Source organism: Bradyrhizobium liaoningense, from assembly GCF_018130955.1.
In the GTDB taxonomy this organism is placed as follows: domain Bacteria; phylum Pseudomonadota; class Alphaproteobacteria; order Rhizobiales; family Xanthobacteraceae; genus Bradyrhizobium; species Bradyrhizobium liaoningense_C.
In genome coordinates, this window is record NZ_JAFCJM010000054.1 from 1 (window position 1) to 45071 (window position 45071).

At 65.1% G+C, this 45071-nt stretch carries 42 protein-coding genes; 19 read left to right on the forward strand and 23 right to left on the reverse strand.

Annotated elements, in window-relative coordinates:
• Positions 1–186: 186 nt before the first annotated feature.
• The 3 genes from JQ632_RS30365 to JQ632_RS30375 form a co-directional block, all read right to left on the reverse strand.
• The gene (locus tag JQ632_RS30365; protein ID WP_212406330.1) at positions 187–1071 is read right to left on the reverse strand and encodes a 4-(cytidine 5'-diphospho)-2-C-methyl-D-erythritol kinase; all 885 of its coding nucleotides are present in this window, start codon (positions 1069–1071) and stop codon (positions 187–189) included.
• 27 nt (positions 1072–1098) lie between these two features.
• On the reverse strand, positions 1099–2892 hold the full coding sequence (locus JQ632_RS30370) for a tetratricopeptide repeat protein (protein WP_212406331.1): 1794 nt from the start codon (positions 2890–2892) through the stop codon (positions 1099–1101).
• A 268-nt stretch (positions 2893–3160) separates the two neighbouring features.
• Positions 3161–4822, reverse strand: a complete 1662-nt coding sequence (locus JQ632_RS30375) for an electron transfer flavoprotein-ubiquinone oxidoreductase (RefSeq protein ID WP_212406332.1) — start codon at positions 4820–4822, stop codon at positions 3161–3163.
• Positions 4823–4958: 136 nt separating this feature from the next.
• Between JQ632_RS30375 and JQ632_RS30380 the strand changes: the two genes are divergently transcribed.
• Complete coding sequence (locus tag JQ632_RS30380; protein WP_212406333.1) at positions 4959–5768, forward strand: uracil-DNA glycosylase; 810 nt, start codon at positions 4959–4961, stop codon at positions 5766–5768.
• A gap of 2 nt (positions 5769–5770) precedes the next feature.
• Here JQ632_RS30380 and JQ632_RS30385 read toward each other — a convergent pair whose 3' ends face one another.
• From JQ632_RS30385 to JQ632_RS30400, 4 genes are all read right to left on the reverse strand, one after another.
• Positions 5771–7279 (reverse strand): glycosyltransferase family 39 protein, encoded by a 1509-nt coding sequence (locus JQ632_RS30385; RefSeq protein ID WP_212406334.1) that lies wholly within the window; start codon positions 7277–7279, stop codon positions 5771–5773.
• 172 nt (positions 7280–7451) lie between these two features.
• A complete protein-coding gene (locus JQ632_RS30390) occupies positions 7452–8237 on the reverse strand; it encodes a ribonuclease HII (protein ID WP_212406335.1) in 786 nt (261 codons plus the stop codon).
• Positions 8238–8296: 59 nt separating this feature from the next.
• Positions 8297–8752 carry a VOC family protein gene (locus JQ632_RS30395; RefSeq protein WP_212406336.1) on the reverse strand — a complete coding sequence of 152 codons (456 nt, stop codon included), beginning with the start codon at positions 8750–8752 and terminating at the stop codon, positions 8297–8299.
• 26 nt (positions 8753–8778) lie between these two features.
• Positions 8779–9954: a PA0069 family radical SAM protein gene (locus JQ632_RS30400; protein ID WP_212406337.1), complete on the reverse strand. Its 1176-nt coding sequence runs from the start codon at positions 9952–9954 to the stop codon at positions 8779–8781.
• A gap of 211 nt (positions 9955–10165) precedes the next feature.
• On the opposite strand from JQ632_RS30400, the gene JQ632_RS30405 reads away from it, so the two are divergent.
• A complete protein-coding gene (locus JQ632_RS30405; protein ID WP_212406338.1) occupies positions 10166–12580 on the forward strand; it encodes a phosphoketolase in 2415 nt (804 codons plus the stop codon).
• 35 nt (positions 12581–12615) lie between these two features.
• On the opposite strand, the gene JQ632_RS30410 is transcribed toward JQ632_RS30405, so the two are convergent.
• The 3 genes from JQ632_RS30410 to JQ632_RS30420 form a co-directional block, all read right to left on the reverse strand.
• Positions 12616–13131: a cytochrome c gene (locus JQ632_RS30410; RefSeq protein WP_249152645.1), complete on the reverse strand. Its 516-nt coding sequence runs from the start codon at positions 13129–13131 to the stop codon at positions 12616–12618.
• Positions 13132–13167: 36 nt separating this feature from the next.
• Positions 13168–14451, reverse strand: coding sequence for a serine hydrolase (locus JQ632_RS30415; RefSeq protein ID WP_212406339.1), 1284 nt, complete (start codon positions 14449–14451; stop codon positions 13168–13170).
• Positions 14452–14639: 188 nt separating this feature from the next.
• Positions 14640–15479 (reverse strand): RMD1 family protein, encoded by an 840-nt coding sequence (locus JQ632_RS30420; RefSeq protein ID WP_212406340.1) that lies wholly within the window; start codon positions 15477–15479, stop codon positions 14640–14642.
• 313 nt (positions 15480–15792) lie between these two features.
• Between JQ632_RS30420 and JQ632_RS30425 the strand changes: the two genes are divergently transcribed.
• Positions 15793–16362: a glycosyl transferase gene (locus JQ632_RS30425; RefSeq protein WP_212406341.1), complete on the forward strand. Its 570-nt coding sequence runs from the start codon at positions 15793–15795 to the stop codon at positions 16360–16362.
• A gap of 75 nt (positions 16363–16437) precedes the next feature.
• Positions 16438–17412 carry a helix-turn-helix domain-containing GNAT family N-acetyltransferase gene (locus JQ632_RS30430; RefSeq protein ID WP_212406342.1) on the forward strand — a complete coding sequence of 325 codons (975 nt, stop codon included), beginning with the start codon at positions 16438–16440 and terminating at the stop codon, positions 17410–17412.
• A gap of 365 nt (positions 17413–17777) precedes the next feature.
• Here JQ632_RS30430 and moaB read toward each other — a convergent pair whose 3' ends face one another.
• Together moaB and JQ632_RS30440 are read right to left on the reverse strand one after the other, a co-directional pair.
• On the reverse strand, positions 17778–18341 hold the full coding sequence (gene moaB, locus JQ632_RS30435; RefSeq protein ID WP_212406343.1) for a molybdenum cofactor biosynthesis protein B: 564 nt from the start codon (positions 18339–18341) through the stop codon (positions 17778–17780).
• 224 nt (positions 18342–18565) lie between these two features.
• Complete coding sequence (locus JQ632_RS30440) at positions 18566–19510, reverse strand: neutral zinc metallopeptidase (protein ID WP_212406344.1); 945 nt, start codon at positions 19508–19510, stop codon at positions 18566–18568.
• A 419-nt stretch (positions 19511–19929) separates the two neighbouring features.
• Between JQ632_RS30440 and JQ632_RS30445 the strand changes: the two genes are divergently transcribed.
• From JQ632_RS30445 to JQ632_RS30455, 3 genes are all read left to right on the forward strand, one after another.
• Positions 19930–21060, forward strand: coding sequence for a site-specific DNA-methyltransferase (locus JQ632_RS30445; protein ID WP_212406345.1), 1131 nt, complete (start codon positions 19930–19932; stop codon positions 21058–21060).
• Between the two features lie 171 nt (positions 21061–21231).
• Complete coding sequence (locus JQ632_RS30450; RefSeq protein WP_212406346.1) at positions 21232–21558, forward strand: hypothetical protein; 327 nt, start codon at positions 21232–21234, stop codon at positions 21556–21558.
• 134 nt (positions 21559–21692) lie between these two features.
• On the forward strand, positions 21693–22379 hold the full coding sequence (locus tag JQ632_RS30455) for a glutathione S-transferase family protein (RefSeq protein WP_212406347.1): 687 nt from the start codon (positions 21693–21695) through the stop codon (positions 22377–22379).
• Between the two features lie 62 nt (positions 22380–22441).
• Here the strand turns inward: JQ632_RS30455 and JQ632_RS30460 are convergent, their stop codons facing one another.
• Positions 22442–22660 carry a DUF1127 domain-containing protein gene (locus JQ632_RS30460; RefSeq protein ID WP_249152643.1) on the reverse strand — a complete coding sequence of 73 codons (219 nt, stop codon included), beginning with the start codon at positions 22658–22660 and terminating at the stop codon, positions 22442–22444.
• Between the two features lie 5 nt (positions 22661–22665).
• A complete protein-coding gene (locus tag JQ632_RS30465; RefSeq protein WP_212406348.1) occupies positions 22666–23109 on the reverse strand; it encodes a nuclear transport factor 2 family protein in 444 nt (147 codons plus the stop codon).
• A 92-nt stretch (positions 23110–23201) separates the two neighbouring features.
• Between JQ632_RS30465 and JQ632_RS30470 the strand changes: the two genes are divergently transcribed.
• Positions 23202–24119: a LysR family transcriptional regulator gene (locus JQ632_RS30470; RefSeq protein WP_212406349.1), complete on the forward strand. Its 918-nt coding sequence runs from the start codon at positions 23202–23204 to the stop codon at positions 24117–24119.
• A 211-nt stretch (positions 24120–24330) separates the two neighbouring features.
• On the opposite strand, the gene JQ632_RS30475 is transcribed toward JQ632_RS30470, so the two are convergent.
• The 3 genes from JQ632_RS30475 to JQ632_RS30485 all read right to left on the reverse strand — a co-directional run bounded on the left by JQ632_RS30475 (position 24331) and on the right by JQ632_RS30485 (position 26337).
• Positions 24331–24951, reverse strand: coding sequence for a glutathione S-transferase family protein (locus JQ632_RS30475; RefSeq protein WP_212406350.1), 621 nt, complete (start codon positions 24949–24951; stop codon positions 24331–24333).
• 71 nt (positions 24952–25022) lie between these two features.
• A complete protein-coding gene (locus JQ632_RS30480) occupies positions 25023–25496 on the reverse strand; it encodes a nuclear transport factor 2 family protein (protein WP_212406351.1) in 474 nt (157 codons plus the stop codon).
• Positions 25477–26337 (reverse strand): helix-turn-helix domain-containing protein, encoded by an 861-nt coding sequence (locus JQ632_RS30485; protein ID WP_212406352.1) that lies wholly within the window; start codon positions 26335–26337, stop codon positions 25477–25479. Before JQ632_RS30485 ends, JQ632_RS30480 begins: the two co-directional genes overlap by 20 nt.
• A gap of 104 nt (positions 26338–26441) precedes the next feature.
• On the opposite strand from JQ632_RS30485, the gene JQ632_RS30490 reads away from it, so the two are divergent.
• Together JQ632_RS30490 and JQ632_RS30495 are read left to right on the forward strand one after the other, a co-directional pair.
• Positions 26442–26807, forward strand: coding sequence for a nuclear transport factor 2 family protein (locus JQ632_RS30490; RefSeq protein ID WP_212406353.1), 366 nt, complete (start codon positions 26442–26444; stop codon positions 26805–26807).
• 91 nt (positions 26808–26898) lie between these two features.
• Positions 26899–28182: a flavin-dependent oxidoreductase gene (locus tag JQ632_RS30495; RefSeq protein WP_212406354.1), complete on the forward strand. Its 1284-nt coding sequence runs from the start codon at positions 26899–26901 to the stop codon at positions 28180–28182.
• A 204-nt stretch (positions 28183–28386) separates the two neighbouring features.
• On the opposite strand, the gene JQ632_RS30500 is transcribed toward JQ632_RS30495, so the two are convergent.
• Both JQ632_RS30500 and mutY read right to left on the reverse strand, forming a co-directional pair.
• Positions 28387–28806: a PaaI family thioesterase gene (locus JQ632_RS30500; protein WP_212406355.1), complete on the reverse strand. Its 420-nt coding sequence runs from the start codon at positions 28804–28806 to the stop codon at positions 28387–28389.
• 59 nt (positions 28807–28865) lie between these two features.
• Positions 28866–29966, reverse strand: a complete 1101-nt coding sequence (gene mutY, locus JQ632_RS30505) for an A/G-specific adenine glycosylase (RefSeq protein WP_212406356.1) — start codon at positions 29964–29966, stop codon at positions 28866–28868.
• A 161-nt stretch (positions 29967–30127) separates the two neighbouring features.
• Here mutY and JQ632_RS30510 point away from each other — a divergent pair, with 161 nt between their 5' ends.
• From JQ632_RS30510 to JQ632_RS30550, 9 genes are all read left to right on the forward strand, one after another.
• Positions 30128–30607 (forward strand): DUF721 domain-containing protein, encoded by a 480-nt coding sequence (locus tag JQ632_RS30510; protein ID WP_212406357.1) that lies wholly within the window; start codon positions 30128–30130, stop codon positions 30605–30607.
• A 150-nt stretch (positions 30608–30757) separates the two neighbouring features.
• Complete coding sequence (locus JQ632_RS30515) at positions 30758–31414, forward strand: DsbA family protein (RefSeq protein WP_212406358.1); 657 nt, start codon at positions 30758–30760, stop codon at positions 31412–31414.
• Between the two features lie 206 nt (positions 31415–31620).
• On the forward strand, positions 31621–35085 hold the full coding sequence (gene smc / locus JQ632_RS30520; RefSeq protein WP_212406359.1) for a chromosome segregation protein SMC: 3465 nt from the start codon (positions 31621–31623) through the stop codon (positions 35083–35085).
• A complete protein-coding gene (locus JQ632_RS30525; protein ID WP_212406360.1) occupies positions 35082–36062 on the forward strand; it encodes a small ribosomal subunit Rsm22 family protein in 981 nt (326 codons plus the stop codon). Before smc ends, JQ632_RS30525 begins: the two co-directional genes overlap by 4 nt.
• 138 nt (positions 36063–36200) lie before the next feature.
• Positions 36201–36761: a LemA family protein gene (locus JQ632_RS30530; RefSeq protein WP_212406361.1), complete on the forward strand. Its 561-nt coding sequence runs from the start codon at positions 36201–36203 to the stop codon at positions 36759–36761.
• 32 nt (positions 36762–36793) lie between these two features.
• A complete protein-coding gene (locus JQ632_RS30535) occupies positions 36794–38038 on the forward strand; it encodes a M48 family metalloprotease (protein WP_212406362.1) in 1245 nt (414 codons plus the stop codon).
• A gap of 222 nt (positions 38039–38260) precedes the next feature.
• Entirely contained in the window at positions 38261–39025 is a 765-nt protein-coding gene (locus JQ632_RS30540) for a hypothetical protein (RefSeq protein WP_212406363.1), read from the forward strand.
• Between the two features lie 62 nt (positions 39026–39087).
• A complete protein-coding gene (locus tag JQ632_RS30545; protein WP_212406364.1) occupies positions 39088–39756 on the forward strand; it encodes a hypothetical protein in 669 nt (222 codons plus the stop codon).
• 223 nt (positions 39757–39979) lie between these two features.
• Complete coding sequence (locus JQ632_RS30550; protein ID WP_212406365.1) at positions 39980–40312, forward strand: GIY-YIG nuclease family protein; 333 nt, start codon at positions 39980–39982, stop codon at positions 40310–40312.
• Between the two features lie 6 nt (positions 40313–40318).
• On the opposite strand, the gene JQ632_RS30555 is transcribed toward JQ632_RS30550, so the two are convergent.
• From JQ632_RS30555 to JQ632_RS30570, 4 genes are all read right to left on the reverse strand, one after another.
• Positions 40319–40858 carry an adenine phosphoribosyltransferase gene (locus JQ632_RS30555; RefSeq protein WP_212406366.1) on the reverse strand — a complete coding sequence of 180 codons (540 nt, stop codon included), beginning with the start codon at positions 40856–40858 and terminating at the stop codon, positions 40319–40321.
• A 164-nt stretch (positions 40859–41022) separates the two neighbouring features.
• Positions 41023–43188 carry an anthranilate synthase component I gene (locus JQ632_RS30560; RefSeq protein WP_212406367.1) on the reverse strand — a complete coding sequence of 722 codons (2166 nt, stop codon included), beginning with the start codon at positions 43186–43188 and terminating at the stop codon, positions 41023–41025.
• Between the two features lie 259 nt (positions 43189–43447).
• Positions 43448–44077, reverse strand: a complete 630-nt coding sequence (locus JQ632_RS30565) for a hypothetical protein (RefSeq protein ID WP_249152644.1) — start codon at positions 44075–44077, stop codon at positions 43448–43450.
• A gap of 24 nt (positions 44078–44101) precedes the next feature.
• Positions 44102–44776: a dienelactone hydrolase family protein gene (locus JQ632_RS30570; RefSeq protein WP_212406368.1), complete on the reverse strand. Its 675-nt coding sequence runs from the start codon at positions 44774–44776 to the stop codon at positions 44102–44104.
• Between the last annotated feature and the right edge of the window lie 295 nt (positions 44777–45071).

Genomic DNA, 45071 nt, shown 5'->3' on the forward strand with positions numbered 1-45071 from the left:
CTCTCCAGCAGATCAATCTGCTCAGAGAATCATATCCGCTCGACACTCGATATGGGAAAGAGTCACAGCCTCGTAGGGTGGGCAAAGGCGTGATAGCGCCGTGCCCACCATTCTACTTACATCGGTGACGAAAGAGGTGGGCACGCTTCGCTTTGCCCACCCTACGGCAATGGCGCGCTCAGTGACCTAGCTCAACGTCCCCGAATGCACCCACCAGCCGGGATGCTCGTGCCGGATCGTTTCGGCGGCACGGCGGGCATCCGCGGTGTTCTCATAGATTGCAAAGCAGGTCGCGCCCGAGCCCGACATCCGCGCGAGCCAGGCACCGTTGGTAGCGTTGAGCGCCGAAATCACTTCACCGATCGCCGGTTGAACGCGGGTCGCCGGCTCTTCCAGATCGTTCGAGCTTGTGGCGAGCGCTTCCACCCAGTCTTCGAGCGAGCCGCCGGCGTCCGGCCAGGACGGCGACCCGAGCACGTCCGTGACGCCGACCAGCAGCTCGCCGTTGCGTAAGCCCAGCGCAGCGAAAACATCCTTGGTTGCGACCGGAAGACGCGGGTTGACCATGACGCAGGGCATCGTCGGCACGCTCAACGGCAAAAGCTGCTCGCCGACGCCGGTCATGTCGCAGGCGCACGAGAGCAGGCACACCGGCACGTCGGCGCCGGTCGCGAGCGCAACCTCCTGGAGCCTGACATCGTCGAGCGAGAGGCCGTTGAGGCGCGCGAGCAGCCGGAGCGCCGCGGCAGCGTCCGCCGAGCCGCCACCGATGCCGGCCGCCACCGGCAGCACCTTGTCGAGCGCGAAGGCACCGACCTTGAGGCCGGGGATCGCATCGGCCAGAAGCCGCGCCGCCTTGAGCACGAGATTGTCGGCGGTCTCGCCGCAGAACGACGCGAGTGGTCCCGTGGTGGTGAGCTTCAGCTCCGCGCCCGGATCGAGCGTGAGACGATCGGCGCAGTCGGCAAACGCGACCACGCTTTCCAGATCATGATAGCCGTCGGTGCGACGGCCGATGACGCGAAGGCTCAGATTGACCTTCGCGCGCCCCTCTTCAATCAACGCCGGCATTGGCGACAAACCCCATCACGCTCTTGATCAGCCGCCCTTGCCATCGTCCTTCTTCTTCTCGGCCTGCGCCGCGGACGGGTTGGAATCCTCCGTCAGTCCGTTCGCAATCTTGGCCTCGATCTTCGGCAGATCGTCCGGCTCGGGCTTGAGATCGCGGGCGTGCGACCACTGGAATTTAGCCTCCAGCGTCCGGCCGACGCGCCAATAGGCGTCGCCGAGATGGTCGTTGATGGTGGGATCCTCGGGCTTGAGGTCGATCGCGCGCTCGAGGTTCTTCACCGCTTCCTCGTAATTGCCGATGCGATAGTAAGCCCAACCAAGAGAATCGACGATGTAGCCATCATCCGGGCGCTGCTCGACCGCACGCTTGATCATCTTCATGCCGTCGTCGAGGTTGATGCCCTGGTCGATCCAGGAATAGCCGAGATAGTTGAGGACATGCGGCTGGTCGGGCTGCAACTCGAGCGCCTTCTTCATGTCGGCCTCGGCCTTGCCCCACTGCTTGGAGCGCTCCTCGCAGATGCCGCGATAATAGTACCAGACGCTGTTGGCCTTGTCGTTGCCGGCCGGCAGCACGTCGACGCCGCGCGAATAGGTCGCGCCGCAATCGCCGAACTTCTTGCGGCCGCGCTCGATATTGCCGAGCGCCATGATGGCCTCGAGATCCTTGGGATCGTCGGTGACGACGCCCTTGAGGATCTTGATCGCATCGTCGGTGCGGTCGGCGGAATCGAGATCGACTGCGAGCTGGATCTGCGCGTTGCGCTTCAGCGGCGAGTTGGCCGGCACGCGCTCGTAGATCTTGATCGCCATCTGCGGCCGCTTCACCGATTCATAGAGATCGGCGAGCGAAAGCAGCGCCAGCGGATGACTGGGCTGGAGGTAGAGCGCGAGCTGGAGATAGACCAGCGCCAGATCCTCGCCGCCGCGGCGGGTCAGCGTGGCGCCGATGCCGTAGAGCGCTTCCGCGGCACCGGCTTGCGCGGAATCGATCAGCGGCGGCAGCTTCTTGCCGGCCTTGGTCTCGCGCAGGCCTTCCTGGATCAGCGGATGGCGGGCGAGCTTCTTGTCGAACGCCTGATACACGTTGATGGCGGAAGCTGAATCCTTGTTGCGCGACAGCCAGCGCGCATAGGCCTCGCTGATGCGCAGCATGGAATCGTCGAGCTTGTAGGCGCGCTCGAAGCGGGCGCCGGCATCCTTCTCCTTGCCTGACAGCTCGAGGATCATGCCGGCGTGGAGGTCCTTGAACAGCGGATACCATTCGGGACCGGTGAGCTTGTCGATGGTGGCGACGCCGCCCTTGGCATCGCCGGCGCCATAGGAAGCCCAGCCCGACAAGAGGGTCGCGACCAGATCGGTGATGGGCCCGCGGATCGACTGGGTGATGTTGGTCTGCGCGGCCGCGTATTTCTTCACCTTCAGATCGTGCACGCCGACGACGAGGCGCGCGACGCGGTTGGACTTGTCGATCGTGAGGATGCGCTCGGCGAGCTTGACCGCTTCCTCGATGTCGCCGTCGGCGACCGACGAGATGAAGGCGCGGTCGAGCAGCTCGTTGTTCTTGGGATCGGTGCGCAGCGCCGAACGATAGAAGGCAGCCGCCGACGACGCATCGCGCTCGACGCTGGCATGGCGGGCGGCAAGGTAGCTGCCGGCGCCGGTCAGCGACTTCAGATCGTTTCGGGTCGGAAACTGTGCCGCAGTGTCCGCCGGATGATCCGGCGTCTGCGCCAGGACCGCACCGGGGACCGCCACGAGAGCGGAGCCAGCGAGGGCCAGGGCGGCAACAGTCCAGCGGTTGAAACGATTTGAGAACATCAGGGCTCGCCTTGAGTTTGGGAGTAAAGGGTCGTCTCGCATGCGAACGCGACCGGCGGCATCGGGACCCGGAACCGTCATGGCCCGGAACAATGCCGCGTTTGGGCCGCATCCGCAAGGATTCGGCAGAGAATCGGGAGGCGATTTGGCATACGCCCCCGGCCGGCCAATTGCCTGCCCCAAAACGCTTTTACTGTGGCCTTATCGTGACCGGGACGGCCGTTCGCCGGTGCCGGCTCACGCGAATGTGCGTCACATTGCCCGATCGTTACATGGCCTCGTAGTTCGGCCCGCCGCCGCCCTCCGGCGGAACCCAGGTGATGTTGCCATTCGGGTCCTTCACGTCGCAGGTTTTGCAGTGGACGCAATTCTGGGCGTTGATCTGGAAGCGCGGAGCCGCGCCCTCCTCCACCCATTCATAGACGCCGGCCGGGCAATAGCGGTTCGAGGGACCGGCGAAGACGTCGTGCTCCGACGTCTTCTGCAGGTTCATGTCCGCGACCTTCAGATGGACCGGCTGGTCCTCTTCATGATTGGTGTTGGACAAAAATACCGACGACAGCTTGTCAAAGGAGATTTTTCCGTCCGGCTTCGGATAGGCCTTTGGCGTATGCGTGCTGGCGGTGTCGAGCGTGGCGCGATCGGGCTTTGCGTGTGACTGGGTGCCGAACAGCGAGGCGCCGAACAGCGTATTGCACCACATGTCGAAAATGCCGAGCCCGGCGCCGATGAAGGTGCCGAACTTCGACAACAGCGGCTTGGCGTTGCGGACGGGGTAGAGGTCCTTGCCGACGACGGAATCGCGCCAGGCGTTCTCGTACTCGACGAGCTCGTCATTGGCGCGGCCTGCACCGAGCGCGGCGTTGACATGCTCGGCTGCGAGCATGCCGGTGCCCATCGCATTGTGCACGCCCTTGATGCGCGGCACGTTGACGAAGCCGGCCGCGCAGCCGATCAGCGCGCCGCCGGGGAAGCTCAGCCGCGGCACCGACTGGTAGCCGCCCTCGGTGATGGCGCGCGCGCCGTAGGCGAGTCGCTTGCCGCCTTCGAGCGTCGCGCGCACCGCGGGATGGTTCTTGACGCGCTGGAATTCGTCGAACGGCGACAGATAGGGATCGTTGTAGTTGAGGTGGACGACAAAGCCGATCGACACCAGGTTTTCGTCGTAGTGATAGAAGAACAGACCGCCGCCGGTATCGTTCTTGAGCGGCCAGCCGACGGCGTGCTGCACCAGGCCCTTCTGATGCTTGGCCGGATCGATCTGCCAGACTTCCTTCAGGCCGATGCCGAATTTCGGCGGCTCGCTCTTGGCGTCGAGCGCGTATTTCGCGATCAGTTGCTTGGACAGGCTGCCGCGCGCGCCTTCGGCGAACAGCGTGTACTTGCCGAGCAATTCCATGCCGCGGGTAAAGGAGTCCTTCGGCTTGCCGTCCCGGCCGATGCCCATGTCGCCGGTGGCGATGCCTCGCACCGCGCCGTTGTCGTCATAAAGCACCTCGGCCGCGGCAAAGCCCGGATAGATCTCGACGCCGAGCGCTTCGGCCTTGCGCGCCAGCCAGCGGCAGACATTGCCGAGCGAGCCGATGTAGCAATGATGATTGTTCATCAGCGGCGGCATGATGAAGTTCGGCAGCTTGATCGCACTCGTCTCGGTGAACCAGAAGAAGCGGTCGTCCTTCACCTGGGTCTTGAGCGAGCAATCGGCGTCTTCGCGCCAGTCGGGGAAGAGCTTGTCCAGGCCCGCGGGGTCGATCACGGCGCCGGACAGAATATGTGCGCCGACCTCAGAACCCTTCTCCACCACGACGATGTTCAGATCGGCGTTGAGCTGCTTCAGCCGGATCGCGGCCGACAGGCCCGAGGGGCCGGCGCCGACGATGACGACGTCGAATTCCATGGATTCGCGCGGGGGAAGTTCTTCGGTGCTCATCTGATCTCAGCCCTTGAGACGGTTCCTTGGTCGTTTGCGCCCCCTTGTTTCCGATTTTTCCGGGTAGGACAACCTCGGAATTGCGTTCCGCTGGGATGCAAGGCGGCCCAAGGTGATATAAAAGTCAGACTTTCCCATGATGCCAGAACTCGCCCCCACCGTCCGCGAACTGCTTGCCTTCTATCTGGAGGCCGGCGTCGATTGCGCGCTGGTGGAGGAACCGGTCGATCGCCTGGCCGAGGCGGATGCCCCGCCGCCGGTGACGCGCGTGGCACCGCCAGTCGAAACGCCGCGTCCGGTTGCAGCGCCCGCGGTGATCCGCGGCGAGGCGGCGCCCGCGCCTGACGTCGCGATCGCGACCGCGCGCGAGGCGGCACGGACCGCGCCGACGCTCGAGGCCCTGCGCGAGCTGATGCAGAATTTCGACGGCTGCGCGCTGAAGAACACCGCGACGCGGCTGGTGTTCGCCGATGGCAATCCGCGGGCGCGCATCATGTTCGTCGGCGAGGCGCCGGGACGCGATGAGGACATCGAGGGGCTGCCCTTCGTCGGGCGCAGCGGCAAACTGCTCGACCACATGATCGGCGCGATCGGGCTCAACCGTACCACCGCCTATATCGCCAACGTCATTCCGTGGCGGCCGCCCGGCAACCGCACGCCGACGCCGCAGGAAACGCAGATCTGCCTGCCCTTCATCCAGCGCCAGATCGAGCTCGTGAATCCCGACGTGCTGGTGACGCTCGGCAATCCCTCGACGCAGACGCTGCTGTCGACGCGCGAGGGTATCATGCGCACCCGCGGCCGCTGGTTCGACTACGACACGGGTGCGCGCATGATCCGCGCGCTGCCGACGTTTCACCCGGCCTATCTCTTGCGGTCACCGGCCTACAAGCGGCTGGCATGGCAGGATCTGCGCGCGATCGCGAAGGCGCTCGCGCTGTCCTGACCTCATGCCCCCTTCGGCCGCACGATCGCCCAGCCGATGCGCAGCAGGCCCTGGCGGCCGTTGACCAGCCATTCGAAGGCGCGCGGCACCTCCGGCACGATGCCCGGAAAACGTTTTGCGATGTCGGGCGGCGGGGTGCCGGCGGTGTCGGAGGCGCGCCAGACCACGACGCCGCCGGTCTCCGCGAATTTTGCCGGCGAGATCCACGGCGTGCGCTCGGGCTCGGCATCGATGAGCAGATGCGGACGGCCGGAATGCAGCGCGATCAGGCTCGCGAGCTGCGTCTCGCCGGCGACCGCGCGCAACGGCCGGTTGGTCCGGCGGACAAAGCTGTCGTCGAAGAAATCGGAGATGGCGCGCGCCGGCATCGCGGTCGTGACCTCGCCGGTGCCGGTCCAGGGCAGCAGCAAGGTGGTCGCCACGACGGCGGCGGCCGGCGCTGCAACCGCGGCCGCCCACACCGTGCGCAGGACCCGCTGGCGCCGCATCGCGATCAGGTCGCCGGCCGCGACGATCACGGCAAGGCCGGACATGACCAGCGCAACACCGGCGCCGCCGATGACACGGTCGAGGCCGAACAGGCCGGAGATGACCACCGCAGCGAGGCCCGGCGCGAGGGCAAAGAAATAGACGAAGTTGCGCGCCAGAGGCTCGACCGGCGGACGATAGATGATCGGCGCTTCCTCGCCCTTGGCCGCGAACCACTTGCTGTTCAGCGCGGCAAGAACGAGCACGCCGGCTGCGGCCAGAACCAGGCTGCCGAGCAGCCAGGCCGTATTCAGCCCTCGCGCGTTCAGCTCGGCCAGTTGCGGCAGGGCCGGCAGCGTCAGCACGTCGGCCCGGATCACCCAGATCAGATAGGGCAGCGCCAGCACCGCGACCACGAGCAGCGCATAGAGCGGATCGAGCGCGCGCAACGTCCGGCGGCCGCCCGCCGTCGCGAGCGCAAAGACTACCAGCAGCAGCAGCAACCCGATCGCGGCTGAGGTGGTCAAGAGCAGCAGCCCGGCGGCGATCGACCAGGCGAACCAGGCATTGCCGCGACGCTGGCCGATCAACTGCCAGGAGTGGAGCAGCAGCAGCGCCCATAGCGGGCGCGCCAGCACCAGTGGACCGAATTCCAGCGTCGGCGAGGAGAACGCCAGCACGGTCATGCTCAGGAGCACCGCGAGCACCGCCTGCTGGGTGCCGACCACCGCGCGCGCCAGATGATAGAGCGAGATGAAGGTCGCGATGGAGCACAGCTCGGCCAGGACGTAGACGCCGAACATGTGGCCGCCCGCGGCGCGATAGGCGATGTCGGCGAGCCAAAAGGCGAGTGGCGGACCGAGATCGGTGCCGACCTGGTACTCGCGGCCGAACGCCAGCAGCGTCGCGAGGTTGCCGGGCGGGCTGCGGTAGAAGACGAGCGCCACGAACAGCCACAGCGCGGCCTGGAGCAGCACCACGATCCACACCACCAGCCGCGGGCGCGCGCGGATCAGCTCGATGACCAGGGAGGTAAACCGCATGCAACGCCCGAAAGATGCAGCCAACCCGTCGAAGCCGGCCCTATTCGCTCTGGTGTTTTGATAAAGGGCGCGGCCCGCCGTGGCAACGACAGTCTGCCCCTCTCCCCGTTCTTACGGGGTCGCGACGAGCTTCGCTCGCGCTGCCGCAAGTGGGGCGAGGCGCAGCAATGTTCTAGAGACCCGTGGACGCGTTGATCTCGGCGGGAACTTCCACCTGCACGTCCACCTCGACTTCCGCCGAGAACAGGTCGCGCTCGCGCTCCACCGTCCAGGGCATGTGCTTTTCGCGCGCGGCGACGACGGGGGCGAAGAAGCTGCGGTGGTGGACCGACGGCCCCAGACGGTCGAGCGCATCGAGGTGCTCGGGGACGGCATACCCCTTGTGCTGCTCGAAACCGTAGCCGGGGCAGTCCTGCGCCAGCGCGCACATCAGCCGGTCGCGCGTCACTTTTGCGATGATGGAGGCTGCGGCGATCGAGAGCACGATGCCATCGCCGCCGATCACGGCGTCGCAGTCGCAGGCGGTATCCAGCCGGTCGCGGCCGTCGACGAAGACGTGCCGGGGCGCCTCGGGCAGCGCGACCACGGCGCGCTTCAGCGCCCAGAGCGAGGCCCGCAGGATATTGTCGCGGTCGATGCGCGCGGGCGAGGCCACGGCAACGGAGACCTGCGCGGTGGCGCAGATCTTGTCGAACAGCTTTTCGCGCTCTTCCGCCGTCAGCCGCTTGGAATCGTCGATGCCCCTTGGAATCCGGTCGGGGTCGAGGATCACGGCGGCGGCGACGACTGGACCCGCCAGCGGACCGCGGCCGGCCTCGTCGCAGCCCGCGACCGGCCAGACCCCGCGCTTGATCAGCGCGCGCTCGCGGCGAAAGCTCGGCCGCGCGACCGTCGTGACGCCCTTGGCCGCCTTCTTCGGCGCGTCCTTGGTTTTGCTGGGGGATTTGTCCCGAATCATGGCCGGGATCGTGCGCAAGCAGGACGGCCCGCGCAACCGGGAACCCGGTGCAATTCCCGTTATTCAGCCAGATGCACCCGCCGGTCCTCGCCGACCTCGATGCCGGGCGCGACCACGACTTCCCAGGCATGGCCGTCCGGATCGGCGAAATAGCCGGAATAGCCGCCATAGTCGGTTTCATGCGCGGCCTTCAGCGGACTCGCGCCCTTTTCGAGCGCGAACGCCAGAACCGCGTCCACCTCCTCGCGCGAACTGCAGTTCCAGGCCAGCGTCACGCCGCGAAAGGTCGACGGCCGCGGCTTCTCGGGCACGGTGGCATCGGCCGCCAGTTGATCCCAGGGGAACAGTGCGAGCACCGGACCGCCGGTGTCGAAGAAGGCAACGGCCTCGCCGGTCGCCTTCAGCCTGCGCGCAAAACCCAGCTCTTCATAGAACGCGATGCTGGCGCGCATGTCGCTGACGCCGAGCGTGACGACGGTGAGCCGCGGCACCGGCGCAGGCAATGTCTTACTCATGATACGCCTCGTCTTGAATTCCGATCCTAGAACAGGCTGAGCTGCTCGCCGTTCGGCTTGGGCCTTGCGAAATGATCCGTCGTCAGTTTCGCGCGCCGCTTGTTCAGCCCGAGCTTGTCGCAGGCGATCTCGAAACGGCGGCCGATGGTCCAGGCCATCGGGCCGGTGCCCTTCATCCGCTCGCCCCACTTCGCGTCGTAGTCGCGGCCACCGCGCATGTCGCGGATCAGCGTGAAGACGTGGCGATAGCGGTCCGGATAATTTGCCATCAGCCATTCGCGGAAGAGGTCACGCACCTCCAGCGGCAGGCGCAGCAGCACGTAGGAGGCTTCCTTGACGCCGGCATGCGCGGCCGCATCCAGAATGCGCTCGATCTCGGAATCGTTCAGCGCGGGGATGACGGGCGCGACCATCACGGTGGTGGGAATCCCGGCATCGGACAATTGCTTGAGCGCCTCGAGCCGCTTCGGCGGCGTCGAGGCCCGCGGCTCCATGGTGCGGGCGAGCTTTGGGTCGAGCGTGGTGACTGATATCGCGACCTTGGCGAGATTGCGCTTGGCCATCCGCGACAGAATGTCGATGTCGCGCACGACCAGCGCCGACTTGGTGACGATGCCGACGGGATGCCCGGCGCGCTCCAGCACCTCCAGAATGCCGCGCATGATCTTTCGCTCACGCTCGATCGGTTGATAGGGATCGGTGTTGGTTCCGATCGCGATCATCCGCGGTTCGTAGCTGGACGCTGCGAGTTCCTTCTCCAGCAGCTCCGGCGCCTCGGGCTTTGCGAACAGTTTTGATTCGAAATCGAGCCCCGGCGAGAGGCCGAGATAGGCATGCGTCGGCCGCGCGAAGCAGTAGACGCAGCCATGCTCGCAGCCGCGATAGGGGTTGATCGAGCGGTCGAAGCCGATATCGGGCGAGTCGTTGCGCGTGATCACCTTGCGCGAGGTGTCGAGCGCGACACTGGTCTTGAACGGCGGCAGCTCCTCCAGGCTCTGCCAGCCGTCGTCGAAGGCGACCCGCGCCTCCGCCTCATAGCGGCCGCTGGCATTGGACTGCGCGCCCCGCCCCCGCCGGCGTTCGCGGTCGATCGCGACGCCAAGCTCGGGAAAATCGGCAGGAGAATCGGCAGCCGCACCCGCCGGCTCGGAGGGCGCCGTGACCGGCGGGTGCTTGAGGGCATGAGAGGATGCTCGACTCATGAAGCCAAGATAACACACAAAAAGAACAAATCAAGAACACAGAACAAGAATCCCGAAAACAACCCCATGCAAAGTAGCCGCCCGAACTTTGCGCCGGTCCTTTGACCTCTCGCAACACCGGCGTCACGGCCATCCCGTTTGATGGCGCAGCGGGATCGATCGCGCCGGAACAGGGTTGATGACGATCGCTGAGGTGAAGGTCAGCAGGAATATGACAAACCAACAACAATCGGGCGCCGCGAGCAGCGAACTCGACCTCCTCGATCGCTACTGGCGGGCTGCCAACTACCTCTCCGTCGGCCAGATCTATCTCCTGGACAATCCGCTGCTGCGCGAGCCGTTGCGGCCCGAGCACATCAAGCCGCGCCTGCTCGGTCATTGGGGCACGACGCCGGGGCTGAACTTCATCTACGCCCATCTCAACCGCGCCATCCGCACCCTGGACCTGAACGTTCTCTATGTCTGCGGTCCCGGCCATGGCGGCCCCGGCATGGTCGCCAACACCTATCTCGAAGGCAGCTACAGCGAGATCTACCCGGACATCGGGCGCGATGCGGACGGGTTGCGCAAGCTTTTCCGCCAGTTCTCCTTCCCCGGCGGCATCCCGAGCCATGCGGCGCCGGAGACGCCGGGCTCGATCCACGAAGGCGGCGAGCTCGGCTACGCGCTGGTGCACGCCTATGGCGCCGCGCTCGACAATCCCGACCTGATCGTCGCCTGCGTCGTCGGCGACGGCGAGGCCGAGACCGGCCCGCTGGCCGCCTCCTGGCACTCCGACAAGTTCGTCAACCCTATCAATGACGGCGCGGTGCTGCCGATCCTGCACCTCAACGGCTACAAGATTGCCAACCCCACGGTGCTCGGTCGCATGCGCGACGACGAGATCCGCGATCTCTTTCGCGGGCTCGGCCACGAGCCGCTGTTCGTCGAGGGCCATGAGCCCGCGCGTATGCACCGCGCGATGGCCGACGCGCTCGACGTCGCCTTCGCCAGTATCCGCTCGATCCAGCAGCACGCCCGAAGCGCAAGCGAACCGGTCGAACGGCCGCGCTGGCCGATGATCGTGCTGCGCAGCCCGAAGGGCTGGACCGGACCGAAGGAGGTCGACGGCCTCAAGGTCGAGGGTTTTTGGCGTTCGCATCAGGTGCCGGTCGCGGGCTGCCGCGAGAACCCCGCGCATCTCAAGGTGCTCGAAGACTGGATGCGGAGCTACGAGCCAGAAACGCTGTTCGACGTGAACGGTGCACTCGTTCCCGAACTCCAGGCGCTGGCGCCAAGCGGCGAGCGCCGCATGGGCGCCAATCCGCACGGCAATGGCGGTCTGTTGAAGCGCGAGCTCAAGCTGCCGGACTATCGCGACTATGCCGTTGATGTCCGCGAGCCTGGAGCTGCGACCGCCGAAGCCACGCGCGAGCTCGGCAAATTCCTGCGCGATGTCGTCAATCTCAACGCCGAGGCGCGCAATTTTCGCATCATGGGCCCGGACGAGACAGCCTCAAACCGGCTCGATGCCGTGTTCGACGTGACCGAGCGGGTCTGGATGGAAGCGATCAAACCTTATGACGTCCATCTCGCCCAGGACGGCCGCGTCATGGAGGTGTTGAGCGAGCATCTCTGCCAGGGCTGGCTCGAGGGCTATCTGCTCACTGGCCGCCACGGTTTCTTCTCCTGCTACGAGGCCTTCATCCACATCGTGGATTCCATGTTCAACCAGCATGCAAAATGGCTGAAGGTCTCGCGCGAGCTCGCCTGGCGGCGTCCGATCGCCTCGCTCAACTACCTCCTGACCTCGCATGTCTGGCGCCAGGACCATAACGGCTTCAGCCACCAGGATCCCGGCTTCGTCGATCTCGTCGCCAACAAGAAGGCCGACATCGTCCGCATCTATTTTCCGCCGGACGCGAACACGCTGCTGTGGATCGGCGATCACTGCCTGCGCACCTACAATCGCATCAACGTGATCGTTGCCGGCAAGCAGCCTGGGCCGCAATGGCTGTCGATGCAGGAGGCGGCGACGCATTGCGATGCCGGCATCGGCATCTGGCCATGGGCGGGCACCGAAGTTGCTGGCGAAGAACCCGACGTCGTGATGGCCTGCGCCGGCGACGTCCCGACGCTGGAGACGCTCGCCGCCGTTACGCTCCTGCGCAGCGCGCTGCCCGACCTCAACATCCGCGTCGTCAACGTCGTCGACCTGATGACGCTGCAGCCGCAGGAGCAGCATCCGCATGGCCTCAGCGGTCGCGACTTCGATGCAATCTTCACGCGCGACAAGCCGGTGATCTTCGCCTATCACGGCTATCCCTATTTGATCCATCGGCTGACCTATAAGCGCGCCAATCACGCCGGCATGCATGTGCGCGGTTTTGACGAGGAAGGAACCACCACGACGCCGTTCGACATGGTCGTGCTCAATAAATTGGACCGCTTTCATCTCGCGATCGAGGCGATCGAGCGCGTGCCCGGGCTCGCGACCAAGGCGGCGCATGTGAAGCAGCAATTCCGTGACGCGCTGATCGAGCACGCACGCTATATCCGCGAGCACGGCGAGGACATGCCCGAGATTCGAGACTGGATCTGGCCGAACAGCGCGAGAGGAACGACGCCGAGGCAACCCGGCGACTGATGTCGCACGGGCACAGCAGTCCGTAACGTCGGTTGCTACTTTTGTTGAACGCGATTGAGATAGTCGATAACGGCGAGAATGCGCGCTCGCACCACGACTTCCGGGCTTCGCTCCGGCCCGGCCAACTTCCAGTACGACGGATCGACATTGTGAGGCAGGTTGACAATGGGATTGAACCGTTCCCCCCAAATCGGCATTTCACGCGTGCCGTGAGCGGGAACCGGTTTCGATCCATATATGGTTTCATAGACAGCGTTCGTGGGGAAAACCCCGTTGTTGTTCCTGGCCAACACCGTCAAGTCGGGAGGCGGCGTCTTCAGCTGGTCGCTGACCGGCCCTTTTCCCTTTGCATCCACACCATGACAGCTCGCGCAGGAGGACTGAAATTCCGACTTGCCGATGTCAAAGTCTTCAGCCTGAGCCGCAGCAGCGAAGCCAACCGCAAGACTGGCGATTAGCAACCATTCCGCACCACGCCTTATCATCTCGCGCTCCGACGCCGGCCGGAAAGACCTTACCATCGCCGCTTCCTCCGACAGTTTGACGCACATCAAGACGGGCTTGCGGCCCGCGATAGCGTGACGCCGTCAGTTCTCCATCGCCTCATAGATCAGCTGCTTCACCGCCCTCTGGATGCGCTGGCGCTCCGAGGGAGTCTGCTCCAGCAGTACGAAGAACATGTCCTGCTTGCGGTCGATCACGAAATAACAACCGCTGGCGCCGTCCCATTTCAGCTCGCCGAGATCACCCGGCGGCGGCGGCTTGGCGTTGCCCGGATCGGTGCGCACGGCGAGGCCGAGCCCGAAGCCGAAGCCGTCACCCGGGAAGTAGAAATAATCCCGGTCGACGCCCGAACCCGCCCCGACCCGGTCCGTCGTCAACAGCTTGAACGCCTTGGGGCTGAGAATGGTCTTGCCCTCGTATGTGCCGCCGTCGAGCAGCATCTGCGCGAAGCGCGTGTAGTCCGCCATGGTCGAGACCATGCCGCCACTGGCGTACATCATCTTCTTCGGAATGGTCGGGTTGTTTTCGCGCCCCACCCGGAAATCGCTGTCGTTCGGCATCGGCATTGCGAGCAGCTTCTGCTTTTCCGGGTCCGTGACGAAGAAGCCGGTGTCCTTCATGCCGAGCGGATCGAGCAGCTCTTCCCTGTCGACCTCGATCAGGGACTTCCCGGACACGATTTCCATGATCCGCGCCAGGATGTCGGTGGAATGGCCATACTGCCAGAGTGCGCCTGGTTGATTATGCAGCGGCAGTCTTGCGATCCGCTCCGCGAACTCGGCGAGGTCGAAATCACCAGCATAGATATCGGCAGCCCTGTAAGCCTTGCGGACCAGGCTATCGCCATAGAAACCGTAGGTGATACCGGAGGTCTGGCGCATCAGGTCGAGCACTGTCGGCGGCCGGTTCGGCGGTACCAGTTCGAGCGTCTTGGTGCCATCGTCGGCTTTCTTCTCGATGCCGACCTTCACATTGGCAAAGGACGGAATGTATTTTGAGATCGGGTCGTCGAGCGAGAACTTGCCTTCATCGAGCATCTTCACTGCCACCACGCTGGTGATGGCCTTTGTCATCGAGAACAGGCGGAAGATTGTCTGGTCGGTGATCGGCGCCTTCGAAACCACGTCCTGCACGCCGAAGGATTCATGATAGACCGGCTTGCCGTGCTGTTGGATCAGCAGGATCGCTCCGGGAATTTTCCCCGTCGTCACCTCGTTGCGGAAGAAATCGCCGAGCTTCGCCAGCTTGTCCTTGTTGAAATGTGCCCCTGCGGGAATTTCAAACGTTCCCTCGGCCCGGGTCGAAGGAGCAGCCGCGACCAACAGCGCGCCGCATGCCAATAACCGCAACGCCTCAACTGGTTTCATCGCCGTCTCCCGACATTGCGCGAGTTTAGCGTGCTGCTCCATCGGCACAAGGGGCGCCGAACCGGCGCAGCTCGGGCTGAAGACCTCCATGGCGGCCTGTTGTCGGGCTTTCGGCGCCCCGCAAGCCCTGTCGATTGCAACAGCGAGCGTTCGCGCCGGTCCCCGACCTCGACCGCACCGGCATCCGTTCAGTGAAGGCCGGCGTAGATCTGGAAGCAGCCGATCGCCACCTCGATCAGGATCAGCACGACCACCGCGACCTCCAGCCGTAGCGCTCGGCTGGTGTCGATGATGTCGGTCAGCGCGTTGGCGGTCTCGGAGATCGCCGAGAGCTTGCGCTCGAGCGTGTCGAGACGTTCCTTCAGCTCGTACTCGTCCTCCAGGCGCGCATAGAGCCGGTCGAGCTCCGGCTTCTCCCAGAGCACGTCGGGCTTCTCGGCGATGGCAACGCGGCCCGCGACGCGCTGCTGGACCAGGAGGGCATTGCCGATCAGTTGCAGGATGGCCTTGCGTCGCCGCGGCGTGCGGCCGTGCTCGGCGAGCTCGCGCGCCAGGGGCTCGATGACGTCGAAGACGGCGGCGACGCGCCGCTCGTCGCGCGCCAGTGCCGTGCTCTTGGCAAGAGCGTCTGAAATCAGCAGCAGCCTGTCGTCAGAGAATTTGCTCAGACAGATCGGCCCGCCCGGCTGGATCGCCTCGGAACCCTCGTCGTTGCAGAGCTGCGCCTGCGCGGTCTCTTCCTCATACGGTGAGAGCTCGCCGGTCACACGCGGCTTCAAGGTATCGATGAGGACCTTCTCCTCGGACGGCAGCAGTCCGATCAGCACCACGACGCCGTAGCGGAAGATCACGGCGAGGCCGGCGTGAACGCGGAAGGCAACCGGCGTCGAGGACACCAGCGTTCCGATTTCGAGCCCCGAGGGATTGATGCGGTCGCCCAGCATCACCGCCCGAATCCGCAGCGGCGGCGCGACCTCCGGCTTGCCGGATGGCGCGCTCGTTCCCAAGACGAGTTGATCTGCACTCACGCAAACATCCTGCGCCCACCTAGTGATAGACGACCGCCTGAAAGGCTATCCCGAAAGGCCGCACGGAGAATGGCGTGCAAGCCTTGCAGGAATATGGCGCCAGCAATCCCGCGGCGGTACAGGTTTCTCAAACGCCGAAACATTCGGCAAAAATACGGATGGTCCAAGACATGTTTGGCCGCGGCCGGCTGCATGGTTTACCATGCGCCCCGGCCGACGCGCCGCTGACATTGCGCGAGCGTAGCGCCATGGTTATACGGGTATAACAATGCAGAACGCTTTACCTACAGCTTGAGACATCGAAGCCTCAATCATGCTGAGCGTCATCATTCCGACTGAAGGCGTCGAACAGCCGGCGGTCGCAACTCTGGCCGCGCTGGTGCCAGGCGCCGCGAGCGGCCTGATCCGTGAAGTCCTCCTGGTCGACGGCACCCGCAACGGCGTGATCGAGCGCGTTGCCGACGTTGCCGGCTGCCGCTTTATCGGTTTCGAAGGCCCCCAGGGCGCGGCACTCGCTGCCGGTGCCCTGCAAGCGCGTTCGCCCTGGCTGATGTTCCTGCACGCCGGTGCAGTGCTGGAGACCGGCTGGATCGAGGAGACCACCCTGTTCATCCAGAGCGTTTCGGCGAGCGGCAAGCCGCGGGCGGCCGTCTTTCGCTACGCGCGCTCGCCCTACGCCAGCGCCGGTCTTGGCGACGCCTTGCGCTTCCTGGCCCGGATCGTACGTCCGCAGGGCGACCAGGGCCTCCTCATCGCACGCGACCATTACGACCGGATCGGCGGCTATCCGCCCCACGCCCGCCGCTCCGAGGCGCGGCTATTACGGCGGCTCGGCCGCTCCTCCCGGACACTGCTGCGCAGCCGGATCGTCAACATGGCGTGAGCGCCGAATATACTTGCCCAAGATACTTGCCAAAGTCAAATAACTAATTGACAATGGCAAGTATCGAGGTGCCCCATGTCTTCAAGCCAATTGTCTTCAGGCCGTTCGTCAGCGGCCACGACGTCCGACCACGCCTCCGACGACCAGGTGTCGGCGGTGCGCGCCTTCAACCGCTTCTACACCCGCAAGCTCGGCGTGCTCGACCAGCAACTCCTCAAGAGCCCGTTCTCGCTCAGCGAAGCGCGGGTGCTCTACGAGCTTGCCCATAGCGGCGAGCTCTCGGCCAAGGAGATCGGCATCGAACTCGGGCTGGATGCCGGCTATCTCAGCCGCATCGTGCAGAATTTTGACGAAGCGGGCCTGATCGCGCGCAAGCCGCTTCCTGCCGACCGCCGGCAATATCAGTTGAGCCTGACCGCAAAAGGCCGGCAGGCTTTTGCAAAACTCGAGCGCACGTCGCAGGACGACATCGCCGCCATGCTGCGGCCGCTCTCATCAGATGATCGCAGGCGCCTGACGGGCGCGATGGACACGGTCGAACGGCTGCTCGCCATGCCGCGAACGCCGGCGCCGCCGGCGACCTTGCGCGATCCGCGTCCGGGCGACATGGGCTGGGTGGTGCAGAGCCACGGCACGCTCTATGCGAGCGAGTACGGTTTCGACGCCGGCTTCGAGGCGCTGGTCGCCGAGATCGTCGCAAAGTACATGACCAGCTACGATGCGTCGCGCGAGCGCTGCTGGATCGCCGATATCGAGGGCCGGCCGGTCGGCTCGGTGTTCCTCGTCAAGGCGAGCGACGACGTCGCCAAGCTGCGCCTGTTGCTGCTCGATCCTTCCGCGCGCGGCCAGGGCCTCGGGCAGCGCCTGGTCGCCGAATGCGTCACCTTCGCGCGAGCCTGCGGCTATCGCCGCATGACGCTGTGGACGCAAAGCATTTTGACCGCCGCGCGAAAAATCTACGAGGATGCCGGCTTCAAGCTGGTCGCCACCGAGCCGCATCGCAGCTTCGGCCAAAACCTGATCGGCGAGACCTGGGAGCGCGACCTCTGATGCGCGCGCGGCACGATGTCCCGCGCCGCGTCAACGGAGAGCTGGTCGATCTGTACAAGCGAAGAGCGCACCGGCTGCGGCGCGATGCGTGGCGGGATGTTTGGCGGGATGTTTGGCGGACGATGTGGCGGTCGTTGAGAGGGACGTCGTGACGACAGTCCAAAGCGGGCTCCGTCTCCTTACCCTCCCCTGGAGGGGTCCGAGACGAGCGTAGCTCGCTCGTGGGTCGGCTCACATTGAGCGCAGCGAAGTGTGAGACGGGGTGGGGTGACAGTCTCTCCACATCGAACACTGCCCGAGTTGAGAGATCACCCCACCCCGCTCGCGCTGCGCGCGATCGCCCTCCCCCGCCAGGGGAGGGTGAATCACACCGTCGCGCCCTGTGCTTTCGGCCTGCGCAGATGCTCGTCCAGGCGCGGCATGATCTCGACGAAGTTGCAGGGGCGCGTGCGGTAGTCGAGTTGGGGCTTGAGGATGCCGTCCCAGCCGTCGCGACAGGCGCCGGGGGAGCCGGGCAGGCAGAAGATGTAGGTCGCCCCCGCAACGCCCGCGGTGGCGCGGCTCTGGATCGTCGACGTGCCGATCTTGGCGTGGCTCATCATGTGGAAGGCGATCGAGAAGCCGTCCATGCGCTTCTCGAATAGAGGCTCGACCGCCTCAGGCGTGACGTCACGCCCGGTGAAACCCGTGCCGCCTGTCGTGATGACCGCATCGATGCCGGCGTCAGCAATCCAGCGGCGGATGACGGCGCGGATAGCCTCGACGTCGTCGGTGACGATCTCGCGCGCGGCCAGATGATGGCCGGCCTCGACGATGCGGTCCGCGAGCGTCTGGCCGGATTTGTCGTCAGCAAGCGCGCGGGTGTCGGACACCGTCAGCACCGCGATGTTGAGCGGGATGAATTGTTTTGACTCGTCGGTGGACGCCACGACTTCATTCCTCCCATTCTCCGACGTCATCCTGAGGTGCGCGCATTAGCGCGCCTCGAAGGATGGGCCCGGGGCTCGTCATCCTTCGAGGCTCGCCGAGAGGCGAGCACCTCCCGAGCGAACGCAAATGCGTTCGTCCGGGGATGACGCCACTACTTCCGAATTCGCAAATGCACAACTGCGCAACATAATTCGTGCTTCGCGCGCCCCGGAATGACGGATCACTACAGCGATCCGTTGCCAAAGGTGTTGCAGGCCTGCACGGTGCCCTGCTGATAGCCGGTCATGAACCAGCGCTTGCGCTGCTCGGCCGAGCCGTGCGTGAAGGAATCGGGCACGACGCGTCCCGTGGCCTGGCGCTGCAGCGTGTCGTCGCCGATCGCGGTCGCAGTCCTCAGCGCGGCGTCGATGTCGCCGGGCTCGAGGAAGCCCGGACGCTTCTTCTCCTCGCGATTGACCCAGACGCCGGACAGGCAGTCGGCCTGAAGCTCCACCCTCACCTGCAGCGCGTTGGACTCGGCCTTGCTGCCGGCCTGCTGCTGCAGCCGGGTCACGCGCGGGATGATGCCGAGCAGGTTCTGGATATGGTGGCCCGCCTCATGCGCGATGATGTAGGCGGTGGTGAAATTGCACGCCGACTTGCCGGAGCAGCCACGGAAACGCGTCTCGACCTCGCGGAAGAAGGCGGTGTCGAGGAAGATGGTGCGATCCGGCGGGCAATAGAACGGACCCATCGCCGACTGCGCCATGCCGCAGCGCCCGCCATTGGTAGCGTTGCGGAACAGCACGATCTTCGGCCCGGTATAGTTCTGGCCGCTGGCCTGGAAGATCTCGGTCCAGCGATCGTCGATCTCGCCGAGGATGCCGGAGATCATGCTGCCCATCTCGTCGGTCGGCGCGCCGCGCTTGACTTGTCCTCCCGACGCCTGACGATCGGTCTGATAGGTTGGCGCCTGTCCGCCGCCGGTGAGGATCTCGGCGCCGCCGATCAGGATGCGCGGATCGATGCCGAAGGCATAGCCGAGCAGGCCGAGCACGATGATGGTGCCGATGCCGAGCCCGCCGCCGCCCATGGGAAGGCCGAAACCGCCGCCGCCTCCCATGCCGCCGCCACTGTCATCGCGACGATCCTCGATGTCGTCGCTGCGGCGGAAATCGTCGTAACGCATGGCGGGCTTCCCCTCTCGAATTCCATTTCCGGGCGCGCAGGGCGGCCCGGGCTATGTGCGCAGCGCGAAAGGCTCAACGCGCCACACAGGTAAAATTTCCATTCTGTTAATCAATATCCCGGTCGGCAAAAATTGCCTAGTGCGGCGACTTGTCGAGGCCAGCAATTTTTTCCTGTGAAGCAGCAAAATTTTCCGCATGAAATTCAAGGCACGAACGGCGTTCTCACGGCCTCGAAGACGCGACAAGCCTTAAAATACAGGAGATGCGCGCAATTGCGTGCGCGCGAAGATGCACGCGCAGCCTCACCGCAAAGTTGATGGATTAAGTCGATTTTTACTTTGCCGGGTCAATGTAACGGTCAGTCGGTTGTTTGGTCCCGCGTCGCCGACAGCGTCGCCTGAGTCAGAGTTCTTGAGTCATGGTAGTGTCGCGTCGCGGGGCGTCTGCAAAGGCGCCCCGCACAAATTTTGAGTCCGCTTCGCACAGCATCATCGTCGGCGATTGCGTCGCCGAGATGTCGAAGCTTCAGGCTGGTTCGGTCGACCTGGTGTTCGCCGATCCTCCCTACAATCTCCAGCTCAAGGGCGATCTCAAGCGCCCCGACGAATCCCATGTCGATGCCGTCAACGACGCCTGGGACAAGTTCGATTCCTTCGCCGCCTATGACGATTTCACCCGCGCCTGGCTGCTTGCCGCCCGCCGCGCGATGAAGCCGTCGGCCACGATCTGGGTGATCGGCTCCTATCACAACATCTTCCGCGTCGGCTCGATCATGCAGGACCTCGGCTTCTGGCTCCTGAACGACATCGTCTGGCGCAAATCGAACCCGATGCCGAATTTCCGCGGCCGCCGTTTCACCAACGCGCACGAGACCATGATCTGGGCCGCGCGCGACGAGAAGGCCAAGGGCTACACCTTCAACTACGAAGCGCTGAAGGCGGCGAACGAGGACGTGCAGGCCCGCTCCGACTGGCTGATCCCGCTATGCACCGGTGAGGAGCGCCTCAAAGGTGCCGACGGCAAGAAAGTGCATCCGACCCAGAAGCCGGAAGGCCTTTTGGCGCGCGTGCTGCTGTCGTCGTCAAAGCCCGGCGATCTCGTGATCGATCCGTTCAACGGCACCGGCACGACCGGCGCGGTCGCAAAGCGTCTCGGCCGCTCCTATATCGGTTTCGAGCGCGATAAGACCTATGCGAGGGCCGCGGAAGAGCGCATCGCGGCGGTGGAACCGCTGCCGGAAGAGAGCCTCGCCCCGTTCATGACCGCGCGCGAAGCCCCGCGCGTGGCGTTCGCCGAGCTGATCGAGCGCGGCATGATCATGCCGGGCACAAGACTGTTCGACGCCAAGAAGAAGCTCGGCGCGCTGGTCCGCGCCGACGGCGCCATCATGTTGGGGGACAAGGTCGGCTCGATCCACCGCATCGGCGCGGTGGCCCAGGGCTCGGCCGCCTGCAACGGCTGGACCTATTGGCACGTCGAGACCAAGAAGGGCCTCAAGCTGATCGACGAGCTGCGGGCAGAGATTCGCGCCGGGATGGGCGCGGAATAGTCCTCTGGCACTGTAGGGTGGGCAAAGGCGCCCTTGCGCCGTGCCCACCACCTTCCTCGACGTATGCAGAAACGGCGGGCAGCTCCGCTTTGCCCGCCCTACGGCAGCTTGAATGCGGCCACCCCGAGGACTAGCTTCAAGCGACCAGCTCTCGTCTTGATGGGGCGAGCCATGCGACGCCAGTCCGAGTCATTGCTGCTCTTGCCGCTGCTGCCGATCTTCCTCATCGGCATGTTTCCGATGTTGCTGATCGGCCTGCTCGGATTTGCCGGCCTTGCGCTATTCGGCGTGCTGCTGATCTGTGTCGGTCTCTCCAGCGGGCTCGAGGCCCATGCCGACTTCAATCGCAACGTCATCGTCGGCGGCCATGCCCGTGGCACGGAGCGCGCCACGCAAGCCTCCGACATGCATGCCGCAACGCGTCTTGCCCTGCGCCTGGAGGCTGCCGGGGTCGGCGTGATCGTCGCGGCGGTCCTCGGCTTCCTCTATCTCGGCTGATCTGCGCGCGGCGCAGGACCCACCTCACCAATTCGTCGGTTGCATCAACTGCTCGCCTTCGGGCAAGAGGATGACGCCTCGCGGCAAGGACGCCGCGACAGACGTCGGACAACGACACCAGGGGGAGATTTTCGATGCTCAAATTCTACTTCAACGGATCGCCGAACCCGACCAAGGTCGCGCTTTACCTGGAAGAGGCCGGCCTGCCTTTCGAACCCGTGGCGGTCGACACCCGCAGGGGCCAGCAGTTCACGCCCGACTTCATCAAGATCAACCCGAACGCAAAGGTCCCCGCGATCGACGACAACGGCACGATCGTGTTCGACTCGAACGCCATCCTGCTCTATCTCGCCGAGAAGACCGGCAAATTCCTGCCCGCGCCCGCCGTGCGCGGCCAGACGCTGTCCTGGCTGATGTTCATCGCCACCGGCATCGGCCCCTATTCCGGCCAGGCCGTGCACTTCCGGCACTTCGCGCCGAAGGACCAGAACCACGACTACGCGCACAACCGCTATCAGTTCGAGGGGCATCGTCACTACAAGGTGCTCGACGATCATCTCGCCAAGAACCGCTACATGGTCGGCGACGCCTATTCGATCGTCGACATGGCCCTGTGGGGCTGGGCCCGCATGGCCGCCTTCGTGCTCGGCGAGGACGCGCCGGCAAAGTATCCGAACGTCAAGCGGCTGGTCGACGAGATCTCTGCGCGCCCCGCGGCGGTGCGCGCCATCGCGCTGAAGGACAAGTTCACCTTCAAGGCCGAGATGGACGACGAGGCCCGCGGCAACATGTTCAAGCACATGACGACCAAGGTGGCCTGATCGGTTGCCCACCGTCTCTTGCCAAGACAATGAAGCGGCGCCCAGGTGGCGCCGCTTCGTCGTTATGCGCGCCAGAACGGCTTGCTGAGATCGTCGGCGATCTCCGACCGGCAGGTGCCGATGTCCTGCAATTCGCGGTCGCTCATGGCGGCAAGCTGCGACCGTGCGCGGTGTCGCGCGCGCCAGACGCTCAATCGTTCGCGGAGCGCCCGCATGATCCCGATGGCCAGCCCCGACCGACCCGGTCGCGTGTGCGAGCCGGCCGTCGAGAGGGTCGTCAACGCGATCAACCCGTCGCCCTTTTTGCGCCTTGCGGGAAAGGCCCGAGCGCCTTCTCGGTCAGGATCGAGTCGCAATATTCCCTGATCTCCTTGATCCTGCCGTCCTCGAGGCGGAACACCAGGCAATAGTCGTTATCGTAGCGGACGCCCTCCTTGGTGACGTTATCGCCCTTGGCCTCGACCACGACGACGTCGCCGTCGGCGATGAATCGGTGGGCGACGGTGCGGCTACGGTCGCGCAGGCGCGATCGGACATGGCCGTGCAAATCGTTGAGAATGGACTCCTTGCCCGCGAAAGTGCGCGACCAGGAATATTGCCCGGTCACGACCCATTTTGCGTCGTCGGCGAGGCTCGCCGTGAACAGCGCGCGGTCGCGCGCGGCCGGATCGGGGTTGGCGGCGGCGGCAAAGATGTCCTGTAGCAGTTTCTTGTTGGTTGCGGCGCTCATGGTGTTGCTCCGTTGGTAAGCTTGGCAAGCCCATCATCGCGCCCCCAGCTGCATTCTTCCAATCGATACTGGATATGATATCTATTCACCTCATGAATTTGACGTCGCTCGACCTCAATCTGCTCACCGCGCTCGATGCCCTGTTGCGCGAGGCCAATGTCAGCCGCGCCGCGATGCGGATCGGGCTGTCGCAGCCCGCGGCAAGCCACGCGCTGCAACGGCTGCGCGACATCTTTGGCGATCCGCTGTTGGTGCGCACCGGCGCGCGGATGGAGCTGACGCCGCGGGCGCAGGCGCTGCGCGCGCCGCTGGCGCATGCGCTCGACCAGGTGCGCGGGCTGTTCGTCCCTGATGACTTCGATGCGGCGCGCAGCGAGCGGCATTTTCGCCTGATGATGCCGGATCTCGCCGTCGAGCTATTGATGCCGCCGCTGATGGCCAAGGTGACGCGTCTTGCGCCGAACCTGCGCATCGACGTGGTGCCGTGGCGGGGGCCGGCGATCTTCCATGCGGAGTTTGCCCGCACCATCGATCTCGTGATCTCGATCGGCAACGCCTTCACGGGATTTCACCGCCAGCTGCTCTATACCGACAGCGACGCGCTGGCGGTACGCCGCGGCCATCCGCTCGGCGCAAAGCTGAAGCGGCGCGATGCGTTCCTCGAAGCACGCCACGTCGCCGTGATCATCCGCGGCCAAGCTGAGGACCTCATCGACACCTGGCTACGCACGAAGGGAATCGAACGGCACATTGCGCTGGTCGTCCCCGGCTATATCGAGGCGCTGCACGTCACCGCGCGCACCGACCTCGTCGCCTTCGTGCCGCGGCGGCTGATCGCGGCGCTCTCAAAGCAGCTTTCGCTCGCCACGGTGACGCCGCCGCTCGATCCCGGCCTCGACGAGCAGTTCATGTTCTATCCGACCCGCGCGCAGATGGACCCGGGATCGATCTGGCTCAGGCGGTTGATGCTGGACACGGGGCGGGAGCTGGAGAAGCGGAAGACTGGATAGGATGCGGCTTCAACAAACACGGTGTCTTCCCGGACAAGCGCGCCACAAGCGCGCGCCGATCCGGGACCCATAAACACAGGATCGAGTTTGGCGATGACTCGTGGTCGCCAGCTCGCGCCATAACCACTTCCTGTGGTTATGGGTCCCGGATCTGCGCTCCGGACAACGCTTACGCGTTGCCGGGAGCTTGTCCGGGACGACGGAAGTGGGGCTAAGCCTTCTCCGCGTCCAGCACCTTGCGCACCGCGGGCCGGTCGGCCATGCGCTTGAAATGCTCGGCGACCTTCGGTGTCGCATTGATGTCGACGCTGTCGCCCTCCAACCATTGCGCGATGGTGAAGAGATAGGGATCGCAGATCGTGTACTGCTCGCCCATCACCCACGGTCCCTTGAACATCTTCTGCTCGATCAGCGCAAAACAGGCACCGACGGTCTTCGGGATCATCCGCTTCATGTCGGCAAAGGAGCTCTCCTCCGTCGCCCAGCGCGCGCCGCGCATCTTGTGGGCGTGGGCCACATGCACGGTGGAGCAGAGATAGGAGTTGAACGACTGCACTTCTGCAAACGCAAAGGCGTCGTCCATTGGCGCGAGCTTCGCCTTGGGGTGCGTCTGCGCGATATAGGCGAGCATCGCTGGCGTCTCGGTCAGGATGCCGCGATCGGTCACCAGCGACGGCACGCGCGCCTTCGGATTGATCGCGAGATATTCCGGGCTGTTCTGCTGGTTGGCCTTGAAGTTCAGCCGTTCGGTCGTGTAGTCGGCGCCGGCCTCCTCGAGGGCGATGTGGGAGGCGAGCGCGCAGGTGCCGGTTGCATAGTAGAGCTTGAACATGTCGGACCTCATGCGAAAGCCGGAAGGTAACGGCCTCTTCGCGCGCCGTCCACCCCCGACGCTTCAGCGCCTTACTGCACGCGAGGCTGGAGCTTGCCCTCGATGTAGACGCTCACGATCGTATCATCAGCGGGATAGTGCTCCGGCGCCACCGGCGTAAGCTGCGCCTGGATGCATTTCCACGCGCCGTTCTCGAACAGATACGTATCGGTGTACGTGGTCATGCCGGTGACGTCCTTGCCGTCGCGGCGGCGGACATGCTTGTTGGTCGAGCGCACCAGTGCGACGTCGCCGATCACGGTGATGAGCTCGTCGCGCACGTCCCAATAGATGATGATTTTTGGATCAAACGCGGTCGCCCAGTATTTCAAATAGCTGGCGCGATCCCAGCGCTGGCCCGTCGGCCAGATGTTGATGAAATCAGGGTGCAGCAGCGCGTCGTGCGAGGCGACATCGCTGGTCACGAAATTATGGATGAAGCGCGCATTGATGGCCCGCAACTCGTCCATAACAGTCGGTGAGTGACTAACGGTAGCTGATTGCATGCGGGTCTCCCGTGGCTGAAGCGGCCAGTTGGCGCGCTTTCTCGGCGGTCGCCTCATCGGCCGGAAAGAAGCATTCGATCTTGATCTGCTGGAGCACCGCATCCGTCGGCATGGCGAGCGTCGTGAAGGTCGAGAAAAAGGACAGCCGATAGTCGCCCTTGGCGAGCTGCATCGTCATGACCGGAGACGCCGCCGATGCGTGGCCGGGAAGCCGCCACTCGGCCGACACGCCGGGATAGGCCGCGATCTCGTCGAGCAGCCTTGCCGCGGCCCGGCTGCCTTGCGCGACATCGCGATGCAGGATGCGGATCAGCTGCCCCGCGAACTCTGCCCAGTTCACCATGAACTGCCTGAGGCCCCCGGGGTGAAACACGACATGCATGGCGTTGTTGGCAAGGCCCGCGTCCATGTCGAAGGCATCCCGGAACGGCATGAGCAGGCGCGCCGACGCCTGATTGCGCATGCGCACGTCCCAGTGACCGTCGATGACAATGCCGGGATACGGCTCCTGCTGCCGCAGCATGAAGTCCAGCGCCTGCCGCACCGGCTGAAGGTTTTCCGCAGCCAGTCCCTTGTCGCCATAGGGCGGGACGAAACCCGCCGCGACATGCAGCGCGTTCCGCTCCTCCAGCGGCAGGTCGAGAACGCTGCCGAGGAGCTGCACCATGTCCCGGCTCGGCTGCGAGCGCCCGGTTTCCAGGAAGCACAGGTGCCTCGCGGAGACGTTGGCATCACCAGCGAGCTCGATCTGGGTGAGACGGCGCACGTTGCGCCAATGTTTCAGCAGGCTGCTGAAATGCCCGCTCGCGACCTCGTGGGAATTGTGGGTTGGCTCGCTCATGGCGGGCAATCTAGACCATCACGTCAGAAGGGCAATTACCTCGGATGTAAGTGACCTGCCGCCAATTCCCTGCAACAGTCGCGGAGCCACGGTGGAGATCACTCATGGACCATGATGCAATCGTGACGACCTACATGGCGGCGTGGAACGAGCCTGATGACACGCGCAGGCAGGCCTTGCTCGCGCAATGCTGGAGCGATGACGGCGTCTATGTCGATCCCAATGTCGCGCTTGCAGGGCGCGATGCGCTCGCGGGTCATATCGCCAAGGTGCAGACGAGCCGGCTCGGCGCGCGGCTCGAGTTCATGAGCGGTATCGATGTCCACCACGACGTGCTCCGCTTCCTCTGGCGCCTGGTGCGCGCGGACGGGTCGTGCGGCGACATTTCGATCGATTTTGGCGAGATCGGCGCCGACGGCCGATTGGTGAAGATCGTCGGCTTCTTCGGGGCCGCACCGGCGCCCCGATAGAGGCCGGTCAGGAACCATCTGCGGCGGTCTTCGCAGTTGCCCCCTGCACCTCTCCATGTCATGACCCCCGCAAGAGTATTGGGGGAGTGAGATGACTGTTCTCATCGCGGGTGGCGGTATCGGCGGGCTGACGCTGGCGCTCAGCCTGCATCAAATCGGCATCCCGGCAAAGGTGTTCGAAAGCGTGTCCGAGCTGAAACCGCTCGGCGTCGGCATCAACGTGCTGCCGCATGCGGTGCGCGAACTGATCGAGCTCGACCTGATGGACAAGCTCGACGCCTCAGGCGTGCGCACCCGGGAGCTCGCCTATTTCTCCAAGCAGGGCAAGCCGATCTGGAGCGAGCCGCGCGGGCTGGAGGCCGGCTACAAATGGCCGCAGTTCTCGATCCACCGCGGCACCCTCCAGCAGATCCTGCTCGACACCGCCGTCGAGCGGCTCGGCCGCGACAACATTTTGACCAGCCACCATCTCACCGGCTGGAGCGAGACGGCCAACGGCGTACGCGCCGATTTCATCGACAAGGCCACGGGCAAATCCGCAGGCTCCTATGAGGGCACACTGCTGATCGCCGCCGACGGCATCCATTCTGCCGCACGCGAGAAGCTCTACCCGCAAGAAGGGCCGCCGATCTGGAATGGCCGCATCCTCTGGCGCGGCGTCACGCCGTTAAAGGCATTCCTCACCGGCCGCACCATGATCATGGCCGGCCACGAGATCCTGAAATTCGTCTGCTATCCGATCAGCCAGAAGCCGGACGCGAACGGCAACCACCTCATCAACTGGGTGGCCGAGCGTCACATGCCGCCGACCTATCAGTGGCGGCGCGAGGACTATAACCGCACCGCGCGGCTCGACGAGTTTTTGCCGTGGTTCGAGAACTGGCAGTTCGATTGGCTCGACGTGCCCGGCCTGATCAAGAACTGCCCGCACGCCTACGAATATCCGCTGGTCGACCGCGATCCCGTCAACCAGTGGACGTTTGGCCGCGTCACGTTGATGGGCGATGCCGCGCATCCGATGTATCCGATCGGCTCGAACGGCGCCTCGCAGGCGATCCTCGATGCCCGCACCATCACCCGCGAAATCCTTGCGCATGGACCGACGAATGCAGCGCTCCTGGCCTATGAGGCCGAGCGCCGGCCGGCGACCACCGACCTCGTCCTGCTCAACCGCAAGAACGGCCCCGAGCAGGTCATGCAGCTCGTCGAGGAGCGCGCGCCTGACGGCTACAAGGTGGTGACTGACGTGCTGTCGCAGAAGGAGCTGGAAGACATCGCCGCGAACTACAAGCGCGTCGCCGGTTTTCAGGTCGAGGCGCTGAATGCAAAGCCGCCGATTGTGTCGAAGGCGGATGCGACAAGAGCGAGCGCGTGAGCGGCACGAGCTGCACGTTGATGTGCCCTCGCCCCTTGTGGGAGAGGGCAGCGACGCCAGTAGACGCGGGCTCACTCGGGTGAGGGGTCTGCCTCCGCGGATTCATCTCGCTATTTGAACGCGCCGCGAGAGACCCCTCATCCGGCGCTTCGCGCCACCTTCTCCCACAAGGGGAGAAGGGAGTGGAGTATGTGGTTACACTATTCACTTCACCACCCTCGCCGCCTCCAACAGCCGCTCGGTCGCCGTTGCGGTCACGAGCACCGTGCCGTCCTCGGCCATCAGCTTGCTCTCGACGAAGGCGATGGTCTTGCCGAGTTGCGTCACCTTCGCCTCGGCGACGAGCGGACCGGGCTTGGCGGGCGCCAAAAAGTTCACGGTCATGCTGATCGTGGTGGTGTAGAGCCGCCCCTCGCTCATCACCAGCACGGCCGGGCCCATGGTGTCGTCGAGCATGGCGGAGAGCAGGCCGCCCTGGATGAAGCCGGCGGGGTTGCAGAACTCCGGCTTGCCTTCGAAGGCGAGCCTGATCCAGCCCTCCTCCGGCCGGGCATCGAGCAGACGCCAGCCGAGCAGTTTTGCGCAGGGTGGAGCTTTGAAATCGTCGAGCGCGGTCTTGACCATGGGAACCTCCATTGCGTCCCCTTAGCGCAGGCCTACTGCCAGCATGCTGTCAGGAGCGGCTATAGACCCAACGCGTGCGCGATCACCTTGCGCATGACGTTGGGCAGCGCTTCATCGGCAAGCGTTGCGATCGGCACCCAGCGCATGCCCGCCGGCGCGCGGGTGCGCCCATCCACCTTGGCCGTGTAGACCACGAGCTCCAGCGGAAAATGCGTGAAGACGTGGGTGACGACTCCCACCTTGCGCTGCCAGCGCGCGATGCCCTTGATGTCGGGCGCCTGCGTCTTCGCGGCCTTGTCGTCCTGGCCGGCGAGCCAGTCCGATCCCGGCACTTCGGTCATGCCGCCGAGCAGGCCCTTTTCGGGCCGCGAGCGGACCAAGAGCTCGTCGCCACGCGTCACGACGAAGGCGGCGCCACGGCGCAGCGTCCCGTTCTTCTTCGGCGCCTTGCGCGGAAAAGTCTCCTGTGTGCCGAGCGCACGCGCCACGCAATCCTCGTTCAGCGGGCACAGCGAACAGGCCGGCTTCTTCGGCGTGCAGATCGAGGAGCCCAGATCCATCAGCGCCTGCGCGCTGTCTCCTGCGCGCGCATCCGCGAGCAGCGTCGCCGCCAATTGCTGGATCAGCGGTTTTGCCTGCGGCAGCTCCTCCTCCACCGCGAACAGCCGCGACACCACGCGCTCGATATTCCCGTCGACCGGCATGGTGCGGCGGTCGAAGGCGATCGCGGCAATCGCCGCGGCGGTGTAGGGCCCGATCCCCGGCAGCGCGCGCAGCCCCTCTTCGGTGTCGGGGAAGACGCCGCCATGCTCGCGCGTCACCGCGACCGCGCAGGCGTGCAGATTGCGCGCACGCGAATAATAGCCGAGCCCCGCCCACATCCGCAGCACGTCATCCTGCGAGGCGCGGCCGAGCGCCGTGACATCCGGCCAGCGTGCCATAAATTTTTCGAAATAGGGGCCGACCGCCTTCACCGTGGTCTGCTGGAGCATGATCTCCGACAGCCAGACCCGGTAGGGATCCGGCGCCTCACCGGCGAGCGCCCGCCACGGCAGGCGGCGGCGATGGCGGTCGTACCATTGGAGCAGCGCGAGCGGGCGCGCTGACGCTTCCGGCCGGACCGGTTCCGATTTCGCCTTCAGGGCGGACTTGGGGCTCATCCCATCACTGTAACGAGGTAACGCCAGCGTCTCCACGTCATGCCCGCGCTTGTCGCGGGCATCCACGTCTTTCTTCGTGGCAACACGTGGATGGCCGGGACAAAGCCCGGCCATGACGGCGAAGAATCTGTGGCCCGAGGGACGAAGTGCTATAAGGCCCCATGTCCAAACCCCGGCCCATCAGCGCAAAGCCGCTTGCGCTCCTGCTCAACGACGTCTTTGCCGAGGCCTATGCCAAGCAAGGCTTTGCCGCGCGCGAACTGGTAACGCGGTGGGCGGAGATCGCGGGTCCCGAGATCGCTGTCCATTCCGAGCCGCTGAAGATGCAATGGCCGCGGCCGGTCGAGGGCCAGCCGCAGGAACCGGCGACCCTGGTGCTGCGGGTCGAGGGCCCGATGGCGCTGGAGATCCAGCATTCGTCCGACGTCATTTTGGAGCGGGTCAACCGCTTCTTCGGCTGGAGCGCGGTCGGCAAGCTGGCCTTCCGCCAGGCCCCCCTGTCGCGCAGCCGACGGCCGGTCAGACCCCGCCCGCCGGACCCCCAGTCGGTGGCAAAGGTCGCGGAAACCCTCGGCAGCATCGAAGATGAACAGTTGCGGGACGCGCTGGCCCGGCTGGGGGCCGCAATCAAGCGAAATTGAGCCCAATTGCGCGGCCAATCCGGACCCGTCCTTGCGGCACGCCATTGCCACAAAACGCGTTTCAAGCTAGCGACAGGCTCGCCTCAATTTGGAACCTCATTCGCCTTATCTTCCTATCCGGGCGAGACCTTTGCCATCCGGGAGCCGACCTTGATCATCACCCGCCGCGCCTTCACCACGATGCTGTCGCTGACCGGACTTGCCGCGCTGGCCGGGTTGTCGCCGCTGCGGTTCATCACAGAAGCAATGGCGCAAACCGCCGCCGACGTGGCGAAGCCGGTGTCGCTGCCTGACATGGCGATCGGGCCCGAGAACGCCGCCGTCACCATCACCGAATACGCCTCGATGACCTGCCCGCATTGCGCAGCCTTCAATGAACAGGTGTTCCCGAAGCTGAAGAAGGAATTCATCGACACCGGCAAGGTGCGTTACATCTTCCGGGAGTTCCCGCTCGACATCAAGGCGGCCGCGGGTTCGATGCTGTCGCGCTGCATTGCCAATGGCGACGCGCCAAAATACTTCGCCGTCACCGACATGCTGTTCCGCTCGCAGAACGACTGGGTGACGAAGAACACCACGGAGACGTTGACCCGGATCGGCAAGCAGGCTGGCCTCAGCCCGCAGCAGGTCGAGGCCTGCCTGAAGGACCAGGCGCTGCTCGACAAGATCGCGGCCGACCAGAAATACGCGAGCGAAGTGTTGAAGGTCGATTCGACGCCGACGTTCTTCATCAACGGCGAGAAGATCAAGGGCGAGGCCTCGTTCGACGAATTCGCGAAGAAGATCAATCCGCTGCTGAAGAGCTGATCTTCACGGTTTGGTCCTGATTCGCTCGCGAAAAGCCGTATATTTCCCTTGGGAAAAGCACTCTTCGCTGGTTGCCCTTGAGGCGCGGCGCGGCCATTGTCCAGCCGCATGAGCCGTATCGAGCGACTCGTCCAGACATCGACATTGCCTTCTATGGTATTGTCACGGCAGGGAGATTCGCGCCCTGTCAACAGAGAAGCGTGTTTATGAAGATCACCCGCCTCCGCCTGCATGGTTTCAAGTCGTTCGTCGAGCCCACGGACTTCGTGATCGAGCCCGGTCTCACCGGCGTCGTCGGTCCGAACGGTTGCGGCAAATCGAATCTCGTCGAAGCGCTGCGCTGGGCGATGGGCGAGACCTCGTACAAGTCGCTGCGCGCCTCCGACATGGACGCGGTGATCTTCGCAGGCTCCGGCAATCGCCCGGCGCGCAACCACGCCGAAGTGACGATGACGATCGACAATGCCGATCGCTCGGCGCCGGCGGCGATGAATGACAGCCAGTTCCTGGAAATCTCGCGCCGCATCGAGCGCGAGGCAGGCTCGGTCTATCGCATCAACGGTCGCGACGTGCGCGCCCGCGACGTGCAGATCCTGTTCGCGGACGCCGCCACCGGCGCGCGTTCGCCGGCTCTCGTCCACCAGGGCAAGATCGGCGAGATCATCCAGGCAAAACCCGAACAGCGCCGCCGCGTGCTGGAAGACGCCGCCGGTGTCGCCGGCCTGCATGCCCGCCGCCACGAGGCCGAGCTGCGCTTGAAGGCTGCCGAAACCAACCTCACCCGCGTCGAGGACGTGATCGGCCAGCTCTCCGGGCAAATGGAAGGGTTGAAGAAGCAGGCCCGCCAGGCCGTGCGCTACCGCGAGGTCGCGGCAAAGGTCCGCAAGGCGGAAGCTACACTGTTCCACCTGCGCTGGATCGCGGCGCATGCCGAGGTCAACGATTCCGGCCACACCCACGATCTCGCTGTCCGCGAGATGGCCGAGCGCACCCAACATCAGGCCGAGGCCGCCCGTATCCAGGCGATCCGCGCCGCCGAGATGCCGGCCTTGCGCGATGCGGAAGCGCGCGCGGCAGCGGGACTGCAGCGCCTCACCAATGCGCGCGAGCTGCTCGACCGCGAAGAGGAGCGCGCCAAGGAACGCGTCACCGAGCTCGAGCGCCGGCTGACCCAGTTCGAGGGCGACATCGCCCGCGCCCAGCAGCAGACGGGCGATGCCGACGTCGCGCTGGAGCGCCTCGACACCGAGGACGCGGAGCTCAAGGAAGAGATCAAGTCGCGCGTCGAGAAGCGCTCGGGCGTCGACGAACGCGTTGCGGAAGCCGAAGCAACACTCGCCGAAGCCGAGCGCCAGTTCTCCGAGCTCACCACCGCGCTTGCCGATCTCACCGCCAAGCGCAACCAGCTCGAGGCCAATGTCCGCACCCATCGCGACCGTCTCGCCCGCCTCGATCAGGAGATTGCCGGCGTCGCGGCCGAAGAAGACAAGCTCGCGCAGGAGACCGGCGGCTTTGGCGATGTCACCGAGCTCGCCGCCCTGGTCGAGACCGCCGAAGAGACCCTCGCGGCCTCCGAGGCCGCGGCGCAGGCCAGCGAAGCCGCGCATGTCGCGGCCCGCCAGACGCTGGAATCTTCGCGCTCGCCGCTGAACGAGGCCGACAAGCGCGTGCAGCGGCTCGAAACCGAAGCGCGCACCATCTCCAAGATCGTCAACGGCGAGACCAAGAATCTCTGGCCGCCGATCATCGACGGCATCACGGTCGCCAAGGGTTTTGAAAAGGCGATCGGCGCTGCGCTCGGTGATGATCTCGATGCTCCCGTCGATCCGTCGGCGCCGATGCGCTGGACCAATGCCGGCGTCACCGAGGGCGATCCGGCGCTGCCCGAGGGTGTCGAGTCGCTTGCCGATCACGTTCAGGCGCCCGTCGAGCTTGCCCGCCGTCTGGCGCAGATCGGCGTGGTGTCGCGTGAGCGCGGCGCCGAGCTTGTCTCGCAGCTCAAGACCGGCCAGCGGCTGGTCTCGCGCGAAGGCGATGTCTGGCGCTGGGATGGTTTTGTGGCGGCGGCGCACGCGCCGACCGGCGCTGCGCGGCGTCTGGCTGAACGCGCCCGTCTCGTCGACATCGAGAACGAGCTGGAGCAGGCCCGCATCGACGCGCAGATCAAGCGTCAGGCGCTCGAGAACGCCGAGTCCGAGCTGCAAATGGCGGCCAGCACCGAAGGCGCCACGCGCGAAGCCTGGCGCGCCGCGCAGCGCGAGCTCAACGTCGCACGCGAGCGTCATGCCACGGCCGAGCGCGAGATCAACCGTCACGCCGCGCGCAAATCGGCGCTGTCGGAGGCCCACAGCCGCCTCGCCGCCGACCGCGCCGAGGCCGAAGCCGCGCATGAATACGCAGCGGCTGCGATCTCCGAGCTGCCGTCCAGCGAAGACACGGAAGTCCGCCTCGCCGCCGTGCGCAGCGACATCGAGGGTCACCGCCGGCTCGCCGCGCAGGTCCGCGCGGAGGCGCAGGCGCTGGCGCGCGAAGCCGAGCTTGCCGACCGCCGCGTGCAGGCGATCCTCGCCGAGCGCAATGAGTGGCAGAACCGCAAACAAAGCGCGGCCTCGCACATCGACACCATCCAGGCCCGCATCACCGAGGTCTCGATCGAGCGCAGCGACCTCGAGAACGCGCCCGCCGTGTTCGCCGAGAAGCGCAGCGCGCTGATCAACGAGATCGAGTACGCCGAGAACGACCGCCGCGTCGCCGCCGACGCGCTGGCCGCCGCGGAAACCGCGATGGCCGAGACCGATCGCGTCGCAAAACTGACGCTGGAGGCGCTGTCCAGCGCCCGCGAGGCGACCGCGCGGGCCGAAGAGCGCATGGAGGGCGCGCGGCGCCGTCTCGTCGACATCGAGCGCGAGATCCACGACATGCTCGAGGTCGAGCCGCAAGCCGTCGCCGGCCTTGCCGAGATCGAGCCCGGCGCCGAGCTGCCGCCGCTCAATGAAATCGAGGAAGATCTGGAAAAGCTGCGCCGCGACCGCGAGCGCCTGGGCGCGGTGAACCTGCGCGCCGAGGAGGAACTGCGCGAGGTCGAGACCCAGCACACCAGCCTCACCACCGAGCGCGACGACCTCGTCGAAGCCATCAAGCGGCTGCGCCAGGGCATCCAGAGCCTCAACAAGGAGGCCCGCGAGCGGCTCCTGACCTCGTTCGAGACCGTCAACAACCACTTCAAGCGCCTGTTCGTCGAGCTGTTCGGCGGCGGCGAGGCGGCGCTGCACCTGATCGAGAGCGAGGATCCGCTGGAAGCCGGCCTCGAGATCATCGCAAAGCCGCCGGGCAAGAAGCCGCAGACGCTGTCGCTGCTCTCGGGCGGCGAGCAGGCACTCACCGCGACGGCGCTGATCTTCGCGGTGTTCCTCACCAACCCGTCGCCGATCTGCGTGCTGGACGAAGTCGACGCACCGCTCGACGACCACAATGTCGAGCGCTACTGCAACCTGCTGCACGAGATGACCGCCACGACCGACACGCGCTTCATCATCATCACGCACAACCCGATCACGATGGCGCGCATGAACCGGCTGTTCGGCGTCACCATGGCCGAGCGCGGCGTGTCGCAGCTCGTGTCCGTCAACCTCGAGCAGGCCGTGGACATCCTGGACCAGAACGTGGCGTGAGGGTTTCCCCCTCACTCCCCGCACAGCTCAAGGCCGCGCTCGACGGCAAGCTCCAGGGTTTTTCGCGCAACGAGGCCGCGCAACGGTCGTCAAAGATCTCGAACGCCTATCGCACCGGCGGCAATTCCGGCGGCATCAAGTCCGACGCCGATGCGCTGGCCTATGCGCTCGCGCGCATGCCGGCGACGTATGCCGCCGTGGCGGCCAGCCTGAATGCGCTAACCGAGATCGTGCCAGACCTTGCGCCGGAAACCCTGCTCGACGTCGGCGCCGGCCCGGGCACCGCAAGCTGGGCGGCGGCAGAAGCCTTCCCGTCACTCGCCTCGTTCACGCTGATCGACACCAACCGCACCCTGAGCAAGCTGGCGCTGGAGCTTGCCGAGGACAGCACGCAACTGGCTGGCTGCCGCTATCTGCCGGGCGACGCCGGCGAGAACCTCGCCCAGGCAACACCAGCCGATCTCGTCGTCGCGAGCTATCTGATCGGCGAGTTGAGCGAGAGCGATCAACGCGCGCTTGCGGATGCGATGTGGGCGAAGGCACGCCACGCGCTCGTCGTGATCGAGCCCGGCACGCCGGCGGGCTATGCGCGCATCCTCGCGCTGCGCGGGCGCCTGATCGCGGCGGGTGCGCATGTCGCGGCGCCCTGCCCGCACGACAGACCCTGCCCGCTTGTTGCGCCCGACTGGTGCCACTTCAACCAGCGCCTGCCGCGCTCGCAGGCCCATCGTCAGATCAAGGGCGCCGACGTGCCGTTCGAGGACGAGCGCTTCATCTATGTGGCGCTGACCCGCGCGCCGCCCCCGACGCGCGCTCCGCGCGTGCTGGCGCCGCCGGATGTCGGCAAGGCCGAGATCACGGCAAAGCTCTGCACCGAGGACGGCCTCGCGCTGACGAAGGTCCCACGCCGCGACAAGGCGGCCTATGCGGATGCGAGGCGCTGGCGCTGGGGCGATGCCGTCCTGTCGGAAAGTTAACCTCGTTCGCCCCTTTTCCCTTGAACTCGGATGGCTCCACATCCGACCAAGTCATACCTCCCCCTCCTGCGCCGGTGCTCTCCGGCGCCATTTTGGGTTACGCTGCCCGCCTTCTTCTTCCCCGATCAGGAGTTCTCCATGTCGACCGGCTGGATCGTTCTCGGCGTTATCGTCGTCCTCGTGCTATTCGCCTTCGGCGCCTACAACCGGCTGGTCGCACTTGGCCAGCGCGTCAGCCAGGCCTTTGCCGATATCGACGTGCAGCTCAAGCAGCGCCACGACCTCGTCCCGAACCTGGTCGAGACGGTGAAGGGTTATGCCTCGCACGAGCGCGGCACGCTCGACGACGTCATCAAGGCGCGCAATTCGGCGATGTCGGCGCAAGGCCCGGCGCAGGTGTCGGCAGCGGAGAACCAGCTCTCCGGCGCGCTGGGACGGCTGATCGCGCTGTCGGAGGCCTATCCGGACCTCAAGGCCAACGCAAACTTCCAGCAGCTTGCGAGCGAGCTCTCCGACCTCGAGAACAAGATCGCGGCGAGCCGCCGCTTCTTCAACAACGCGGTCCAGGAATACAACACCGGCATCCAGCAGATGCCGGCCGCGCTGTTCGCCGGCATGTTCGGCTTCACCAAGAAGGACTTCTTCGATCTCGGCGCGAGCCGCACCGAGGTCGAGGCGGCACCGCAGGTCAAGTTCTGATCGCCGCGGATTGACCGGCAGGACAGCGCGCCATGGCCGCGTATGGTCTCTACACGCATATCGCATCGAACAAGGTCCGTTCGATACTGCTGCTCGCGGGCCTGTTCCTGCTGCTCTACGTGCTGGTCTATGCCGGCGCGCTGGTTGCCGAGGTCGTCATCAACGGCGATCGCACGGTCAGCTATTACCTGACGCACGCGCTCTCAGACCTGAAGAGTGCGGCGCCTATCGCCACGATCGCGGCGATCGTCTGGATCATCATCGCCTATTTCTTCCACCAATCGATGATCGACGCGGTCACCGGCGGCCATTCGGTGACCCGGCAGGAAGAACCGCGGCTCTATAACCTGCTTGAAAATCTCTGCATCTCGCGCGGCATCACCATGCCGAAGCTGAAGATCATGGAGAGCCCGGCGCTGAATGCGTTCGCGACCGGGCTCAACCCGCGGCAATATTCCATCACCGTCACCACGGGCCTCCTGAAAGCGCTGAACGACCAGGAGATCGAGGCCGTGCTTGGCCACGAGCTGACCCACATCAAGAACGGCGACGTGCAGCTGATGGTGGTCGCCGTGATCATCGCCGGCGTGGTCGGATTCTTCGGCGAGTTGTTCTTCCGCCTGTTCACGAATTTCAGCTGGAGCTCGGGCTCCGGCGGCTCGTGGTCGTCAGGCTCGTCATCGTCCCGCTCGTCATCCTCCTCGAGCGACAGCAAGAGTTCCGGCGGCGGCGGCGCGGTCATCGTCATCATCATCGCGGTGGTGCTGATCGTGGTCGCCTGGCTGATGTCACAGGTGGTGAAGCTCGCGCTGTCGCGCTCGCGCGAATATCTGGCCGATGCCGGTTCGGTCGAATTGACCAAGAATCCCGACGCGATGATCTCCGCGCTGCGCAAGATCGAGAACCGCGGCGAGTTGCCGGGCGCGACCTCGGCGGTGATGGAGCTCTGTGTCGACAATCCCCGTGAGGGCTTTGCCGACCTGTTTGCGACCCACCCGTCCGTGCAGTCGCGGGTCGACGCGCTGGTCGAGTTCGCCGGCGGGCACGATTCCGGTCCGCCATCATTTGCGGACGAAACCGAGGAGCCCGAGGACGAGCACAAGGCTGAACAGGAACAGCAGGCCGGCCCGCCGCCGGTGCCCGCCAGCCCCTGGGGTGATTCCCATGCGCCGCAGGGGACCGAGCCGTCGCCGTCCGGAACCGCCAGGGGGAAGCCGATCCCCAATCCGCTGGGCAACGTGTTGGGCAATCCCTCGGGCCCTTGGGGCCGTCACTAGAGCCGCGGGATTTACCGCTCCTTTTCCACCGCACCAAAAGTCGTCGGAAAAATCGCAGTATTTGCCGCGCCGAGGCCGCAAGGATTGAATTCTCCCTTGTTTCTGCCATGTTCGCGCCCAACAGCAGACTTGAGAAGACTTGGGCGGCAAAACTTCAGAATCAGGACTTGGGACCCGGCCGATCGACCAACGCGATCGGCGGGCGCGCGTTAGGGGACGTCAATGGCAGCAAAGCCGGCAGTGGTTGTGGTGGGCGCGGACAAGGGCGGGGTCGGCAAGACCACGGTATCGCGCACCTTGCTCGATTATTTTTCCGCCAACAACGTGCCGACGCGCGCGTTCGACACGGAATCCCCGCGCGGCACACTGAAGCGCTTCCACCCTGACATCACCGAGATCGTCGACATGACGACGACGGCGGATCAGATGAAGATCTTCGACACGCTCAACGCCGTGAGCCCGTCGGTGACCGTGATCGACGTCCGCGCCGGTCTCTTGTCGCCGGCGCTGGCCTCGCTGCGCGACATCGGCTTCCTCGACGCCGCCAAGGCCGGCCAGATCACCTTCGCCGTGTTCCACATCCTGGGCCCCTCGATCGCCTCGCTGGAGGAGATCGCCGAGACGGCCGGCTTCATGACCGGCGCAAAATATTTCCTGGTGAAGAACTTCATCAACGACACCCAGTTCTTCCAATGGGACCAGGCGACCTACAATTCGTATTTCCACCGCATCAAGGATGCGACGGAACTGACGATCCCGAAACTGAACGAAATGGCCTATGAGCAGGTCGAGGTCTCGTCCGTTCCGTTCCTGAAATTCGTCGCCAACAAGGGCATCCACGACGAGGCCGCGAACTATTCTTTCGTGCTGCGCGGCTATGTCCGGCACTGGCTCGCGAACGTCTGGAGCGAATTCGACCGTATCCGCCTGACCGACATCGTCGGCTCCAAGCCTGCGGCGCGCAGCGGCGGCAGCAGCGAAAAATAGTTGCGAGACCCGTACGGATACGGCTGGATTGGGCGAGACCTTCGCACCGATAATAGCTTCCGATGCCCGCCACGCCCGTCTACATCATCTGCTCAACCCGCCCGCAGGTCGGCAAGACGCTGCTGGCGCGGCTGCTCACGGAATTCCTGCTGCTCAAGAACGGCGACGTCGCCGCCTTCGACGTCAATCTGAAGGAACCGTCGCTGCTCGACTATCTGCCGAAGGTCACCGAGACCGCCGACGTGATCGACACGTTTGGCAAGATGCAGCTCATGGATCGCGTCATCGTCGATGACGGGCTCGCCAAGGTGATCGACCTCGGCTTCCACGCCTTCGACGAGTTCTTCAAGATGACCGACGAGATCGGCCTGCTGAAGGAAGCCGCGCGCCGCCACGTCGCGCCAATGATCCTGTTCGTCGCCGACACCGACCGCATCTCGGCGCGCGCGCATGAGATGCTGCGCGCCCAGATCCCGCGGATCAATCTGATCACCGTGGACAACGAGTTCGTCGTGCGCGGCGAGTTGCCGCCGGCCATGGAGGGCGGCCGGCTGCTCCGCCTGCCGGCGCTGCCAGGCTTCCTCAAGACCTATATCGACCGGCTCAACTTCTCCTTCACCGCCTATCTGCGGAATGAGAAGGACTCTTCGACCGAGCTGCACCAATGGATCCGGCGGAATTACCTCGCCTTCCGCGAGCTCGAGCTCAGCCTGATCCTGCAGCGATCCTGAAGGTGGTCATTCCGGGGCGCGACGAAGTCGCGAGCTATGATGCGCAATTGCGCATCTGAGAATCCATCTGGCCACAGAGACAGCCGCACAATGGATTCCGGGTTCGCGCTGACGCGCGCCCCGGAATGACGAGAGAGATTTATTTTACCCGGGTAATATTGACTGGCGGCCAACTTCGCCCTATGAGGTCTCGCGACAGCAACGACCTGCCGAGGACCTTCCCGTGACCACCGACCGAAAAGCCGCGATTGCCGCCTACAAGGAGCGCAAGGTGTTTGCCGGCATTTTCGCGGTCCGCTGTGCGGCCTCCGGCGAGGCCTGGGTCGGCCAGGCGCTGAACCTCGAGAAGGTCCAGAACCGCATCTGGTTTACGCTACGCCAGGGCGGCCACCCCTGCCGCAGCCTGCAGGCCGCCTGGAAAGCGCATGGCGAGGCCGGCCTGACGTTCGCGGAATGCGAGCGGCTGGACGAGGACGAGACGGACTATGTGAGGAACGCGCTCCTGAAGGAGCGCATGTTGCATTGGCTCGCGGAGCTGAAAGCCGAGGCGATCTAATCGGCTCTAATGCCCCTCGAACGTCATCAGCGTGCGTACGGGCACGTCCATGGCGCGCAGCTTGGCGGCGCCTCCGAGCTCGGGCAGGTCGACGATGAAGCAGGCAGCGACCACGTTGGCGCCGATCTGGCGCAGCAGCTTCACCGCGCCTTCCGCGGTGCCGCCGGTGGCGATGAGGTCGTCGACCAGGATGACGCGTTCGCCGGGTGCAACAGCGTCGACATGCATCTCCATCTCGTCGATGCCATATTCGAGAGAGTAAGCGATGCGCACGGTGGTGTGCGGCAGCTTGCCTTTTTTCCGGATCGGCACGAAGCCCGCCGAGAGCTGGTGCGCGACCGCGCCGCCGAGGATGAAGCCGCGCGCCTCCATGCCGGCGACCTTGTCGATCTTGTTGCCGGCCCAGGGATTGACCAGCTCGTCGACGGCGCGGCGGAAGGCGCGCGCGTCCGCGAGCAAGGTCGTGATGTCGCGGAACATGATCCCGGGTTTGGGATAGTCCGGGATGGTGCGGACGCTCGCCTTCAGATCGTGATCAAAAGTCATCGGTATCCCATGTTAGCTGTCATTCCAGGACGGCTCGAAGCGCCGAACCCCATTGCGCAGTTGCGCAATGTGGAATCTCGAGATTCCGGGTTCGATGCTCCGGGCCGCTTCGCGGTCCCGTCGCATCGCCCCGGAATGACGAGCTCTATACTCTGATCCTGCACTCAATTCGTCCCCGCATCCAGCCGGAACGCGTTCTCGACAATACGCAAGCCCACCTCGCCGCCGAGCGACATCAGCGACTCCGGATGGAATTGCACGCCGGCGACCGGCAACGTCTTGTGCTCCAGCGCCATGGCGACGCCATCCTCGGTGCTGGCGGTGACGCTGAGAACCTCAGGCATGCTGTCGCGCTCGACATAGAGCGAATGATAGCGGCCGATGACGATCTCGTTCGGCAGATTGCGCATCAGGCGGCCGCCGCGGACCTGCACCCGCGACGGACGGCCGTGGGCGGGATGCGCGAGCTGGCCGAGCTCGCCGCCAAAATATTCGCCGATCGCCTGGACGCCGAGGCAGACGCCGAACACCGGCAGCTTCTTCTCGAGCGCCGCGTCGATGGTCTTCCTGATCGCAAAGTCCTCTGGACGGCCGGGTCCGGGCGACAGCACGAGCAAGTCCCACTTTTTCTGCTTGAGCATGTCGAGCGCGTGCACATAGCGGACCACGGTGACGCTGGCGCCGACCTGGCGGAAATAGTCGGCGAGCATATGCACAAAGCTGTCGTCGTGGTCGATCAGCAGCACCTGCTTGCCGCTTCCGGTCGCATCCGGCGCAAAGGTCGACAGCGGTTTTGGCGGATCGCCGCGCAGCGCCTGAAACAGGGCTGCCGCCTTCACCTGGCATTCCCTGTCTTCGGCGGCCGGGTCCGAGTCGAAGAGACAGGTGGCGCCGACCCGCACCTCGGCCAGCCCATCCTTCATGCGGATAGTGCGGATGGTGAGGCCGGTGTTGATGCTGCCGTCGAAATTCACGGCGCCGATCGCGCCGGCATACCAGCGCCGCGGCGAGCGCTCGTGATCCTCGACGAACTGCATCGCCCAGAGCTTTGGCGCGCCTGTCACCGTCACCGCCCAGGCATGGGTCAGGAACGCATCGAGCGCGTCAAAACCCGGACGCAATATGCCCTCGACGTGGTCGACGGTGTGGAAGAGTTTTGAGTAGGTCTCGATCTGCCGCCGCGCCAGCACCTTGATCGTGCCGGGCACGCAGACGCGCGCCTTGTCGTTGCGGTCGACGTCGGTGCACATGTTGAGCTCGAACTCGTCCTTCTCCGAGTTCAGGAGCTGGCGGATCTGCTCGGCGTCGCCGATCGCGTCTGTGCCGCGCGCGATGGTGCCTGATATCGGGCAGGTCTCGACCCGCCGTCCGTCGGAGCGCACGAACATCTCGGGCGAAGCCGACACCAAAAATTCGCCGTCGCCGAGATTCATCAGCGCGCCGTAAGGCGACGGGTTGATGACGCAGAGCCGCTGAAACACCTCGGCCGGCGAGCGGTCGCAGGGCTCGCCGAAGAGCTGGCCAGGCACCGCCTCAAAGAGATCACCGCGCGCGAAGGCCGCGCGCGCCGTCTCGACGGTGGCCTGGTATTCGCCCGGCGCGTGATCGGCAAAGCCCTGGCGCGGCGTCCTGAGATAGGCGCTGTCGGGCGTCTCGCGCGGCAGGCCGGCGGTCGACTGGCCCTTCCAGGCGAAATCGTATGAGATCACGACGCCGCGGCCGGTGGCGCGGTCATAGGCCAGCAGGCGATCGGGCACGTAGAGCACGATGTCGCGCTGGTCCTTGTCGCGCGCGCGCTTCTGCACGAGATCCTCGATCTGGAAGACGAGGTCGTAGGCGAAGGCGCCGAACAGGCCGAGCATGCCGTCGTCATTGGCGGAGAACGCGGCGATCAGGTCGCGCACCAGCGACATCACGCTGGCGCGCCGCGTGCGCTGGTCCTCTTCGACCGGCGCCTCGCCGCGGATGATGTGGCCGGCGAGCCGCGACGGCGTCCGCTCCGAGATCACCACGCAGGGTTCGCGAATGACGTCGCCGAGGAAGGCGATCAGCACCTTGCCGCGGTCGTTGAGCGCTTCCAGCGTGAAGTTGAAGCCTGATGTCTCGAGCTTCAGCGGCGGATCGGAAAAGCCGAGGTCAAAGCTCTCGTAGCGGCCGGGGACGGTGGTGCCCGACGACAGCACGACGCCGCGGCGGCGATCGAGCAGGCTGACGAGATCGTCGAGCCTGCTGGCGCCGCCCGTGAACTGCTCCGCCACGCGCGTGATCGCGAGACCTGCGCGGGTCGCGTAGTCGCTTCTGGCCGGGAGGGCAAAGACTGTCCTGTTCATGGGGTCCTCTTACGAAACTTGCCGAGGGAACGCCACACAGGACAAACGAACAGGCCGCCGCACCATGCTGGCGACCTCTGACGATTTGGGAATGGAAAATCGCACCGGCCACCTCTTTAGGAGGTGCGCCACCAAAGACGGGATGGGCGGACAACGGTGCTCATGGGGGAACTAAAGACCATCCGCCGCGGATGATGTCAAGGGAGCGGCCGGGACGCACACCTGCTCCGATCATCCTGCGCTACCGACGGCCAACTGGTTATTGTTCGTCCGGTTCAGGCAGCCAGTCAAATTTGCGCTTCTTTCGGTCCCATTTGAGGACGGATATGCCATCGCAATCCATGCAGGACCAGGCGACAATGGTGTTGTCCTTGCCCTTCTCGAGCGCGCCGAACTGATGGTCGGTCCGCACGGCACTCACAAATCTGACCTTGGCTTTCCCGTCCGCAGGTTGGTCGAGGATCAGGATGAACCTGCCCTTCTTGCCTGAGCATTCTTGATACACGCCCACCAATGCGACCTGCTTCGTGGCCGAGCCATCGAAACGTCCCTCGATCGCGAAGGACCTCTCAGCCCCCAGCATTCCATCAGCACCGAGCAGCTCCCTCGGAATGAGATCCTCGCGAAACTCGGTTGCCTTGCACCAATCCTTTCGAATCCGGTTCGCCGGGATGCCGCGAACCTCCGTCGTGAATGGCTCAAAATCGGCAATAACCCACCAGGCCGAGGTCTTCAGATCGCCCTTGAGCGTCACAAATCCCTGCTGCGCCGGCGCATGAGCGATGGCCAGCACAAGAGCCCCGCCGACAGTAGCGATCCATCGCGCCGCACGTCCGCGCATGCGACGTCCGAAACGAAGAGCTCTGCCGAGCATCGTATCCACGGTCATTCAGCCGCCCGCAGCGGAAAGCACTCATCCCAGATGCTTCCGGAAAAACTCCGTCGCGCGGCCCCAGGCGAGTTCGGCGGCTTCGCGGTCGTGCACGGCCTGGCGCTGCTCGTTGACGAAGGCGTGCTCGGCGTCATAGCGGAACAGCTCGAGCGACTTGCCGGCCGCCTTCATGCCCTTTTCGAAGCCATCGACCACCTGCGGCGTGCACCAGTCGTCCTTGTTGGCAAAATGCGCCTGGAGCGGAATCTTGACGTCCGCGGGTTTTGCCGCCTGCTCCGGCGGGATGCCATAAAACACGACGCCGGCGGCAAGCTCCGGGATCTTCGTTGCACCGATGATGGTTACGGCGCCGCCGAGGCAGAAGCCGGTCAGGCCGACCTTGGCGCCGTTCTTGGAGAGAAATTGCGCGGCACCACGCACGGTCTGCGTGGTGGCGTCCATGAAGTCGAGCGAGTTCATCTCGCGATTGGCGGAGTCGGTGTCGTGATACGGCACCACCGTGCCCTTGTAGAGATCGGGCGCCAGCGCATCGAAGCCGGCGAGTGCAAAGCGGTCGCACAGGCCCTTGATCTGGTCCTGCAGCCCCCACCATTCCTGGATCACAACCACGCCCGGGGCGTTACCGCGTGCGGCGTTGGCGAGGTAGCCCGACGCGTCCTTGCCGTCCGGCCGCTTGAAGGTGATGACGGTTCCCATGCTTTCCTCCGATGAGTTTCTTCAGGGGCTGTTGCGGGCATTTTGGCCGCTGTGCGCGCCGGAGGCAATCGCAACCGGCAACACACTCTCGTGCCCCGGATGCTGCGCAGCGCGCTGCCCCTTTGCGGCGTGGTGCGCTGCTAACCCGGGGCCCATGCTGGGTCCCGGCTCTGCGGCGCATCGTTACACGCTGCGCCGCGTCCGGGACACGAGACCAAATCGGGATAGGGGGGAGCCTCTCAGCTCCGCCCCTCCCACACCACCGTACGTACGGGTCCGTATACGGCGGTTCGGT

Bases quoted from the DNA above. Each gene is read 5' to 3' on its own strand.
- JQ632_RS30410 (WP_249152645.1), bottom strand. From the start codon at position 13,131: ATGTGCGTCAAACTGTCGGAGGAAGCGGCGATGGTAAGGTCTTTCCGG.
- smc (WP_212406359.1), top strand. From the start codon at position 31,621: ATGAAGATCACCCGCCTCCGCCTGCATGGTTTCAAGTCGTTCGTCGAG.
- JQ632_RS30405 (WP_212406338.1), top strand. From the start codon at position 10,166: ATGACAAACCAACAACAATCGGGCGCCGCGAGCAGCGAACTCGACCTC.
- JQ632_RS30425 (WP_212406341.1), top strand. From the start codon at position 15,793: ATGCTGAGCGTCATCATTCCGACTGAAGGCGTCGAACAGCCGGCGGTC.
- JQ632_RS30510 (WP_212406357.1), top strand. From the start codon at position 30,128: ATGTCCAAACCCCGGCCCATCAGCGCAAAGCCGCTTGCGCTCCTGCTC.
- JQ632_RS30555 (WP_212406366.1), bottom strand. From the start codon at position 40,858: ATGACTTTTGATCACGATCTGAAGGCGAGCGTCCGCACCATCCCGGAC.
- JQ632_RS30480 (WP_212406351.1), bottom strand. From the start codon at position 25,496: ATGCAATCAGCTACCGTTAGTCACTCACCGACTGTTATGGACGAGTTG.
- JQ632_RS30495 (WP_212406354.1), top strand. From the start codon at position 26,899: ATGACTGTTCTCATCGCGGGTGGCGGTATCGGCGGGCTGACGCTGGCG.
- JQ632_RS30530 (WP_212406361.1), top strand. From the start codon at position 36,201: ATGTCGACCGGCTGGATCGTTCTCGGCGTTATCGTCGTCCTCGTGCTA.
- JQ632_RS30490 (WP_212406353.1), top strand. From the start codon at position 26,442: ATGGACCATGATGCAATCGTGACGACCTACATGGCGGCGTGGAACGAG.
- JQ632_RS30370 (WP_212406331.1), bottom strand. From the start codon at position 2,892: ATGTTCTCAAATCGTTTCAACCGCTGGACTGTTGCCGCCCTGGCCCTC.
- JQ632_RS30485 (WP_212406352.1), bottom strand. From the start codon at position 26,337: ATGAGCGAGCCAACCCACAATTCCCACGAGGTCGCGAGCGGGCATTTC.
- JQ632_RS30365 (WP_212406330.1), bottom strand. From the start codon at position 1,071: ATGCCGGCGTTGATTGAAGAGGGGCGCGCGAAGGTCAATCTGAGCCTT.
- JQ632_RS30445 (WP_212406345.1), top strand. From the start codon at position 19,930: ATGGTAGTGTCGCGTCGCGGGGCGTCTGCAAAGGCGCCCCGCACAAAT.
- JQ632_RS30395 (WP_212406336.1), bottom strand. From the start codon at position 8,752: ATGAGTAAGACATTGCCTGCGCCGGTGCCGCGGCTCACCGTCGTCACG.
- JQ632_RS30375 (WP_212406332.1), bottom strand. From the start codon at position 4,822: ATGAGCACCGAAGAACTTCCCCCGCGCGAATCCATGGAATTCGACGTC.
- JQ632_RS30400 (WP_212406337.1), bottom strand. From the start codon at position 9,954: ATGAGTCGAGCATCCTCTCATGCCCTCAAGCACCCGCCGGTCACGGCG.
- JQ632_RS30570 (WP_212406368.1), bottom strand. From the start codon at position 44,776: ATGGGAACCGTCATCACCTTCAAGCGGCCGGACGGCAAGGACGCGTCG.
- JQ632_RS30475 (WP_212406350.1), bottom strand. From the start codon at position 24,951: ATGTTCAAGCTCTACTATGCAACCGGCACCTGCGCGCTCGCCTCCCAC.
- JQ632_RS30390 (WP_212406335.1), bottom strand. From the start codon at position 8,237: ATGATTCGGGACAAATCCCCCAGCAAAACCAAGGACGCGCCGAAGAAG.
- JQ632_RS30470 (WP_212406349.1), top strand. From the start codon at position 23,202: ATGAATTTGACGTCGCTCGACCTCAATCTGCTCACCGCGCTCGATGCC.
- JQ632_RS30465 (WP_212406348.1), bottom strand. From the start codon at position 23,109: ATGAGCGCCGCAACCAACAAGAAACTGCTACAGGACATCTTTGCCGCC.
- JQ632_RS30500 (WP_212406355.1), bottom strand. From the start codon at position 28,806: ATGGTCAAGACCGCGCTCGACGATTTCAAAGCTCCACCCTGCGCAAAA.
- JQ632_RS30380 (WP_212406333.1), top strand. From the start codon at position 4,959: ATGATGCCAGAACTCGCCCCCACCGTCCGCGAACTGCTTGCCTTCTAT.
- JQ632_RS30455 (WP_212406347.1), top strand. From the start codon at position 21,693: ATGCTCAAATTCTACTTCAACGGATCGCCGAACCCGACCAAGGTCGCG.
- JQ632_RS30430 (WP_212406342.1), top strand. From the start codon at position 16,438: ATGTCTTCAAGCCAATTGTCTTCAGGCCGTTCGTCAGCGGCCACGACG.
- JQ632_RS30545 (WP_212406364.1), top strand. From the start codon at position 39,088: ATGCCCGCCACGCCCGTCTACATCATCTGCTCAACCCGCCCGCAGGTC.
- JQ632_RS30565 (WP_249152644.1), bottom strand. From the start codon at position 44,077: ATGACCGTGGATACGATGCTCGGCAGAGCTCTTCGTTTCGGACGTCGC.
- mutY (WP_212406356.1), bottom strand. From the start codon at position 29,966: ATGAGCCCCAAGTCCGCCCTGAAGGCGAAATCGGAACCGGTCCGGCCG.
- JQ632_RS30560 (WP_212406367.1), bottom strand. From the start codon at position 43,188: ATGAACAGGACAGTCTTTGCCCTCCCGGCCAGAAGCGACTACGCGACC.
- JQ632_RS30450 (WP_212406346.1), top strand. From the start codon at position 21,232: ATGCGACGCCAGTCCGAGTCATTGCTGCTCTTGCCGCTGCTGCCGATC.
- JQ632_RS30440 (WP_212406344.1), bottom strand. From the start codon at position 19,510: ATGCGTTACGACGATTTCCGCCGCAGCGACGACATCGAGGATCGTCGC.
- JQ632_RS30540 (WP_212406363.1), top strand. From the start codon at position 38,261: ATGGCAGCAAAGCCGGCAGTGGTTGTGGTGGGCGCGGACAAGGGCGGG.
- JQ632_RS30385 (WP_212406334.1), bottom strand. From the start codon at position 7,279: ATGCGGTTTACCTCCCTGGTCATCGAGCTGATCCGCGCGCGCCCGCGG.
- JQ632_RS30415 (WP_212406339.1), bottom strand. From the start codon at position 14,451: ATGAAACCAGTTGAGGCGTTGCGGTTATTGGCATGCGGCGCGCTGTTG.
- JQ632_RS30535 (WP_212406362.1), top strand. From the start codon at position 36,794: ATGGCCGCGTATGGTCTCTACACGCATATCGCATCGAACAAGGTCCGT.